Source organism: Insolitispirillum peregrinum, assembly GCF_900156605.1.
Taxonomy (GTDB): Bacteria; Pseudomonadota; Alphaproteobacteria; order Rhodospirillales; family Rhodospirillaceae; genus Insolitispirillum; species Insolitispirillum peregrinum.
Genome location: NZ_FTOA01000002.1, coordinates 634,234 through 688,878, shown reverse-complemented (window position 1 = coordinate 688,878; position 54,645 = coordinate 634,234). Strand labels below are relative to the sequence as shown.

Genomic DNA, 54,645 nt, shown 5'->3' with positions numbered 1-54,645 from the left:
ATCGGCCTGTTCAACGTCATCGGAGCCTATGGCGCCGGAGTGCTGGCCGGGCGCTGGCCGCGCCGCTGGTTGCTGTCGGCGATCTATTTTGGCCGGGTGGTGGCGATCATGCTGTTCATCAGCGTCCCGGTCACCTCGTGGAGCACGCTGGCCTTTGCCGGAGCGATGGGACTGTTCTGGCTGTCCACCGTACCGCCGACCTCGGGACTGGTGGCGGTGATGTTCGGGCCGCGCCACATGGGGATGCTGTTCGGTATCGTGTTCTTTTCCCATCAGGTCGGGGCCTTTCTGGGGGTCTGGCTGGGTGGCAAGTTTTATGCCCAGAGCCACAGCTATGACCTGATGTGGTGGATTTCGATTGCGCTGGGGCTGTTTGCCACCGTCGTCCATCTGCCGATCCGCGAACGCGCCGCCCCGACCTCGGCCCATGCGCAGGCCGTAGCGGCTGGACAGTAACCCTGCCTGAGTTTCTTTCGTGCCAGATGAAAAAGCGCCTTGCCTTCCGGCCGGGCGCTTTTTATTGTCCGCCTGTCATTGGGGAGTAGCTTCCTTCGCGTCAAGAAGGGGGTGCGTCAACAAACTTGGACCACGGCGACCGCTGTGGACCATGGCGCATCCGACCCACTTCAGCCCTGTCAGGACAGGGTTCCGGGTTTAGCGAGACTTTTGGCTGTGCCGAGCCTGTCCCAGCGGGGCCGGGCCACTTGGCACGCCAATGGTCAGGACGGCCCGGCCCCGCACGACAGGATTCATGGACGCATTTCTCGTTTCCGCCGGGGTAGTTGCCGTTGCCGAAATCGGCGACAAGACCCAATTGCTGGCCTTGCTGCTGGCCGCCCGTTATCGCAAACCGGTTCCGATCATCTTTGGCGTGTTGTTTGCCACCCTCGCCAACCATGCTTTGGCGGCGTGGATGGGAACCCTGCTGGCCTCGTGGCTGGGAGAGGGCTGGCTGGGCGGTGATACCTTCAAGATCATCCTCGGCGTTTTGTTCATCGCCATGGCGGCGTGGATTCTCGTTCCCGACAAGGCCGACGACGACGCCCCCGGCAGCACCGGCCATGGTGCCTTTGTCGCAACCCTGATTGCCTTCTTTCTGGTCGAAATCGGCGACAAGACGCAGGTGGCGACCATTGCCCTGGCGGCCAACTATCACTCCGTCCTGTGGGTGACGGCTGGCACCACCGTCGGGATGATGCTGGCCAATGTTCCGGCCATCCTGCTGGGCGAAGTCGCCGCCACCCGCCTGCCGCTGGGGCTGGTGCGCACGGTCGCTGCCGTGGTGTTCATCCTGCTGGGGATTGCCGGTGTGGTTGACGGCTGGACGGGCGGCGAAGGTCTGAGCGCGCTGTCCCGCCTGCTCGGCATCGCCTCGTAAGAACGCCGTGTTCCGGAGCATGCCGCACGCCTCAGGCAGCATGCTCCGGGCAGACTCAGGCCCGCAGCCGATACCCGCCGCTTTCGGTCACCAGCAAGGCAGCATTGCCGGGGTCGGCCTCGATCTTCTGGCGCAGGCGGTAAACGTGGGTTTCCAGCGTGTGGGTCGAAACCGCCGCGTTGTAGCCCCACACCTCACCCAGCAAGGTATCGCGGTCGACCACCGTCCCCATCCGGTACAGGTACTTCAGGATCGCCGTTTCCTTTTCGGTCAGGCGAATCTTGCGGTTGCTGGCTTCATCAATCAGCATCTTCACCGCTGGCGTAAAGCGGTACGGCCCGATGGCAAACACTGCATCATCGGACTGTTCATGCTGACGGATGTGCGCCTTGACCCGTGCCATCAGCACCGCCAGCCGGAACGGCTTGGTGACGTAATCGTTGGCCCCGGCTTCCAGTCCGGTGATGGTGTCGCGGTCACTGTCGGATGCGGTCAGCATGATCACTGGGCAGCGGACGCCCTGCGCCCGCAGGCTGCGACAGACATCGCGCCCGTCCAGATCCGGCAAGCCCAGATCCAGCAACACCAGATCAAACGGTACCGAACCGGCCCCGGCGGCGTCCAGACCGGCAGCACCGGTCGGCGCTTCGACGATCTCGCCGATCTCATCCTGCATGCTCATTTGCTCAACCAGCGAGCGGCGCAGCAGGTCATCATCTTCAATAAGCAGGATACGGCGCGCTGCCATGTCCTGGGCCTCCGGCAAAGGGGAATGGAAAACGTTAGTACCATCGCCGCATGGCTATGGGTAGGATTTTGACTTTCGGCAAGAGCTTTGCCGAGAAAAAATCTTTGCCGGAATGCGGTGTTCCGCCTGTCCTGTGCGTTGCGCACCGACCTGTTGCCAGAGTATAACGCCATCCCATGACAGACTCTCTTTCCTCTGATGCGGCGACCGGGACCATGACAGATTCTTCGCTGACAGCACCGCTGGTGGCGGTCGATCGTGCTGGTTCGGAACTCCGCCGGGGTGGTGTGGCGGTGATTTACAGCCCCCAGCGCACCCTGCTGGTTGGCGCTGCCGAAGCGGCAGATGCCGGTTTGCTCGACCGCCTGGAAGGCATGGCGCAGGCCTCTGCCCGCCTGATCATCACCGCGCGCCGGGCGTCGGTGATCGGTGTTCCAGGCGACTATCCGCAGACCCGTCAGGGCGCGGGCGTGGTGGCGCTGACCATCCCACAGCCGGTCGAGGAAACGCTGGTCGCCGTGTTGTCGGACCCGGCGGCGGCGATCAACAGCAACAATCCGCCGCCGATATTGCCGGATGGCTGTCTGGCCGAAGCCGTCGAGGCTGGCGAGCCGGACGAAGCGGCAGTCATCCTGACCAAGCTGGCCCGCCTGCTGCCTGCCGCCATCGTGGTGCCGCTGACCCTGCCCGCCGGGCAGACCGCCGAAGGCTGGGCGCAGGAACGCTCCATCCCCGCCGTGGCCGCCACCGCCATCACCGGCTACCACGAAACCGCCGCCCGCACCCTGCGTCAGGTCGGCGAGGCCCGTGTTCCGCTGGAAGGCGCTGAAAACACCCGCATCATCGCCTTCCGCCCGGCCGATGGCGGCATCGAGCATCTGGCAATCGTCATCGGCACCCCCGAAGCGGGCAAGCCGGTACTGGCCCGCCTGCACTCGGAATGCTTCACCGGCGATTTGCTGGGGTCATTGCGCTGTGACTGTGGCGACCAGTTGCGCGGTGCCATCCTGTCGATCTCCGAAGCGGGTGCCGGTGTGCTGCTGTATCTGGCGCAGGAAGGCCGCGGTATCGGGCTGGTCAACAAGCTGCGCGCCTATCAGCTTCAGGATAGCGGCTTTGATACGCTGGATGCCAACGGGCAACTTGGCTTTGATGACGACGAGCGCATCTATCAGCCCGCCGCCGAAATGCTGCGCCAACTGGGCTTTGACAGTGTGCGCCTGATGACCAACAACCCGCTGAAGGTCGAGGCTCTGGCCCGCCACGGGGTAACGGTCAGCGAACGGGTGCCGCACGTCTTCCAGTCCAACGTGCACAACCTGTCTTATCTGCGCACCAAGGCGGTCAAGGGCGGGCATCTGTTCTGAGTGCCCATCCCGTCATCAAGAAAAAGGGCCGCCCTGTTTACCAGCGCGGCCCTTTTTCTGTGTACTTACGCTCCCTGCCAGCGGCGGAACAGCACACTGGCATTCACCCCACCAAAGCCAAAGCCGTTCGACAGCGCGTAGTCCATCGCCATCGGACGCGGAGCCCCGCGCACCATGTCCAGCCCGTCGGCATCGGCATCCGGAGTGTCGAGGTTCAGCGTCATCGGGGCAATTTGATCGCGCAGGGCCAGCACGGTAAAGATCGCTTCGATCCCGCCGGCAGCCCCCAGCAGATGGCCGGTGGCCGATTTGGTCGAGGCAATCGCCGGACCAGCTCCACGCCCGAACAGGGTGCTGATTGCCGCCAGCTCGCCTTTGTCACCGACCGGCGTCGAGGTGGCATGGGCATTAAGGTGCTGCACCTGATCGGGGGTGATCCCGGCCTGCCGCAAGGCGGCTTCCATTGCCCGGCGCGCGCCATTGCCATCTTCCGGCCCGGCGGTCATGTGATAGGCATCGGCACTGGTGCCGTAGCCGACCAGTTCGGCAATCGGAGTCGCCCCACGGGCCAGCGCGTGATCCAGCCGTTCAATGACCAGCATCCCGGCGCCTTCGCCCATCACAAAACCGTCGCGGCCCTGATCGAACGGGCGCGATGCCTGTTCCGGCGCATGGCCCCAACCGGTTGACAGGGCGCGGGCGGCGGCAAAGCCAGCCAGTGCCACGCGGGTGATCGAGGCTTCGGCCCCGCCACAGACGGCAATGTCAGCCTCGCCGCTGCGAATCAGGCGGGCGGCGTCACCGATGGCCTGCACCCCGGCGGCGCAGGCGGTCACTGGCGCCCCCAACGGTCCCTTGAAGCCGTGCTTGATCGACACTTGCCCGGCGGCCAGATTGACCAGAAACGACGGGATGGTAAACGGCGAGACTCGACGCGGCCCCTTTTCGGTACAAATGGCAACCGCCTCGTTCATTGCCGGAAAACCGCCAATCCCCGAGGCAATCACCGTTGCCGTCCGTTCCTGCCCTTCGGCGGTGATCGGAGCCCAACCGGCCTGCGCCAGTGCCTCATCCGCCGCCGCCATGGCGAAATGGATGAAGCGATCCATTTTCTTTTGTTCTTTCGGGGTGATCGACCGATCCGGGTCAAATCCGGCGTCCGGGTCATCCGCAATCGCCGGAACACGTCCGCCGACACTGACCGCCATATCGGCCACCATCTCCGGCGGCAGGGAGGTAATCCCGGATCGCCCCGCCAACAGGCGTTGCCAGACAATTTCACTGCCGCAGCCCAGCGGCGAGACAACGCCAAGGCCGGTAACGACCAGACGGGGAAGGCTCATGGACTTGGTTCCTCGACACAAAGAGATGAGTCCGCCTCGGCAGGAAACTGCACGGCCACCCGGTCGGGGGTTAGCGGTTGGCCGGTGGCGGCATTGATGATGATGGCATCCACCGCGGCCCCGGACGCGCGGTCAATCACGCGCCATTCGGGCCCGTTGGGCGGAATATGCTGCATCCCCCACGACGCCAAAGCAATCAGAACCGGGAAAAAGGAAGACCCCATCCCGGTCAGATGATAGCCGTGGCGGACGGGTCGGGTCTGGTAGGGGCGCTTTTCCAGCACGCCGCGCTCGCACAGATGGGCAAGGCGACGGGTCAGAATGTTCGGAGCAATCCCCAGGCTTTTCTGGAACTCATCAAACCGGCTGAGACCGCGAAAGGCGTCTCGCAGGATCAGGATGCTCCACCAGTCCCCGACGCAATCAAGGGCGCGGGCGGTAGGGCACGGATGGTTATGAAAGCGGGTATGTTCCATCCCGCTACCGTAGGAATGATACTTTCATAATGCAAGTGACTTTTTGGTGACGGCAGCACGGACAGTATGCTGATGACGCAAAAAGGAGAACGCCTGTCGCCAGAGCGTTCCCCTTTTTCATCGTATTACCAGACTGTTACAGGTACCACAGGTACTCGTGCGGCGAGATCACCGCCTGGAACTTTTCCAGCTCGGCCCATTTGGTCTCGCTGTACAGGTGCAGGTAATCGGCCCCCAGATAATTCGGCAGGATGTGCGCCTTTTCCAGCCGGGCCAGCGCCGCGCGGAACGTCCACGGCACGCCGGGGTCCATCTGTTCACAGGCGTTGCCGGTCACCGCCGGGCCGGGGTCCAGCTTGTTTTCCATCCCCCAGCACGCCCCGGCCAACACTGCCGCCAACGCCAGATAGGGGTTGGCGCTGGCACCGCAGACGCGATGTTCCAGACGGCGCGCAGTCCCCGGACCACCGGGAATGCGGAAGGCCACCGAGCGGTTGTTCACCCCCCATGCCCGTTTCACCGGCACATAGTTGTTCGGGGCATAGCGGCGATAGGCGTTCACGTTGGGGGCAAACAGCGCCATCGATTCCGGCATCGCTTCCATCAGGCCACCGATGGCCCAGCGCAGCGACGGCGACCCCTGCGGCGTACCGTCGTCAAAGATATTGTTGCCGTCGGCATCCAGCACGCTGAGGTGAATGTGCAAACCGTTCCCGGCCATATCGACATAGGGCTTGGCCATGAAGGTGGCCTTGAAGCCATGCATGTTGGCCACGCGCTCGACGATATTGGCCAGCAGGGCAGCATGGTCGGCAGCCCGCACGGCGGAATCGGTGTGTTTGAGGTTGATTTCAAACTGCCCGGGGGCATTTTCGCTGGTGGCGGTATAGGCCGGAACACTCTGCGCCACGCAGGCGGACTCAACGTCGCGCAGGAATTCGGCATAGTCATCCAGCTCGGTCATGCCATAGACCTGATTGGACTTGTCACGCTGTTTGGTATCGGGGTTCAGAGGCGGCAACGGCGAGCCATCCGGGCTGCGTTCGGCCTGATCGATCAGGTAAAACTCAAGCTCCAGTGCCACCACCGGGAACATCCCGGCCCGGTTCATCTGCCGTTCGACGCGCCGCAGGACGTTGCGAGGGTCCACCACCGGACCATCAAGGTCTTCGTCCAGCGAACACATCACCTGTGCCGACGGCACCGGCGACCATGGCACCGGGGCCAGCGTGCCGGCCACCGGGCGGACCACTCCGTCCGGGTCGCCATCGGAGTAGCCGCGCCCGCCGGGGTCGGAACAGTCACCGGTGGCATCCAGCAGCCATGCCGAATAGGGGATCAACATGCCGTCTTCAAACAGCTTGTCGGCATCCAGCACCGGATAGCGCTTGCCGCGGACCAGACTGCACAGGTCAAAGAACAGGGCGTCCACATGGGCCGTGTCGGGATATTTGGCGAGCAGGGCAGTCATTTCATCGCTGCGCCCGAAGGGGGCTTCGGGGCCTCCCGGACCGGGAGGCTGGCCGGACGGCTCGGCGGCAGGGGCCGCAGGGGAAACCTGAAGGGCACGGGGCTTGTTGGAATCCACGTCAAAGCCGGTATGGCCGCGAGAATCTGACACCTGAACGTCTCCATTACTGTTGAACGTTATATGAGTGTTCCTGCTCGCCCCTGATCTGTCAAGAAAAGTGATCACTTTTTATCGGTGCGGCCGTTTCCGGACACAACCGGGTGCCCCTTTGGCTTAGAACTTCTGGCAAGGTTTCCAGACACCCCCCTGCCCGCTAGACTGCACGGCACCAACCACCGGGGGCAGCCGGGGGGTAGGGTATGTGATGTGATCTCTCCACGTCATGGTCCGGGGCTTTGACCCTGTGCGGCGGCGGACTCCTGCGTTCAGGAGTCCGCCGTTTTGCATTTCCGTGCTATAGAAGACGCCGTTTGTTGCCCATCACCCTGTTCGCCACCCCGGGAGCCTGACTGGTGTCCACCGCCCTGCCGCCGTCCCTGTTGTCCCTGTCCGACCCCTTGCCGCTTCCCCGTACCGCCCTGATCACCGGTGCGGCCAAACGGATTGGCCGGGCGATCGCCCTTGATCTGGCTCAGGCCGGGTATCAGGTGGCCCTGCACTGCCACCAGTCGCGGGACGAGGCCGAAGCGCTGGCGACAGAGATCCGCTCTGACGGTGGGCGGGCGATGGTGGTTTGCGCTGACCTGACCCGCGAGGCCGAGGTCCAGCCGCTGATCCCGCAGGTGGTCGCCGCGCTGGGACCGGTCGGGGTGCTGATCAACAATGCCAGCCTGTTTGAACACGACTCGGCACAGGATGCCACGCGGGAAAGCTGGGACCGCCACATGGAGGCGAATCTGCGGGCTCCCTTCGTTTTATCCCAGCAGATGGCCGCCCACCTGCCCGACGACCACAGCGGAGTGATCATCAACCTGATTGATCAGCGTGTCTGGAACCTGACGCCCCACTTCACCACCTATACCCTGTCAAAGGCCGGGCTGTGGACCCTGACGCAAACCCTTGCCCTTGCTTTGGCTCCGCGCATCCGGGTCAATGCCATCGGCCCCGGCCCGGCCTTGCCCAGCAGTCGGCAGACAGCCGCCCAGTTCGCCGCACAGGAAGCCCGCATGCCCCTGGCGCGGGGCACCTCACCGGCAGAAATCGCCCAGACCGTGCGGTTTCTTGTTGCGAGCCCGTCGATGACAGGCCAAATGATAGCCCTTGACGGTGGACAGCATCTGTGTTGGTCGCCGGCAAGCCCCGAAGATGAGGCGCTGGCCGAGTAAGCCGCCTTCAGTCGCACCGCTTGGACCAGCGTGCGTTAAACGTGACGCAGGCACGCAGGTCCAACCTTTTGATCTGTCGCAGTGATAGCGCGCAAAACCGGAACCACTTTTGCGCTCACGGCTCTAACGGAGAACCCCGCTCCATCATGAAGACCACCTCTGTTCTTGCCCCTCTGCGTCCGGTCGGGCGCGACGGCGCCCCGGCTCTGGCCGATGCCAACCAGTCCCTGCGCCATGTCTTTGTGCGTGATCTGGTTCAGGTCTGCTCGGTCGGTATCTATGACCACGAACACGAAGAGCCGCAGCGTGTCCGATTCAATGTCGATCTCGCCGTGCGCGAAGGCGTCGATGCACTGACCAGCGAATCCATTGATGACGTGGTGTGTTACGAGCAGATCGTCAAACGCATCCGCGCCATCGCACAGGACGGGCACACCAATCTGGTCGAAACCCTGGCCGAGCGGGTGGCATCGATGTGCCTGCAGGACCCACGCGTCCGCACTGCCCGGGTGCGGGTGGAAAAGCTCGACGTGTTCGAGGATGCCGCCTCGGTGGGGGTCGAGATCGAACGCCACAGTTCGCTGGCTGGCTGAGACTCCCTTACCCCCGCGACCAGCAGGGGGGAAGAATCGGCGGAAAGTATCATTTCCTCCGCTGCCCCCTGCAGCTCTTCCCGAGACAAATCCATGCATACTGTCTTGTTATTCATGGATAATGCCGCGTGCCATACTTCTTTTCCGAAAAGGAGGTCTCTGGCTCATCCCGTGCTTGCCCGTCGTGCTCCGTATGGATTAGCATAAAACGATAGGTACCTTGCTCCAAGTGTACTCTAGCCGTTAGGATGGGTCGGCTCTTGATGAGGGTACCGGTACAGGGAGGTCGCGTCATGACAGCGCCAGAGGCCAATCGCTGCCGTGTCTTGGTTGTGGAAGACGATGCCTTCGTTGCTGAACTGGTACTGGACTGTCTGAGTGATGGCGGCTTTGACGCAGATCACGTCTCCCGCGCCGAACAAGCCCGGCAACGGGTCAGCACCTCCCCGCCGGATATTGTCATTCTGGACCTTGGCCTGCCCGATGGGGACGGCATCGCCCTGACATCCCAGCTCAAGGCTCTGGCGCCCTCTTTGGGCCTGATCATCCTCAGCGGGCGGATTGCGCCGGTCGAACGGATCGTGGGTCTTGAGGTCGGGGCCGACGACTATCTGTGCAAGCCCTTTGATCCGCGCGAACTGGTCGCCCGCGTTCGCAGCCTGTTCCGCCGCCTGACACCGGCGACGCCTGTGGCATCGGCCATCCCGCCGAAAGAAGAGACGACCCTGAACGCCTTCTTTTTCGAAGGCTTCACCCTTGACCTCGACCGGGTATCCCTGCTGACCCCGAATGGCGAGCAACCGCACCTGTCCAGCACCGAATTTGCCCTGCTGCGCGCCTTTGTCGAACGGCCGAACCGGGTATTGACCCGCGACCAGTTGATGGACCTGATCCACAGCAATGATGCCCCGGCGTTTGACCGCAGCATTGACGTCCAGATTGCCCGTTTGCGCAAAAAGATCGAACCGGATTGCAAGGAACCCCGCCTGATCAAAACCATCCGCAATCAGGGCTATATCTTTGCCAGCCGGGTGACCCGATCCTGTTCCGACGGTAGGTGAGTTTTACCCATCCGCCCGTTCACCCGGCAGAATGTGCCGGGACAGATCTGCCCGGCCCGCCTGTTCCAGCCCGGTTTCCGGCCTGATGGCCTTCCCTTTCATCATGGAACATGCCTTGCATGTCCGGTGTCTGCCCTGCTCAGGTCTTCTGCACCCCCAGAACGGTGGGTGAAACAAAAGGTGCGTCAAAGATGGCCATTTCCAGCATTTCATCGCAAGTGCCATACCTGTCCCTGTTGAACTACATGGATGACAGCGAGTCCGAGGACAGCAACCCGTTGCTGGACAAAACCGGCACCGGCTCCTCTGGCAACCAGCTGGCATCCCTGGCCGGGGACAGCAGCAACAGTTCGGGCAGCACCAGCAACGATGTCTACGGGATGGCCTCGGTTCTGGGCCTGTCGGCACAGGCCCGCGCCGCTCTGGGGCTCAGCGCCACCACGCCGACCACCACCACTCCCACGACGACGCCCACCGGCACCGGCGACAGCCCTGAAAGCACGGCCCCTGACGCCGCAGTACAGAAAAAGGTCGTCACCGCGCTTGCCAAGGGTGGAGCCAATGGTCAGGCCTTTGCCGCCGCACTGGATACGGTGATGAAGGATGTCACCACCGAAGGCGCCGTGTCGGTGCGCGATCAGGTGCTGGGCCTGATCGCCCAACTGAAAGACCCGACCCTGAACAGCAATGCCTCCAGCGCAGGCAGCCGCACCACCCGCACCGGCAACACCTCGGTCCTGACACTCAGCGGGTCACAGGGCGCGGTGTTGCGACTGGAAAGCTCCAGCAACAGCAGTGACGGCAGCACCAGCTTGCGGCTGACCTATTCCGGCAAGGATCTGGGGGCGGTCGATCTGCATGTGACCCGGGGCACCGATGCCGAAGACAAGCCAACCCTCACCGCCTCGGTCGAACAACGCAAGGTTCTGGCCCGTGGCCGTCTGTCCGACCCGGTCAGCTCCGACGAGTATAACGGCCCGATTTGAGGATCGGTCGGCACAGCACAACGGCCAGAGGGAACTCTGGCCGTTTGCCATTCCGGGATGGCCCGTTCACTCGCTCGCGCCGTGCTCCGGGGCAGCCTGCCAGCTTTCGATTTCCAGCTTTTTGGCTGGCTTCAGGCCCTTTTTGGCCCATTCATCAATGCCGTCCCGCCACATGAAGGACAAGGATTCCAGATCCTGTTCCGACAGTTCGTTTTCGGTTGAAATGGTGTAAACGTATTTGGGCATGGTCTGCTCCTGCCAAGGGTGATGCGTCGCGCACACCGGATGCCATCCGGGTGCGGGTGAGAGCTCTGGGGGGGAGCAGCCAGAAACCTGTCCTGTAGCGAAGCGCGACTGCCGCCACGCGTCAAGCCTGATGATCGAGACCTGCCGCATGAATCGACCTGTTTCCCTGCTTCTGGCCCTGCCGATGACTGTGATGGCTCTCTCGCAGGCCAGTGCGGCCGGATGGTCTGATATCAAAACACCGACCAAAGAGGCACCGCGCTCCATCGGTCGCCCGAATCTCGGCTGTCTGGCCGGTGGGGTGGCCTTGCCGCTGGATGGCGTCGGCTATCACGTCCTGCGCCCCCAGCGAAATCGCTTTTATGGCCAGCCGGTGCTGCTGAAAACCATCACCGCGGTGGCCGAACAGATGGCAAAGCAGGGCCACGGGTCAATCCTGATCGGTGACATGAGCCAGCCACGCGGCGGGCGGATGAATTTTGGTCACGCCAGCCATCAGACCGGTCTGGATGTCGATCTGTGGCTGAAGATGCAGACCGGCCCGCTCAGTGCATCCGACCGGGCCGAGCCACAGGCCGTTTCCATGGTTCCGGTCGGTGCCCGGCAGGCCGACCCGACTTTGTGGGGACCGGCCCAGAGCGATCTGGTCCGCATCGCCGCCCAGCAGCCCGCCGTGGTGCGGATTTTCGCCAATCCGGCGATCAAGGCCACCCTGTGCCAGACCTTTGCTCCGCACGGCGAGGCCTCGGCTCCGGCCTGGCTGCGAAAAGTCCGACCATGGAAGGGGCATGATGAACATATCCATCTGCGCCTGTCCTGCCCGCCGGGAAACCGGGACTGCGTTGATCAGGACCCGCCCCCGTCAGGCAGCGGCTGTGGCGCCGAGTTGCAGGCGTGGTTCGAGCCACCGGTCACGCCAACCCTGCGGATACCGGTCGAACCGCCGCCACCGGCTCCGACGCTGCCAAAAGCCTGTCAGGCCGTGCTGTCGCAAAAATAGCGACGTGCAATATCAATGCGGTGCCAGCAGGCAGTCGCGCAGGCTGCGGGCGGCCTCCCGCAGGGTTTGCGGATACTGCTGGGGTCCAGCCGGGAACGCCTGCCCCAGCGGATCAAGCACCGCGATGGTCGCCGGGGAATTTTCCGCCACCACCTTCGGCAAGCGGTCGGAAAACTGCGGTTCGGCGAAAATGCAGCGCACACCTGTTTCCTTGATGTGTGTACGCAACTCGGCCAGTCGCCGGGCCCCCATCGGCTGGCCCGGATCAATGGTCAACGCCCCGACAGCGGTCAGGCCATAGCGTTTTTCCATATGCTGATAGGCATCATGGAACACTAGAAACGGCAGGCGTTGAACCGGGATCAGGGTCTCGCGCAATTCCTCGTCCAAAGCCTGGAGCGACTGGTCCAGACGCTGGGCCCGCTGCTGATAGGCGGCGGCGTGCTCCGGGTCAGCCTTGGCCAGTGCATCGGCCATTGCCGCCACCCATGCACGGGCATTGGCCGGGTTCATCCACAGGTGCTGGTCTTCGCCATGCTCTTCGTCATGGCCCTCGGCTGCATTATGGTCATGATGATCATGAGACTCGTCGGCTTTGCCCTGAGCCTCGTCGTCATGGTGATGCTCTCCCCACGGCCCGCCCTGTCGCAACGGCAGATGCTCGACACCCGGAACCTCTGCCAGTTCGACGATGATTGCATGGCGCGGCACGCTGCCCAGAACGCGCGGCAGAAAACTTTCCAGCCCCGGACCGACCCAGAAAATCACGTCCGCTTCGGCGAGGGCGACCGTATCCGATGGCTTCATGGCGTAAGTATGCGGCGATGTTCCCGTCGGGACCAGTTGCCGCACCTCTCCCACGCCATCCATCAGGGCGGCGGCCAGGGACTGGACCGGTGCAATCGAGGCCACCACCGCCGGAGCCGCCACCGCCGGTCGGGCCACCGACAGGCCAGCGACAACAGACAACACGGCCAGAACAGCACAGGCAGAACGGACGAACGGCATGGAAATTCCTGCTGGCAAGAGGAGAGACTTTGACGGATTGGTCAAACAGGTCTACATATGGAGGCACAAAGACATAGATGTTATAACATAACAACTCAAGACCTTGCTGTCACCGGATGATGTGATGCCGATGCGCGCCCTGTTCCCTGTTCCGCATCCTTTTCGGAGTCCTTCTGCCGATACAGGCGGAGCCTCCCCTGCCTTTCTGCCGGTCGGGCACGATCATGCCCAGTGCCGCCGCGATGCCCTGGACAAAGCCGAAGAACAGTGCCGCCAGCACGGTGCCCGCCTGACCGATATCCGGCGCAAGGTGCTCGACATCCTGTGGGATGATCATCGCCCGATCAGCGCCTATGACATTCTGCACCGGCTGAATGCTCAAAGCGCCATCGACAGTCCGCACAGCAAACCCGCCGCCCCACCGGTGGTCTATCGCGCGCTGGATTTCCTGATCACCCACGGTCTGGCCCACAAGCTGACCAGCCTGAACGCCTTTATCGGCAGCGCCCATCCGGGCCGCCAGCACGGCGCGCAGTTTTTCATCTGTCGGTCCTGCCACACGGTGGCCGAAGTGCGCAGCGCGCGCATCGGACAGGAAATTTCGGCGGCAGCGGCGGTGCTGGGGTTTGAGGTTCAGGCCCCGGTGGTCGAGGTCGAAGGCTTGTGTCCGGCCTGTCGCCCGGCCCATAGCGCCCCTTGCGCCGGGCACGACAGCGCCTGTGCCTGCGGACAGTCGGAACCATGATGAACGCCCCGTTTCCTGACCTGCCGCTGCCCCTGTCCCCCGAACACACCGTCACCCCGCTGATCGAAGCCCGCGGCCTGAGCATCACCAAGGGCCGACGGACGATTCTCGATGGCGTTGATCTGGCTGTCCATGATGGCGAAATCATCACCATCGTCGGCCCCAATGGTGCCGGGAAAAGCACCCTGCTGCGGGCCTTGATGGGGCTGGAACGTCCGACCCGAGGCGACATCCAGCGCCAGAGTGGCCTGAAAATCGGCTATCTACCGCAAAAACTGCACCTTGATCCGGTCCTGCCGCTGACCGTCGAGCGCCTGCTGACCCTGACTCATCGCCACAGCCCGGCGGCAGTTCAGGCCGCCCTGACCGAAGTGCAGGTTCCGCACCTGCTGCGGGCGCAGGTCCATGGCTTGTCAGGCGGTGAAATGCAGCGTGTTCTGCTCGCCCGCGCCATCCTGCGCGAGCCGCAGGTACTGTTTCTGGATGAACCGACGCAGGGCGTTGACTATGCCGGGCAGATCGAACTGTATGACCTGATCGGCACCGTGCGCTACCGTCACCGCTGCGCGGTGGTGATGATCTCGCATGATCCGCATGTGGTCACCGCCACCACCGACCGGGTGGTGTTCCTGCATCACCGGATCTGTTGCGCTGGTCGACCGGAAACCGTCACCCGTCATCCCGATTATCTGCGTCTGTTTGGCGGGGCTGCCGCCGGGCATCTGGCGGTTTATACCCACCATCACCACCACACCCGCCCGACAGAAACCAGTGATGCCGTTGGTGGCTGCGACTGCACGGCCCCCTCAGCCCGTCCGGGGTCTCCACATGCTTGAGCTGCTGTCCCAGGATTTTGTGATTCGTGCCGGTGTTGCCGGCATCGGCGTTGCCTGTGCCGCTGGTCCGCTGGGCTGCCTGATTGTCTGGCGGCGGATGTCGTATTTTGGCGATGCCATGGCCCATTCGGCCCTGCTCGGCATTGCGCTCGGTCTGTGGCTGGGTCTGGACCTGATCGGCAGCGTGGCCGCTGTCGGTATCGCCCTTGCGGCCTTTCTTGCCGTCCTGATGCGGCAACGGCTGGTGGCCCCGGATACCCTGCTCGGCATCTTTTCCCACGGCGCTCTGGCCAGCGGCCTGATCGTGCTTGGCTTTCTGGGAACGGTGCGCATTGATCTGCACGGCTGGCTGTTCGGTGACATTCTGGCCGTGGCCGACAGCGAACTGTGGTGGATCTGGGGGGGAGCCGTGGCAGTGGTAGTCTGCCTGCTGGCCCTGTGGCGGGTGTTGCTGGCCGCCACGGTCAACAGCGAACTGGCGCGGGCCGAAGGCATGCCGGTCAGTCTGGCCGAAGGTGCCTTCATGCTGATGATGGCCCTGACCGTGGCTGCCGCCATCAAGGTGGTCGGTGTGGTGCTGACCACCGCCCTGCTGATCATCCCCGCCGCCGCCGCCCGCCAGTGGGCGCGCACCCCGGAGTCCATGGCCCTGTCGGCGGCGCTGATCGGCGCGCTATCGGTGCTGATCGGGGTCGGTAGTTCCTTGCAGTGGGACAGCCCGGCAGGACCTTCAATCGTGGTTTCCTGTGTGGTGATTTTTCTGTCGGCCTTTACCGGACGACTGCTGTTGCGCCGCGCCTGAGGACGTGACACCATCCCGCAGGTTCCGTACCAGGCAGAAAGCCTGCCTCTTGTCGTTGCATCCCGACCTTTCGGGCCGGGACGGCTCTCCGGAACGGCCCGCGCTGTGGCAGAACTGTCCCACCCGTGCCCGTTTCTGCGCCACAAAGCCCTTATCCGGCGGAAGAGTGCTTGTAAATGCGACTTGTCCCGAGTAAACGCTTTCAGTAAACTCGCCGGGAACCTGGAGCGGGGGGGGAACTTCAAGATCCCGCCAAGTCCTTGCCAAACATACCCGATCCCGGCCGGGCGTCGGCAATAACCAAAGGTAGTTCGATGGCGCTGTCCAAATCGCGAATCCTCGTTCTTGGCGCGGCATTCGCTCTTGCGGGATGTTCTTTCGCTTCTGATGCCCTCTTCCCGTCGCTCGGCGGTCCCGAAGGGACGCAACAAGGCCAACCCGCTGCCACTGGCACGGGATCATCCGCGGTCGAAGCCAGCCCCGACGCCAGCCTGAATGGCCCGCCCTCGATGGGAAGCACCAATTTTGTGCCGGGTTCCGTCACCCCCGGCAGCTCGACCGGCACCTTTGTCGGCCAGAAGGTGCAGGGCTTCCGTGGCGAGCTGCGTCAGTTGCAAGACACCGTGCGTCAGCGCAATCAGATCCTGCAATCGATTCGCAACGAAACGGTGCAGGACAGCCAGCGGTATCACGAAACGATTGCGACCGTGAATGCCCGCCTGCAGGTTGGCACCACCCCCGGCAACCCGGTCCTGAACCAGAAGTGGAGCATGGCGCAGGGTCAGCTCGACAAGCTCAATCAGGACATCGCCGGCATGAACCAGCTCGCCACCCAGGTGGCCAGCGACAGTGCGATGGCCGCCTACCTGCTCGACAGCGTGCGCGCCGCCTATGGCCTGTCCGGTGCGGTCGAAGAAGACCATCGTCAGCTGCGGATTCTGGAAGACGAAACCAACCAGACCACAGTGCTGATTGAACGCCTGCTGTCCGAACTGTCACAGGACATTTCGCGCCAGCAGTCCTATGTCTCGAACGAGCGCAGCAACCTCAATACCCTCGCCCTCGGAATCAAGAACGGCCAGATGTATGGTGCCTCGCTGGCCAATCAGGCCCTGATGCGCAGCGCTGCCATGGCCCCGGCCGACAACAGCCCGGCCCAGATCGGCAATCGCCGTCCGCTGGTGGTGATCCGTTTCGACCGCAGCAATGTCGCCTATGAACAGCCGCTGTATCAGGCCGTTTCGCGCGCCATCGAACGTCGCCCGGATGCCCAGTTCGACGTGGTGGCCGTCTCGCCGACCGATGGCGCCTCGGCTGGTCAGCAGGCGCTGAACGCCAGCGCCGCCCGCCGTTCGGCGGAACAGGTGGTGCGGTCGCTGTCCGACATGGGGCTGGCCCCCGGTCAGATCCGCATGTCATCGACCACCAGCGCCTCTGTTGGTACCAACGAGGTCCATGTCTACGTGCGCTAAACAGAACTCCTCCCTCGTAGGAGGAAATTCGTCTGTTGTCGACTATAGGCTCCCGCTTTGGGAGCCTATATTTTTGTGGTCTGTTGCCCTCATCCTGTCCTGCGGTACGTCATGATCCCGGAACTGCTGACGACCTTTCCCGCCTTGATGGCGCTCGATGCCCCGGCCCGGACGATGCTGGCTGGCGCAGCGCGTCCGGTTGCCCTGCCGGCCGGAACGGTGGTCTTTGCCGATGGTGCGCCCTGTCAGGCCTTTACCCTGCTGACAGGCGGGTGCATCCGGGTGCAGAAAGTGGCCGAGACCGGCCGCGAGATCGTGCTGTACCGGGTCGAAGCCGGGCAGACCTGCGTGCTGACCACCAACTGCCTGCTGGCCGAGACCGCCTATGGCGCCGAAGGCATCACCGAGACGCCGGTGCAGGGTTACATCCTGCCGCCCGCGATCTTTCAGAGCCTGCTGGCGTCCTCACAAGCCTTTCGGACCTTTGTGTTTTCCGCCTATGCCAGCCGGATCAGCGATTTGTTGATGCTGATCGAGGAGGTGGCCTTTGGGCGCATCGACAGCCGTCTGGCCCACCTGCTGCTTCAGCGGGCCGAGCAGGACATGCTGCAAGCCACTCATCAGGAGCTGGCCACCGATCTGGGCAGCGCCCGCGAAGTCATTTCGCGCCAGTTGAAAGATTTTGAGCGACGCGGCTGGGTTGCCCTGGCGCGTGGACGCATACACCTTTTGGAAAAACCTGCCCTGTTACAGTTGGCAAGCCGATAACCCCAAGCGAAGAGGCCGTTGCGATGACCAGCCCCCATTCCCTGCTGCACCGGCTCCCTGTGGCCCTGCTTTTTCTTGCCCTTGCGACGCTGGGCAGCACCGCAGTCCGGGCCGAGTCCGGGCCGGATGGCATGCCGGGCGAAAAGACCTTTCGCATCATCTGCCAGAGCTGCCATCTGGAAAGCCTGGATCTGGCTGCGGCCGGGCCGGACGGCGACAGCGCGCTGGCCGCCCCGCCGATGGACTGGCTCAGCACCGCCATCCGCATGCGGCAGAACAACGACGAAGCCGAGTTTGTCGGCCATGTGGTCAGCTATCTGCGCCTGCCCGGTCTGGAACGCTCGCTGCTGCCCGGTGATGTCATTGCCCGCCACGGCGTGATGCCGCCGATCAGTGAGTATGGCCCGGACCTGACCTATGACGACCTGACGGCCGTCGCCAGCTGGATCTATGGCCATTACAATTACAAAAAGCTGCTCCCCCAACTGCAAAAACACCTGCAAAGCCGACAGGGCAGTTCACAATAACCAGCAGCACACCCTTGCCGTCGTTGGACAAACGGGCCCTTCCCTGCGTATCCTGATGGTTCTGGCCGTCCCCCGTTCACGGCTGCCCTCCCGCCGGTAGCGGTTCAGGCAGCGACGCAGCCAGACTCTCAGCATCACAGGAGGCCCGCTGTCCGATGGCTCACTCTGCTCCCCCCGCCTCATCCCTGACCAGTCTGGTCTATGCCGATGGGCGCTGGCATGAAGGCAATCCGCCCTTGCTGGGTCCGCTGACCCACGGCGTATGGCTGGGATCGACCATTTTCGATGGTGCCCGCTATTTCGAAGGCACCGCCCCGGACCTGATCCCTCACTGCGAGCGGGCGGTGCGCTCGGCCCGGCTGCTGGGGCTGCAACCGATGATCACCGGTCAGGAAATCGCCGAACTGGCATGGGAAGGCATCATGCGCTTCCCGTCCGACGTTGCCCTGTACATCAAGCCACTGTTCTGGGGCGGTGGCGGCTTTATCGTCCCGGACCCGGCCTCGACCTGCTTTGCGCTGGCGCTGAATGTCTCGCCGATGCCCGAGCCCACCGGCTTTTCGGCCTGTCTGTCCAGCTTCCGCCGTCCGGCACTCGACATGGCGCCAACGATGGCCAAGGCATCGTGTCTGTATCCCAACGTCGCCCGCTGTGTTGCCGAGGCACAGGGCAAGGGCTTTGATACCGCCGTGGTGCGCGACCCGAACGGCAATATCGCCGAGTTTGCCTACAACAACCTGTTTTACGCCAAGGATGGGCAGGTCCACACCCCAGCCCCCAATGGCACCTTCCTCAATGGCCTGACCCGTCAGCGCATCATCGGCCTGTTGCGTGATGATGGTGTCGAGGTGATCGAGCGCGCCATTTCCTTTGCCGAGCTGATGGAGGCCGACGAAGTGTTTGCCACCGGAAACTATGCCAAGGTTGGCCCCTGCACCCGGCTGGAAGACCGCACCCTTGACCCCGGCCCCTTTGCCGCCCGCGCCCGCGCGCTGTACTGGGAATTCGCCCGCGCCTCGGCTCGCTGAGCAGCAGGGTAACACAACGGGCACCGCGCTTTGCACGGCATCCCCGGTATAAAAACAAGATCCTCAGGAGGACTTCGCCATGACCACCGCACACCATGCTGCCCTGATCCATACCATGGTGATGATTGCAGCCTGTGACGGCGACCTGAACAATACGGAACTCCGCACCATCGACGCGCTGGTCCACAGCCTGCCGGTGTTCCGGGATTACAAGGTTGATCACCTCGATGCCGACGCCGCCGCCTGCGCGCAGCTGATGGCCGACGAAGACGGGTTGGAGCAGGCTTTGGAGCAGATCGTCAATGGCCTGCCGGAAAAACTGACCGAAACCGCCTATCTGGTCGCCTGTGAAGTGGCTGCTGCAGACCATGCCCTGCAACAGGAAGAACTGCGCCTGCTGGAAATCCTGCGCCACCGCCTTGGGATCGACCGCCTGCATGCCGCCGCAATCGAGCGCGGAGTTCGTGCCCGCTTCGTGACCCTGTAACCAGAGGCCCCCCATATGCCTGCCTATGCCCCGCTTGCCGGAACCTCTGTTGGCCTGATCGGGTTGGGCCTGATGGGCTTCCCCATGGCACGCCGCCTGCACGCCTGCGGAGCAAGCGTTGCGGTCTGGACCCGATCCGGGGAAACCCTGCAGGCAGCGGCCAACGAAGGCCTGATCCCGATGACCTCTGCCGCCGAGGTGGTCCGCCGCAGCAGCATCACCATCCTGATGCTGGTTGACACCCCGGCGGTTGCCTCGGTCCTGCATGAGCCGGAGCGGGGGATTCTGGCCGGGCTCAGGCGTGCGACCGCCTCGCCGCTGATCATCGACATGGGCACCACCGCCGTCAGCGCCACCCATCAGTTTGCGGCAGCGGTCAACGAGGCTGGCGGATGCTGGCTGGATGCCCCTGTTTCCGGCGGCGTGGTCGGTGCCACCGACGGCACCCTGACCATCATGGCCGGGGGAAGCGATGACAGCTTTGCCCGTGCCCTGCCGGTTTTGCAAAGCCTTGGCCGTCACATCACCCATGTCGGGGCGGTGGCTGCCGGGCAAGTGGCAAAGGCGGCCAATCAGGTGATTGTCGGGCTGACCATCGGGGCGGTGTCCGAGGCGATGGCACTGGCCCGCCGGGCTGGCGTCGAACCGGCCCGCCTGCGCCACGCCCTGATGGGGGGCTTTGCCGCCTCGCGCATTCTGGACCTGCATGGTCAGCGGATGGCCGAGGGCAACTTTGCCCCCGGTGGCCGCTCGGTCACCCAGCGCAAGGATTTACAGCAGGCACTGGATCTGGCTGAACAGCTCGACTTGACCCTGCCCGCCACCACCCTCTGCCGGGATTTGTACGATCAATTGATTGCCCAGGGAGACGGCGGGCTTGACCACTCGGCGCTGGTGCGGGTGATCGACGACTGGCCGGAAAAGAGCTGAAGACCGGTCAGGGATCGCTGGCTTCGCTCGCAGACACCTGACGGCGGCAGCCCCATGTCTTCAGGGTCGCATTGATGGCCGCAAGGACAAAAAAACGGGCCGCTTCGTGCGCATAGCCGCTGTCCAGCAGGCTATCATAGTCGGTGTGCACATGGCGCACCACCGCAACCAGTGACAACCACGCCGCCGTTTCCGGTGCCGCATGGCGCAGGCCGGGGGACCCGACAGCATGATCAACCACTTCTGAATATTCAAAGGAGGGAATACCGGGGGCAAGGGCTCGGACCGCTCGCCGAATCCGGCTGTGCCGGTCACTGGCCTCAGGGCCCTCTGGGAAGCCCTTGACGGCAGAACTGCGTCCTTTGCGGCCCATCAAAATCCCCATAAAGCAACAGCCCGCCTTTAGGGCGGGCTGTTACAGTGGCGGTGAGGGTGGGATTCGAACCCACGATACCCTTTCGAGTATACACACTTTCCAGGCGTGCGCCTTCAACCACTCGGCCACCTCACCAGAACGACGTCGCCGGTAAACCGCCGTCCGTCGTGGAGACGGATATCTATCGAAATTCAAAAGGGAACGCAACCAAAGAATTGCGTCTCATGGATTTTTTTTACGCGCCCTTATAACGGGTGAAATGTAACGATCAATGTTGATTTTTGATCCTCTCCGGCGTTACTCTCTTAGTCCATAATAGCTATGGTTCGCTGGGGACGGCCCTTTACTCGCCATCAGGTAAAAGAACATTGACATTGTTCGCCTTTTGGTGCCAATCCCCCTTGCGGTATCCGGTCGCTATACGGCAGGGGAGACACAATGCTCGGTCGACTGTTAGGTATGACGGTACTGGTTCTGTCTGTGGTGATGGCGTCTGGCGAAGGCGTCATGGCTGTTGGGACAGGAACTTATGACAGTTTGGCGGTCGGGGAGGTCTGGACCCTGCTGTCCGGTCATCCGGCCCTCGGCGATGCCAGCCTGCCATGGATGCGCGATGTCATGCATTTACCCGCGTGGAGCATGACCATGGCATTCGGGCTGATGCTGTGTTTCGCCTACCGTCGCCGGACTCCCAAGCGGCGCATGATGTTCCGAACCCTGCCGTAAAAACCCCTGCCCTGCCGTCTCGGGCCGTAGGCGTTCAATAGACGCCACAGGACAGGGCGGCCAGAAAACAGGATCATGGAGCGCTGTTCCGGACCTCGCCGGGGCCGTTAGGCCCCGGACCCCATTGACCTTATTTTTAAAGAAGAATGGGGGCTTGGGGGCATCGCCACCAAACGGGTTCGGGCGGTAGCCCGCACTGATCCCGCCAACTGTCATGTCCTGTGATCTGTCGCAGTGATTTTACGAAAACCGGTTCCCACTTTTCGCACAATGCTTTAGAGCGTTTTTGCACCGAGCGAAAACGCTCTTCCCTTTTAGCGCCGCATTTTCCGAGCCGTTGACCGTCGACGGTCAGCTTGAAAATGCTCTAGAACCACCGCATCTTGCGGAACAGCCACAGCTCGGCGGCGGCAAGGCACATCATCAGGGCGCAAACGACGGTAAAGCCCAGCGAGCTGTCGGCCAGAGGCACGCCACCGACATTGATCCCCAGCAGGCCGGTCAAAAAGGACAGCGGCAGGAATACCCCGGTGGCCAGCGTCAAAATATAGATACGCTGGTTCAGGCGGTCATTCTGGCGGCTGCTGAGCTCGTCTTTCAGCACCAGCGCCCGTTCCCGCGAGGACTCCAGCGATTCCACGTACCGCACCACCTGTTCGACGGTTTCACGCAGGGCTTCGTGGTCCATGCCATGGAGTGCCGGGTGATTGAGGGTCAGCATGTGCGACAACGCTTCACGCTGGGGCAGCATGTGGCGGCGCAGGGCAATCACCATCGGGCGGATCTTTTGCACTGTCTCGCGCGCCAGCCGCTCGTCGATGCGGACCTCGGGACCATCGAGCGAATCTTCGGCACCATCAAGGTCGTTTTCGATCTCTTCCAGCAGGACTTCCATCCGTCCGGCCAGACTGCTGGCCAGGGCATCGACGATTCCGGCGATATGGTGTGGCCCATGGCCGTCGGTCAGGGCTTGCGACAGATCGTTCAGGGCGCGCAGGCGGCGCTGCCGAACGGAAATCACCCGCCCCGGTTCAACCCACATGCGGACGCTGATCATGTCTTCGGGAGCACTGCCGGGGTTCAGGTTGACCCCACGCAGGACAATCAGCACGCCGTGACCATAAACCTGACAGCGCGGGCGGGTGGCTTCGGCCAGCAGGGCGCGGGCGGCCAGCGGGGGAACCCCGGCACCGCCTTCGCTGCGTTTGCCTTTCAGCCAGCGACGCACGTCCTGCTGTTTACGGTCCAGATGGACCCATTGCCCGGTCTGGGCTCCGTGCGCTTCGGCGGGCGGAGCCCAGCGGCTGACGCCATCCCAGTCCAGAGGCGTGCCACCGCCATGACCATCAAGATCCCAGGCAAGAATCAGGCCTTGTGTTGGTGGCTGGTCCAGCAGTGATGGCAGTACGGCAGACATCAGACTATGGCTCCCTGAGGTGGTGGTTCACTGTGAATATGATTTTTCTGTGATGTAGTCACAGACGGGCCGGAGAATGCGGCAGATACTTGCGCCATTCACTCTTGCATGACGGAGGCATTCCATGAACAAGAACGTCGGCGGCCTGGACCGCATTCTGCGCATCATCGTTGGCCTTGTGCTGATTGCCCTTGCGGTGTTCGGGATTTTCAGCCCGTGGGGCTATATCGGGGTGGTTCCCCTGTTCACCGGCCTGATCGGCTGGTGCCCGGCGTACCTGCCGTTTGGCATTCGCACCTGCAAGCTGCCGTAAGGTCCATCGTGGCGGGCTACCGGGTTACGGGGTCATCCCGTGACCCGGCTGGATGCGCTCGGCCATGGTGGCGGTGGCGTGCAGCAAGCCCCGACGGATGCCAGGCTCCAGCGCCGAGTGTCCGGCGTCGGGGATGATGGTCAGGGTGCTGCCCGGCCAGCCCTGATGGACGGCCCACGCCGTTTCCGGCGGGCAGACCAGATCATGGCGACCCTGCAGGATGATGCAGGGCAAATGGTTGATCCGGCCCAATCCGGCCAGCAAGGCACCTTCAGCCATGAAGCCCCGGTGGACCATGTAATGGGCTTCCAGACGGGCGATGGCCAGAAAGGGCAAGGGCCCGCGTTGCCCGTCAAAGGCAGCGGGGGGCGGGCCTGCGTGCGGCTGGCTGTGCAGGCGGGCACAGGCATCTTCGTGGCTGGCCCAGGCATAGGCTGCCGGGCCATGGATGCGCGGGTCTTGATGACTCAGGCGATGGTAATAGGCGGTCAACAGGTCACCGCGTTCGACGGGCGGCAAGGCGGCAAGGAACTGTTGATACGATTCCGGATGGAACTTGCCCATGCCGGTCAGGAACCAGTCTATTTCGTGCTGCTGACACAAAAAGACGCCGCGCAGGACAAAGCCCAGCACCCGTTCGGGGTGCGCCTGCCCATAGGCCAGCGCCAGTGTTGACCCCCACGAGCCACCGAACAGCAGCCAGTGGTCAACGCCAAGGTGACAGCGCAGGATTTCCAGATCGGCGACCAGATGGGCGGTGGTGTTGTGGGCGATACTGGCATAGGGACGGGATCGTCCGCTGCCGCGCTGATCGAACAGGATGATCCGGTAGCGGGCCGGGTCGAAAAACCGTCGATGCACGGTGCTGAAGCCTGCACCGGGCCCCCCATGCAGAAACACGACGGGAATGCCGGATGGGTTCCCGGCGACTTCCCAGTACAGGTGATGACCATCCCCGACATCCAGCAGGCCACTGGCCAGCGTCGGGCTGTCGGGATAGCCGGTTTCCGTCAAAAACATCGCCGCCGAAGCGGGAGAGCCGCCTGACGGGGCGTCACTCATCGGCAATCAACCCCATTTTGCGCCCCAGACGGACCGCTGCCACGCGGTTGGATGTGCCGAGCTTCTCAAAAATGTTGGCGACGTGATTCTTCACCGTCGGCAAGGCGGTATCAAGGATACGGGCGATTTCCTTGTTGCTGTGGCCGCGCGAAATCAGGCCCAGGACTTCCTTTTGGCGCGGGCTGAGCGACACGTCCCGCACACCATCGGGCAGCTCTTCTTCGGCTTCCATCGCTTCGTCGGGGAAGAAGGCTTCGCCGTCGAGGATGCTGCTCAGGGCCGACAGGATGTCGCTGATGCTGAACGACTTGGGAATATAGCCCGTTGCACCGGCATCGATCGCTGCCCGCAGGTCGTGGCGCTTTTCCGAGGCGGTCAGCAGGACGATCGGCAGCGTCGGGTTCTTCTGGCGCAGATCCTTGAGGAAGGTCAGGCCTTCCATACCAGGCATGAACAGGTCAAGCACCGCCAGCGCCAGATCGGGCGTGGTGGTGACCACCTCGCCTGCCTCTGCCGCCGTACCGGCTTCGAGAACCTGTGCAGCAAATCCGCGCGCCTCCATCAACAGACGCAATCCTTCGCGGAACACTGCATGGTCATCGGCAAGCAGAACCTTTCCGCACAAGGCTCCTTCTGAGACCTCTCCCGTTAGCACAGCCACCTCTTTTGCATTGGGTTGACCTTGAAAAGCATGATCTGACAAGAGAATTACAGGCATCTGGCAGGCTGGCAAGGTTACAATGCGTCTTTTTGCCTATGGTGGTATAAAAAAGGCTGGTAGAGGCCGTAAAATGCAGTCTCTTACTCCTTATGGGTAGGGGCTGATGAGGGGGGCTATCCGGTTGTTCAGGGGGGAGAATCGCCTGCTGCACGGGGCGCTGTTAACATTACTTCTGGTTGTTGGAATGACAGTGGATACCTTGGCAGGGCAACGGGTACAGGAGCTTCGGTCCACCGGCGAGATCATGCTGAAATCAGGGGATACGGTCTGTCTGGCGGACGTGGTTATGCCCTCTGTCCTGATCGGTGACGCAGGGATGGATGAACGGGTGATTGCGACCCTGAAAATCTTTCTGGATGGAAAAGATATACAGGTCGTTCCATCTTCTGATTGGGCAGGGCGCGATCGCTATGGGCGGATATCCGGCGACGTTGTTGACCCGACGGGTCTGAGCGCACGCGACCATTTGCTGTCTGCCGGGCTGGTGATGGTCTATGCGGGGGCTGACCGGCCTGCGGGTGAGGTCACAGCATTGCTGGCCCGCGAGGATCTGGCCCGCGAGCAGGAACGCGGCCTGTGGCGTTCACCGCAGGTGCTGGACCCGGCACAGGTGACAGCCTCCCGGCAGACGATGGTACTGGTGGAAGGCATCATCCGCCGGGCACAGGAAACGTCTTCGGGCGGGTATCTGAACTTCGGCGATGACTGGCGCACCGACTTCACCGTGAAAGTATCCCCGGCCGCGGCCAAAGCCCTGCGCCGCCGGGACGGAGGACTGGAGGCACTGAACGGAAGAATGGTGCGGGTCCGTGGATGGGTCCGCCCGGAAAATGGTCCGATGATCGATCTGGATCAGCCTGCCCATCTCGAACTCTTGCCCCCGTAAGACGGCTGGGGCACTGTCCTGATCGGGCAGGCGTGGGCCGGGAATGCACGCAACAAGGAGAGACAGAATGTCGGTTTTGATGGATTTGGTCCTGCTGTACGAACGCCGGGGGTACCATGCCGCCAGCGGGCTGGACCGCGAGCACACCAACGACTCGCTGAGTGAATTTACCTGGCTGTTTCAGGGGGACACCCAGTTGACCGAGCATCTGGGCATTGCCTTGAAGGAATTGTATTTCCTGGAATGTGCGCTGGGAGCTCCACGGCGGCGGGCGGTGATGCCGGTGCCGCACTGGATGCCGCAAGGGGTGCTGGTGATCGGAAATTCCTTTGGCTGGAGCAGCTTTGCCCTCGCCTTGCTGTGCCCGCAGGCGCAGGTGGTGGCGATTGAAATCGGGGCCGAGCCGTTTACCGCGCAATGGATTCCCCGCTGTAATGCCATCGCGCAGGAAGAAGGCTTGCCGTTGACCGTGGTACAGGGGGCATCGCCTCAGGCGGTGGCACCGGTGATGACGGGGGATGGCCCACTGGCGGGGGTGCCGCTCGACCTGGCACTGATCGACGGACATCATACCTGCGCACAGGTGGCACAGGATCTGGCGGCGCTGGCACCGTTCCTGCATCCGGGCAGCGTAATCCTGTGCCATGACGTGCTGGCCTTTGGCCTGATGGAGCCAGTCGCAGCCTTTGCCTGTCAGCATGGCCTGACCGCCACCACCCTGTGGGGCACGCCATCGGGGATGGTGGTGCTGAGCGGAACCCGTGCACCACTGGCCGTGCTGGAGGCCTGTTATGCCTTTGGTGGCAGTGCGCGGGCGGGGGAAACGGTGGCCTGGCTGCGTGACATGGCCGCGATTCGCGCCGGGAAATGACATTCCGTCGAACCTGCGGGATACGCGCTGGCCGGGGTTTGCGTCCGGATGCCTGCCGCATGACATTTACCGGGCATTGCCGATCGTGTATCTGTGTTGATCCATGCGGGTGGAAAGCATAGGCTCTATGGTCTGAAATGAATCGGAATAAAAATGCATTGCACCTCCGTTTCCCTATGACCTGATCTGTCATCGCTTCATGTCGTCACCTTGACAAAGGCCTTGCCGGACTTGCAATACGCTGACTCTCTTTTTGAAAAAACGGATTGTCTCGTACATTTCCTTATTTATGCGGACTGGAGCTTCACTGATGCCGCTTACATTTAAATATAATGAAAACAGCTCTTTACCCCTATTTGCATGGGCATCCATTCAGTCTAGAGGCTCCGATATTGTCGAGGTGCTGCACGGCGCTGCGGTCGAAACACATCCGGCATGGGGGGGCGATGCCGTCTGGCCGGGGGCGTTCGAGACGCCGGTCCTGACGGATGGCTATCTGCTGGGGAGCGCCATCAGCATCTCTGGCGAAGAGGTTGTGTACAGTTCCTCTTTTCACAGCCTCTCCCGGCTCCATATCATCTCTCAGGGGAGCCGCCTGATTGTCTCGAATTCACTGGCCTTCGCCCTGGCGCTGGCCGACGATGAGCTGGACGAGCAATACCCCCTGTATGCCCGTGACCTTTACAGCGTCCGCACCGGCATGGATCACTGCAAAAAGAAAATGCCAACCCGGAATGGTTCCATGAGCCTGTTGTACGGGAAATCGATCCGGGTCACGCGGGATCTGGTCATCCGCCATCAGGACCGCGTCCTGCCGGACGACTTTGACGACTTTGCAGGTTATAAAAGGCACGTTCTGGACGCCGTGGCCGCATTGTCGGCCAATGCCGCAGACCCGCGTCGGAAAAAGCCGCTGAAGGTCATTTCGACGCTGTCTTCCGGGTATGATTCGGCCTGCTGTACCATTGTTGCCCACTCACAAGGCTGCAACGAAGCCATCTCGGTGGTGAATGCAACGAAATCCCAGGGCGATATGGATGATTCCGGCAAAGCCATTGCTGAAACGCTGGGTCTGACCCATTACAAGATAGATCAGAATGATTATCTGACCAGCGGACATGCCTATGAGGCCGAATTCATCGCAGCCAATCCGACCGGCGAAGATATCGCCATTGCCGGGGCCGAACATTTGCTGTCCGGACGGTTGCTGTTGATTGGTCACCATGGCGACAAGGTCTGGACGCCGAACATCACCAATGCAACCGATTACAAGCGCGGTGATGCCAGCGGGGGCTCGCTGGTGGAATTTGCCCTGCGGGTCGGCATTGTCCTGCTGCCGATGCCGTTCATCGGTGCCCATCTGCAACCTAAAATCAACCGGATCAGTTCGTCTGCCGAGATGAAGACTTGGTGGATTCCGGGGAACTACAACCGGCCAATCCCGAGGCGGATCATCGAGGATCATGGCATCCGGCGCGGCGACTTCGCCACCGACAAAAAAGCTATTTCCAATACGATTGCACGCATTTTTGAGCTGAAAGACCGTCTGGAAAACGGACAAAAACAGGCGGGAAGCTATAAGGAATATGCCCGGTCAATGAACAGCCGCATGGGGTTGCGTGCCCGGTTGTCCTTGCTGATCAGTGAAAAAGGCAGCCTGCTGGCCGAAAAAATTGTCAATCGTGTCAACTGGATGTTTTCCCTGCTCAGGATTCCATACCGCTTTGCCCGCCCGTTCCGGGGGATGGCATTTCGGCTGGGGGCCAACTGGCCCATTTATCACTGGGCCGTAACAGAGATGCGGGCGCGGTACAAAAGCCAGATTGACCATCCCGGCAACTGATCCGGCAACGCCGTGTGCGAGCCGGCAAGACGGGGAGACAGGCGGCCAGTCCTGAGGGACGGGCCGCCTGTTTTGGTGTTTGCGCACTCTGGACAGCACACAAGACGTTGCTGAAGCCTGCCAAGACGGCTACACACGGCCCTCAAGAGCATCAGGCGAAAGGTGAGCACTGGTTTTCGCTGACACGATGCGGCAAAACAAAAGCGCGGAGCATGCTGTCCGTTTCCACCTGCGGCAGCATCGTCCCGCGCTGTTCAAGGGGCCTCGTCCGGTATGCCTGTTTCATCCCGTTCATCGTCACTCGTCACCGCATGCTGCGTCCTGCTGGCCGCTCTGCTGGTGGTCTGGTTGCCTGCTTTTGGCCGCAAGCCACCGCCCGAGCCTGCTGCCGATGCCGTGGGGTACCTGAACATCGCCTACCATCTGGCCCATCATCAGGTTTTTGCCGATCCGGGAACGCCGCCGACATCAACGCCGCCGTCGGGGTCGATGGTGGCTCCGCTGTATCCGGCGTTGCTGGCGGGCATGATGCGGACAGACGCGGTCTTTGATCAGCATGTCGATTGTTTCCTGCATCGTTTTTATGCCGCGACGGATCAAGCGGCCCTCGCGGTTGCCTGCGACGGAGTGCCCCCCGAGGCCACTGTAACCCCGAAAGGCTGGGGGCATTCACTAACCATCCTGCGGCTGTTCATGGCCTTGGGATTGGCGCTGGTCTGGCTGGGCGCCCGCCGCCTTGGCCTGTCCCGCCCGGCGGCAGGGGTGGCCTTTGTCCTTGCCGCTGTCTCGGGGGCCTATGGCGAGTATGGTCAGCAATATCTGACCGAAGGCCTGACCCTGCCGTTGGGAACGCTGGTTTCGCTGTTGCTGGTCGAGGGCTGCCGTGCCCTCGGAGCACCCGCATCCTGCAAACGCGTCCTGCTGTGGTGGCTGGTCGCGGGGGCGGCGTTTGGGGGGGCTGCCCTGACCCGACCGACCTTCAGCTATGTTCTGTATCTGGTGGTACTGGCTTTGGGGGGAGTTGCCCTGTGGCGACTGGTCCGTCGGCAACCGCTGCTGCCGGTGCTGCTGGCCGGTGCTGCGTTGGTCATCGGCTATGGAGTGGTAATTGCCCCGTGGCTGTGGCGAAACCACCAGCTGTTCGGCCTGACCGCCATCACCGGCCCGTATGGGGGGTACATTCTGGCCCAGCGCGTTGCCTATAATGCGATGAGCGCGCGGGAATGGCTGGCATCCTTGCTGTTCTGGCTGCCGGATTTCGGCGACAGCCTGGCCCGTCTGTTCTTTCCGGCTGATCTTTTGGCCCGGCTCGACTGGTACTCTCCCGATGCCTACTATGTGCTGGGCAACGGCGCATGGATGCGCGAGATGCTGGCGCAGGCGGGCAGCAAGGATGCCTTGCAGGGCTGGGTGCTGCGCGAAAAGGTGTTTACCGACCTGCCCACCCATCTGGCCGTGACCATCAGTCTCGCCCTGCGCGGCCTGTGGGTCAGCAAATACTTTGGCCTGATCGGGGCAGCGTTCTGGCTGCCATCGCTGGTGGGTGCGGTTCGTCGGCAACAGGGGCTGTGGCTGGCCTTTTGTGCTCCGGCAATTGTTCTGCTGGGCCTGCAAGCCTTTGTCTCGGTCAGCATTCCCCGCTATAACCTGCTGGTCATCCCCTGCATGGCGATTGCCGCCGCACCGTTACTGCTCGCATGGGGACAGTGCCTGTCCCGCACCGTGTGCCGTCTGTTCAACAAAAAAGGCTGATCATCCATGGCAGGCTCCGCCCTGACACCAGTCAATCTGGTGATGCTGTCCGGTTTTGCGCTGTTGCTGGCTGCCGGGCAGTTCATGTTCAAATTCGCCGCCCAGTCCAGCCCCAGCCTGTCATCCTTGCAAGGCTTTGTCGGGCTGGCGCTGTCGCCGTGGCTGTGGATTGCCCTGACCCTTTATGGCACCGCAACCCTGTTGTGGATTTTCATCCTGCAACGGGTGCCGCTGTCGCTGGCTTACCCGTTCTCGGCGCTTGGTTTTGTGATTGTTCCGGTCGTTGCGTGGCTGGTCTTTCACGAACCGCTGACTTTACGCTATGGTCTGGGTGTTGCCCTGATTCTGGGTGGCCTGTTTGTTCTTTCACGGTGATTTGCATGACCGCTCCGGCTCCGGCGACTGATGCCCTGGCTCTGGTGACCGCCCATGATGCCGCCATTGTGGCGGTGGTGATTCCCTGCTATCGCGTCGGAGATGCCGTTTTCCGCGTCATCAAGGGTATTGGTCCCGAAGTCCATCGCATCTATGTGATTGATGACTGCTGCCCGGAAAAGACCGGCGATCGCGTCGAAAAGGACTGTGACGATCCGCGGGTGGTGGTGGTCCGTCACCCGGTCAACAAGGGCGTCGGCGGGGCGGTGATCACCGGGTACACCCATGCGGCCAGCGATGGCGCAACGGTGGTGGTCAAGCTCGATGGCGACGGCCAGATGGACCCGACCCTGATCCCGCGCTTTATTCGCCCGATTCTCGAAGGCCGCGCCGATTACACCAAGGGCAACCGCTTTTACCGCCTCAGCTCGTTGCGCGGCATGCCGCCGATTCGTCTGTTCGGCAATGCGGTCCTGTCGTTCCTGACCAAGTTTTCCAGCGGCTACTGGCAGGTTTTCGACCCGACCAACGGCTATACCGCCATCCACGGTGCCTTGCTGCGGCACATGCCGCTGGACAAGGTGGCGCAGGACTATTTCTTTGAATCCGACATGCTGTTCCGCCTGAACACCCTGCGGGCGGTGGTGCGCGACATCCCGATGGATGCCGTTTATGCCGACGAGGTCTCCGGGCTGAAGATCGGCAAGGTGATCCCGCGCTTTCTGGCCCGCCACACGGTCAATCTGGCCAAGCGCATCTTCTACAACTACTTCCTGCGCGATTTTCAGGTCGCCTCGCTGGCCCTGATGCTGGGACTGCCGTTGACCCTGACCGGCATGCTGTTCGGGATCAGCGCCTGGCACGAGTCGGCAGCGCAAGGGGTGGCGACCCCGGCCGGGACCGTCATGCTGGCGGCGCTGCCGATCCTGATTGGCAGTCAGTTGCTGATGTTGGCCATGGCCTATGATATGCAGAACCAACCAACCTTGCCCGCCCACAAGGACATCGAGTAGCGCCCATGGCAGGACCACGCTTTGAGCAGCAGATGGCAGACCGGCTACGGACCCTGACGGCCCGTGGTCTCCAGCGTGATCTCCGCGCCAGCAGCATCCCCGGCCCCGGCCTGATCGAACGGGCGGGACGGCGGTTGCACAATTTCTCGTCCAATGACTACCTCGGGCTGGCGCTGCATCCGGCCCTGATTGCCCGCGCGCACGCCTGGGCCAGCGAGTATGGCGCCGGTGCCACCGCCTCGCGGCTGGTGTGTGGCTCGCTGACCGCCCACCAGCAGGTGGAACGCAAGGTGGCCGAGCTGAAGGGCAAGCCCGCAGCCCTGGTGCTGAACGCGGGCTTTCAGGCCAACCAGACCATTCTCGCCACCCTGCTGGCCGAGGATGTCGCCGGACCGGACCCGCAAGTGTTTGTGGACCGGCTGATTCACGCCAGCATGTACGAAGGCCTGAAGTCGGCCGGGATCATGCCCAAGCGGTTCCGGCACAACGATCTGGACCACCTTGATGACATGCTGGGCAAGGCCCGGCGGACCTCGCCGGACTCGACCCTGTTCATTCTGGTCGAGAGCGTTTATTCGATGGACGGCGACCGTGCCGATCTCGCCCGCCTGTGCGACATTGCCGACAGCCACGAGGCCTTTGTGTACGTCGACGAAGCCCACGCCACCGGGGTGCTCGGCCCGCAAGGCCGCGGCCTCAGCGCCGATCCGGCGGTGCGGGGACGGATCGACCTGATCATGGGCACCTTTGGCAAGGCCCTTGGCGGCTTTGGGGCCTATGTTGCCGGGTCGGAAACCCTGTGTACCTATCTGGTCAACCGCTGCCCCGGCCTGATCTACACCACCGCTCCGCCGCCGTCGGTGCTGGGGGCGATGGATGCCGCGCTGGACCTGTTGCCCTCCCTTGATGCCGAGCGGGAGCGGGTTGCAGGCCATGCCGAACTGGTCCGCCAGACCATCACCGGCTGGGGCGGGAACTGCGCCCAGTCGACCACGCAGGTGGTGCCGGTGATCCTCGGGCGAGAGGAGGCCGCACTGGCGGCGATGCGGGCGCTGGAAGCCGCCGACTGTCTGGCCGTTGCCATTCGGCCGCCAACGGTGCCCCCCGGTACCGCCCGCTTGCGGCTGACCTTTTCCGCCGCCCACAGCCCGGAACAGGTGGCAACGCTGTTGACGGCCCTGGAGCCGGTGATTCGGTCATGCCAGTGAGGCCGAAATGATTGTGCTGGTCCATGGCTGGAGCTTTACGCCCGCCGTCTGGCACGGGGTGCGCGCCTGCCTGCCGGACAACCTGCCGGTTACGGCGGTTGATCTGGGCTTTTACGGGACCCCGTCGGTACTTCCCCCGATCGAAGGGATAAGGCTGGCGGTTGGGCATTCCTATGGGGTGATGTGGCTGTTGCACCAGCTTCCGCCCTCGGTGCCGTTGCTGTCGGTCAATGGCTTTGCCCGCTTTTGCAGTGGAGACGGCCAGAGCGGTGGAACTCCGGTGCGGATGGTGGAACGGATGATCAGCCGCTTCGGTAGTGATCCGCTGGGGGTGCTGGACAGTTTCCGCGCTCGCTGCGGTGTGACCACGCGCGAAAGCGGCAGCCCGGACAGTGTTGCCCTGACCGCTGGCTTGCGGGCCTTGGCCGATGATGACCAGCGGTCTGCCTTGCGGGCGCGTCAAACGGTGCGGGCGCTGGCCTGTGCCGATGACGAGATTGCTCCGGCGACCCTCAGCCTTGAAACCTTTCCCCCCGAGCAGCTCACCCTGTTGCCCGCAGGTGGCCACCTGTTGCCACTCAGCCAGCCCGACCGTGTCGCCGAAGCCATCCAGAGCATGGTCCGATGACCTCCCCCCGGCCTGCCGCCGATGCCTGGAAGGATCAGGTTGCCCGACGATTCGGGGCGGCGAGTGCGGGCTATGATGATGCGGCAGGCAGTCAACAGGCGATTGCGACGAGACTGGCCGAACAGTGCCTGTCCCGGCTGCAGGAGAGGGCCCCCCGCCGGGTGCTGGAAATCGGCTGTGGGACCGGTTTTTTGACGGCAGCCCTGTTGCCCGCCTTGCCGTCTGTCACCGACTGGCATGCCACCGATCTGGCCGCCCCGATGCTGGCCGCGACCCGTCAGCGCATCGAAGCTCTCGGCATTGCCCCGGAGCGGCTGCACACGGCTGTCATGGATGGCGAGGCTCCCACCCTGTCCGGTCGCTGGGATCTGGTTTGCTCCAGTCTGGCCGTTCAGTGGTTCCGCGATGTGCGCGCCGGGCTTCAGCGTTTGATCGACAGTCTGGCCCCCGGCGGGCTGCTGGCGGTGACCACGCTGGGCTGCGACAGCTTTGCCCTGTGGCAACAGGTCTGTGCTGAAGACGGGCTGAGCACCTTTGCCAGCCGCTACCCGGATGCCGACCGCCTGCGACAGTGGTTTCCTTCAGCGAGCATCCATGAGCATCATCAGCCGCTGGACAGCGAGGCCACCGGCATGGCGTTCCTGCGGGCTTTGCGCGCCATCGGTGCCGACAGTCCGCCCCCTGACCACCAGCCCGCACCCCCGGCAGCCTTGCGGCGGGCGATCCGGCGGCTGGGTGCCCGCAGCGGCGGCACCTATCATGTTCTGACCGTGTTAGCAGAGAGGCCTTGCGATGCAAGATAGCCCGTTTTCGCCCGTGCCCGGCTCGTGTTTTGTCACCGGCACCGGTACCGATGTCGGCAAGACCGTGGTGGCGGCGGCTTTGGTGGCCGCGTTGGGGGCCGACTACTGGAAACCGGTTCAAAGCGGTACCGATGAGCTGCCTGCCGGAGACGCCGGAACGGTTGCCCGGCTGGCCGCGCTGGGCGAAGACCGGCTGGTGCCAACCGTCTATGCCTTCAAGGCCCCCCTGTCCCCCGATCAGGCCGCCGCCCGCGAACAGGTGACCATTGACCTCAGCAGCCTGACCTTGCCCCGCCGGGACCGCCCGCTGGTGGTCGAAGGGGCTGGAGGCATTCTGGTGCCGCTCAGCCGTCGCCACACGATGGTTCACCTGATGGCCCGCCTGCTGTTGCCAGTGGTGGTGGTGGCCCCCAGCGGTCTGGGCACCATCAACCATACCCTGCTGACGCTGGAAGGGCTGCGCCATCGCAACCTGCCGGTGGCCGGGGTGATTTTCAGTGGTCCGCCCCACCCGGACAATGCCGAGTCGGTCGCGCGGCTGGGTGCCGTTCGGGTGCTTGGAACCTTGCCCCGCCTTGATCCCCTCACCCCTGCGGCGCTGGCGCTGGCGGCTCAGGCCCTTGACCTGTCGCCGCTGATTGATCCGCCCACCCGTGGTTTTGCAGAGTTCTGACATGTCCCGTCTGTCCCCCGCCGAGATCATCGCCCTTGACCGTGCCCACGTCTGGCACCCCTTCACGCAAGCGCAGACCGCTCCCGATCCGGTGGTGATCGAGCGTGGTGCAGGAGTCTCGCTGTTCGAGCCCGATGGCCGGGAATGGCTGGATCTGGTGTCGTCGTGGTGGGTCAACCTGCACGGCCACGGCCACGCCGGGATAGCCGATGCCATTGCCGCGCAGGCCCGTACGCTGGAGCATGTGATCTTTGCCCAGATCACCCACCGCCCTGCCGCCGAGCTGTCAGCCCGTCTTGCCGCCGCCTTGCCCGCCGGACTGGAGCGGGTGTTCTTTTCCGATAACGGCTCGACCGCCATCGAAGTGGCGATGAAAGCAGCCCTGCAATTGCACCGCAATCAGGGGCAAAACCAGCGCCGGCGCTTTCTGGCCTTTGACGGCGGCTATCACGGCGATACCGTCGGGGCGATGTCTGCCGGGGTCTCGTCCGGATTCTTCAATGCCTGGACGGAAATGCTGTTCCCGGTCGATGTGCTCGACCTGCCAACCACCTGGATCGGTGACGATGCTGTCGAGGCCAAAGAGGCCGCCGCACTGGCGGCTCTGGACCAACACCTTGCCGCCTATGGTGACCAGATCGTTGCCGCGATCATTGAGCCGCTGGTGCAAGGGGCCAGCGGCATGCGCATGCACCGGGCCGGGTTCCTGACGCAGGCCGCCGAACGCCTGCGGGCGGCGGGTGTGCTGGTGATTTTCGATGAAGTGATGACCGGCTTCGGTCGTACCGGCGCGGTCTTTGCCTGTCAGGAGGTCGGCTTCAGCCCGGACTTCCTGTGTCTGTCAAAGGGGCTGACCGGCGGGTTCCTGCCGATGGCGCTGACCATCACCACGCCTGCGGTCTATGAGGCTTTTCTTGATCCGTCGGTGGAGAAGGCGTTCCTGCACGGCCATTCGTACACCGCCAATCCACTGGGCTGTGCGGCGGCTTTGGCGTCGCTCGACCTGACCCTGTCGGCTGACTGCGCCGCCCAGCGTCAGCGAATCGAACGCCACCACCGCGCCGCGCTGGCCGAACTGGCAGACTTGCCAATGGTGTGCCGGCCGCGTGTGCAGGGCACCATCGCCGCCCTGACCATCCGCATGCCCGATGGCCCGAATGGCAAGGGTGGCTATGCCTCGCCGCTGGGGGCGCAACTGACTGCCAGCTTCCGGCAGGATGGCCTGCTGCTGCGCCCGCTGGGGAATGTTGTGTACATGTTACCGCCCTACTGCATCAGCGATGAACAGCTGGAGCGTGGCTGGCAGGGCATCCGCCGGGCGTTACTGGCTCTGCGTTAAACCTGACGCCACAGGTGCAGGACAGTTTGGAAACAGCAGGGGATGATCACAGTCATCAAACGCAAAAACAGGCACCGGCTTTTAAAAACCGGTGCCTGTTCCGTGACGGGATATCTTATTTCGCGGCGACGGGCTGCGCCGAAATGTTCCATGCCGCAGACGCCTGCTCCCAACCCGGCCCTACCGGACGGTAACCGCGTTCAAGGTAGTAATGGGCCGTCTGCTTGTTGATCACAAACATCAGGTACAGGTTGCTCAACCCCATGGTAATCATCGAGATGATCACCCAGATCAACCCCTGCACCGGCATCCCGCGAAAGAAAAACGGCAAGCCACCGAAAAAGAAGCTGGTCCAGGAAAACCCGACCTTAACCTGACGAACCACCCCAGCATCGTTCTGCATGCTAACGTTCATCATATCCCCCATAAATGATGGAAATTCAAAGCGCGTCTTTCGATCCTTCGTTGACGCACCACCGGATTACCATGCCAAGCGTACAAACAAAAAGCAAATATATGAGCAGCATATTTTTTTGATTGATTTTCAGACTCCTATAGATAACGCTTTGCCATATTATAGATAAAATCATTCCCCATGCCTCAGAATACAATGTAGCGGAAAGGAGAGACTTTTTTGCGTCTATACATGCGAAATGATCTGGGACTGACGCGAGAAGTATCAACAGGCATATCCATCTTCGCCCTGTTTTTCGGCGGGCTGGTTTTCCTCGTCCGCGGCATGCCTGTGCATGGCCTGTTATGGATTGTCCTGTCCATGTTCACATCAGGACTGAGTAATGTTGTGCTGATGGTGCTGATCAATCGCATCACCGCCGTCCACTATCTGGGACAAGGCTATTACCCCACCGGCCCCGGCTGGGATAAAGCCGCCCGGAAATGGAACATCATTCTCCCCGCCCCCCCCACTCCTCCCCGCCAGATTGTCCGGAACGGATTCGGCCAGACGGCCGGATCACGGCGGCGCCGTCGCCGCCGGACTTGAATTGACGGGTGAAAAACCGCTACCATTTCTTCTACTCCTTCTGAAAATGGATGCTCTGCAGCAAAGGGGCTGGGGGGCATGGCAGCACTGTGATACCATTGGCAAAATACCGCCAATGGCTGCATACCGCCCGATGGATCGGTACCCGTGAGTGTTCCCCGCCATCAGCATCTGGTGCAGGACCGGGGTAGCCCGCCGGGGAAAAGCGCAACGGAACCGGGTTTCGCAACGTCCGCGCGGCAAAAAACCTGAAGGTGTGAGCATGGCTCACCGCTTCAGACGTGGTAAACAGGCTCGGCGTGGTAACAGGGAGTGTGTAGGCGTGGCGTTGTTCAGCAAGGCAATCCTCGGCCTGTTCGGCAATCCGGCGTCGCGGGAAAGCGATGGCGACAAGGCTGGCGCGACTCCGGCCTCCACCGCCCATCAGGCGTACAGCAAAGCCGGACGTGTGGTGCAGAAACAGGGAAAAACCGTCCTGACCGCGCCTGTCAGCACCACCGAGGCTGCCAGCGGCATGGGGAACATCCCCGAGCCGGTCATGCCGGAAATGCCCGCCTCGACCGATGGCACCGACAGCGGCACGGCCAGCGCCAGAGGCAAGCCCCTCCCGCGCAAGGCCGGGTCGCCAGCCTTGCGGCCCATGACCCCCGAACGGCGCGACCTGATCCAGAAAGCTCTGGTCATCCATCGCGCCAAGCAGGGTATTCTGGCCGACCTCAGCCCCGAGCAGAGGGCACGCCTGATGTTGATGGCAACCCAGGCGTTCCGCCTGGACCACAAGGACCAGAAGAAGACCTGACGACAAAAAAGACGGAAGCGCCGGAGGCTTTCGCCTATGAAAAAATATCCATTTCCCGCCTCCGGAAAGATTGCGTCCCTCGCCGGGGGCGTTATGTTAGACACCAACGAGGCATTAAGGTTGCGCGCGGAACGATGAATACTCAGGGACGCCATGATGCGGATGTTCTGAAAAAGGAACTGGTTGGCCTGTTCAACCATATCCAGCGCATTCGCCGGGAAATCGCTGCCATCCGCCGTCCTGGCGCGGCGAGCGGCGAAGACCACTTCATGCAGATGAGCGACGAGCTCGATGCCATCGTTGAAGCGACCGAGCAGGCGACCAACTCCATCATGGAGAACGTTGAACAGATGGAAGATCTGCTCAACGACCTGCGCGCCCTGCAAACAGACCCGGCTGCCGTCGCCCTGCTGGATCAGATCCCCGAGAAGACAGCCGCCATTTTCGAGGCCTGCGCCTTTCAGGACATCACCGGCCAGCGCATTACCAAGGTGGTCAATTCCCTGCAATTCGTCGAAACGCGCGTCAACGCCCTGGTCAGCATGTGGGGTGCCAACGAACTGACCAAGGTCGGGCCGCAGAAAACCGAAGAACGGGACGAATACAAGCGCTACCTCAATGGCCCCCAGCTTTCCGGGCAGGGCGTCAGTCAGGCCGACATCGACGCAATGCTGTTTGGTGCGACTCCGGCAGCAGTGGCGAAACCCGTGGTTGCTCCCACCCCGGCCCCGCCCCCCAAACCGGCCCCGGTCAGTGCCCAGCCTCCGGCAGTAAAGCCTGCCGCCCCGGCTCCTGGTGCTGCCAAACCAGCCGCAGCACCTGCCCCGGCCCCCAAACCGGCCCCGACTCCCAAACCCGTCGCAGCCAAACCGTCTGCGCCGCCAGCCTCCGAAGGCCCGGCGATGGGACAGGACGATATCGACAAGCTGTTCGGCTGATCCCCGGACAAGTCAGGCGCTCCCAGAGTCCTGACGCGGCTTGATATCTCGCTTTTTGCCGTTTTTACTTGACGGAAACGGTTGTGGCGGATAGAAAGCCGACCTTCTAAAGTTTCCACCGAAGATGTAACAAGAGGAAGAAAGCTATGGCCCGTCGTTGTGTCGTCACCGGCAAAGGCGTGCAGACTGGCAACAACGTCAGCCACGCGAACAACAAGACCCGCCGCCGCTGGCTGCCGAACCTGCAGGAAGCCGCCCTGCTGTCCGAAGCCCTGGGCGAAACCCTGACCCTGCGCGTGTCTGCCCATGGTCTGCGCACCATCGAGCACCGTGGTGGCCTGGACGCCTACGTCCTGAGCACCCCGTCGCCGAAGCTGACCACTGAAGCCCGTCGTCTGAAGAAGCGCCTTCTGGCCCTTCAGGCCGCCTAAGGTTCGACACCCTTCTTCGGTGTATGTTTCCAGGGCCCGCGCGCTGTATCAGTGCGCGGGCCTTTGGCGTGTCTGGAACGGCTCTGGCCCGATGATCAGGAAGAGGACCCGGGAATGGATCGCCCGCACCTGTCGAATCATCCGCTGTTTCTGGCGCCTTCGGGGCGATGGACTGCCGATGGCTGGTACGTCGAACAAGGTGGCATCCCGATTCCCTGCGGTGGCACCCTGATCCTTGGCGAAGATGAGCAAGGCTGGGCGATGGAACTCGACCTGCACCTGATGCTGGTCGGGCAGCAAAATCTCAGCGTCAACATCGTCACCGAATTCGAGCCATGGGATGAGGGCGATCTTGATACCCTGTGGGCGGCGGACATGACCGCTGTCGGTGGGCTGGTCGGGCGCATGTCGGTGGTCGGCGACGCCATCCTGTCCAGCGGCGTCTCGGCGGACGGCTCGGTTTCGCTGCAGGAATGTTTCCTGTGGGCCGAGGACGATACCTATGAACTGCGCGGCCTGCTGACCCAGCAGGGCGAGGTCATGGGACGCTGGACTCTGACGCTGGAAAACGAGGATGACTCCTCGCTGTCGTAAACCATCGTTGATACGAAAACCGGTGCCTACTTTTCGCATGATGCTGACTCTTGAATGTCGCATCGTTGATGCGAAAACCGGTGCCCACTTTTCGCACGATGCTTTAAACTCCCTCCTCCGTTCCTGCTTTGGTCCAGACCACTTCCGGAGGCCCCGATGACCGTTCACCTTCCGATGTACAACCGTCCGCCAGCGGGGCCACGGGCGGATTTCCGGCTGGCGTCCGACTACCAGCCCGCAGGCGACCAGCCCGCCGCCATCGCCGCGCTGCTGGATGGGCTGGAGGGCAAGGAACGGGATCAGGTGCTGCTGGGGGTGACTGGCTCGGGCAAGACCTTTACCGCTGCCAAAGTGATTGAAAAGATGGGCCGCCCGGCGCTGGTGATGGCTCCGAACAAAACGCTGGCCGCCCAGCTTTATGGCGAGATGAAGGCCTTTTTTCCTGATAACGCGGTGGAATATTTCGTTTCCTACTACGACTATTACCAACCGGAAGCCTACGTCCCCAAAACCGACACCTACATCGAAAAAGACAGCGCCATCAACGAACAGATCGACCGCATGCGCCATGCGGCGACTCGGGCGGTTCTGGAACGGCGCGACGTGATCATTGTCGCCTCGGTGTCCTGCATTTACGGCCTTGGCAGCGTGGAAAGCTATTCGGCGATGGTCCGCCGGATCAAAAGCGGTGACATCCTCGACCGCAACGACCTGATGCGCTCGCTGGTCGAGCTGCAATACCGGCGCAACGACGCCTCGTTCCAGCGTGGCAGCTTTCGGGTGCGCGGCGACTGCATCGAACTGTTCCCGGCCCACTACGAAGACCGGGCGTGGCGCATCGACCTGTTCGGCGACGAGGTGGACGGCATCTATGAATTCGATCCGCTGACCGGCGAGAAATCAGCCACCCTGTTGCAGATTGACGTCTATCCGAACAGCCACCACGTCACCCCGCGCCCGGCCCTGTCGCAGGCGGTGAAGGGGATCAAGGCCGAGTTGGCGGTGCGGCTGGCCGAATTCGAGTCGCAGGGCAAGCTGCTCGAAGCCCAGCGCCTGCGCGAACGCACCCTGTTCGACCTCGAAATGATGGAAAGCACCGGCCATTGCAAAGGCATCGAAAACTATTCGCGCTACCTGAGTGGCCGCAATCCCGGTGAACCGCCGCCGACGTTGTTTGAATACCTGCCCGAAGACGCCCTGCTGTTCGTCGATGAAAGCCACGTCACCGTGCCGCAGGTCGGCGGCATGTTCCGGGGTGACTTCAACCGCAAAAGCGTGCTGGCCGATTACGGCTTCCGCCTGCCGTCCTGCGTTGACAACCGGCCGCTGAAATTCGAAGAGTGGGATACCATGCGCCCGCAAACGATCCTGATTTCGGCGACTCCGGGACGCTGGGAACTGGAACAGACCGGCGGGGTGTTCGTCGAACAGATCATTCGCCCGACCGGCCTGATTGACCCGGTGGTGATCATCCGCCCGGTCGAACATCAGGTCGATGACCTGCTGGCCGAGGCCAGGGACTGCGCCCGCAAGGGGCAGCGGGTGCTGGTGACCACCCTGACCAAGCGGATGGCCGAAGACCTGACCGAATACATGGTCGAACACGGCGTGCGGGTGCGTTACATGCACTCTGACGTCGATACCCTCGAACGGATCGAAATCATCCGTGACCTGCGGCTGGGGGCCTTTGATGTGCTGATTGGCATCAACCTGCTGCGCGAGGGACTCGATATTCCCGAATGCGCACTGGTGGCGATTCTCGATGCCGACAAGGAAGGCTTCCTGCGCTCGGAAACCTCGCTGATCCAGACCATTGGCCGCGCCGCCCGCAACGTCGATGGCCGGGTGATCCTGTATGCCGACCGCATGACCGGCTCGATGGAACGCGCCATTGGTGAAACCAACCGCCGCCGCGAAAAACAGCAGGCCTATAACGCCGCCCACGGCATCACCCCGGAAACCGTCCGTTCGCGCATCACCGATATCGTCGGTGACATTGCCGAACAGGACTACATGACCGTTTCCACCGGCACCGTCGGCGAAACGGCGCTGGTCGGGCACAACCTGCGCACCACCATCGCCGAGCTGGAAAAGAAAATGCGTACCGCCGCCGCTGATCTGGAATTCGAGGAAGCCGCCCGCCTGCGCGATGAACTGCGCCGTCTCGAAGCTCTGGAGCTGGAAATGCCCTCGGTCGCCTCGGCCATGGCCCGCCCGGCGCCGACCTCGATCGCAGGCACCACCGGCTATAAGAAGGCCCAGAAGGCCCGCCGACAGCGCTGATAAGGTTCATTCTTTCACCAATTGTTATCCGTGTAACAGTCTTTGCCTCCGCGTCCTCCTAAACTGCCGAAAAACAGCAGGAGGAGCATCCCATGATACCCGGCAAACCAACCCGCGAGACCAGCCCGCCCCATCCGCTCGACAAGGTAATGCCCCTGTCTGCCGCCCTTGCGCCCTTGCAGCCAGGGATGCGATTGATGCTGGGGGAGTTTGTCGGTGCCGGAGAACCGGTTGCCTGCGTGCGCTGGCTGCTGGACTCCGCCCTTGATGAGCTGACCCTGATCGCCAACACACCCGGCCTGCGCGGCGGCTTTCTCAAGGCCCTGCTGTTCGACAGCGGGCAGATTCGGGAATACATCGGCACCCATGTCGGGACCACCGAACAATCCACCGCCGCCTATCTGGAAAACCGTGTGCTGGTGCGCGAGTTTTTCCCGATGGGAACGTGGGCGGAAAAGGTCCGCGCCGGAGCGATGGGGCTGGGCGGCATTCTGGTGCCGGTCGGAGTCGGCATTCTCGACCAGCCGGGCCTGTTCCCCGACCTGCCGACCGCCAAACAGACCCTCGATCTCAACGGCCAACGCTATTTTGTCGAACCGGCATTGACCGCCGATGTGTCGATCATCAAGGGCTGGCGCGCCGACCGCCTCGGCAATATCGAATTTCGCGGCACCAGCACCCAGAACCAACGCGATATCGCCATGGCCGGACGCTATACGGTGGCCGAGGTCAATGAAATCGTCGAGGTGGGCGAGATCCCGCCGGAACGGGTTGGCTGCCCCGGGGTGTTCGTCAATGCGGTGGTCCAAGGGGTATCCCTCGCCGAGCAACACGAGCTGTATCGCCAGCACTGGGTCAAACTCGGTCGCCTGCACGCTCCCACCGCTGCTGTATAAGGATACCCGCCATGACCTCGCTCAAAGACCGTATCGCCCGCCGGTGTGCGCAGGAACTCCACGCCGGACAGGTGGTTAACCTGGGACTGGGAATCCCGACGCTGGTCGCCAACCACTTGTCACCCGATGCCGCCGTGATCTTCCACAGCGAAAACGGCGTGTTCGGCTTTGGCCCCAAGCCGGACTATCATCACGCCGACAGTGATTTCACCAATGCCGGCTGCGAGCCGATCACCCTGCCCGCCGGAGCCGCCCTGATGGATCTGGCAACCTCGCTGGGGGCGATGCGCAACGGCTATATCGACGTCACCATTCTGGGGGCGCTGGAGGTCGATGCCGCAGGCAACATCGCCAACTGGGCCACCCGCCGGGCCGGGCGCTGGTGGCCGGGTATCGGCGGAGCGATGGACTTATGTTACGGCACTCCAACGGTGATCGCCGCCCTGCAACACACCGACACTCACGGCCGCCCCAAGGTCCGCCATCGCTGCACACTGCCGCTGACCGGGGCGGGCTGCGTCAAGCTGATCGTCACCGAGCTGGCCGTTTTCGATGTGCTCCCCGGTGGCGGGCTTTTCCTGCGCGACCTGCAGGAGGGTGCAACGCTGGAGCAGGTCAGAAACAGCACCGAAGCCGACTTTACCGTTGCGGAAACCGTGCTGGCGGGGAACACTGTCGCTGAATGCGTTTAGCTGGTGAGTCCCCCATGATCCCTGCCGATGTCCTGCACCATGTCGCTGCCTGGTCGCGGACACTGGAGCCACGGGCCTTCGAGCGGGCGCGCGCTGGCGTGCAGGAGCGAACTTATCCCGCCGGCAGCGAAATCTGCGCCCACGGCCAGCCGTTTGACTACTGGGGCGGTGTGATCGAGGGTCTGATCAAGCTGCGCACCCTGTCAGCGGATGGCAAGGAAGTGACACTGGCCGGAGTCCATGCCGGGGGCTGGTTCGGGGAAGGATCGGTGCTGAAGGGCGAGCCACGCCGCTATCAGGTGGTCGCCCTGCGGGAAACGCGGCTGGCCCTGCTCGACCGGGCCAGCTTTCTCTGGCTGATGGAGCACAGCACGGCCTTTAACCGCTTTCTGGTCCATCAACTGAACGATCGTCTGGGATTTTTCATGGCGATGGTCGAGCACGACCGCATGCTCGACACCACCGGACGAGTGGCGCAGGCGCTGGCCGCCCTGCTCAACCCGGTGCTCTATCCCGATGTCAATCACCGGCTGACCATCACACAGGAAGAGGTCGGGCAACTGGCTGGCGTCTCACGCCCGATTGCCAACCGTGCCCTGAAAGCTCTGGATGCCGCCGGTATCCTGCGGGTGGAATATGGCGAGATCGACGTTCTGGACCCGGACCGCCTGCGCAGTTACGGACACTTGTCGTAACGCTGCATCGACCCGGAGCCAAAGCTGTATTTTTTCAGCTCGTTGCCGCCTGCGGTGATGGAAAAATCCGGCTCTTCCTGTTCGACCAGTCGCTGAAGACGGAAATAAACCGTCGCACTTTGCGGACTGATCGAACTGTATTTGCCACGGGCAAACCCCCATTCCGTCCGCGACTTGCGCCAGCGATAGCCGCCGTCAGAGAAAATGGCCAACTGGCTGTCAGGATCGGAACATTGCTGCCCCTGAACAACCCAGGTCCCCTTCAGGGAGCCGGGAACATCGTTGACCCATGTGTACTGCTGTGCCTGAACCGGTTCCGAAACGACGAGAACAGACGCGATGGTGGCCAGCAGGGCGATCAGAGGAGCTCGGACCATTGGGGCCTCCTTGTGCGCATCCGGCGCTGGAATATAAATGAATAAACAGGATTCTCTTGATGCTACAGCAAGGTAAATCCTTCTGCCAACGATTCTGCAGCAGGAAACGCAAAAGTGGGGACCGGGTGCCCTCGAAACACGGGCCGGATAAATGAGTGACGATTATATAATGAAATGATAATTCAATGGGCGGAGCGTCCGCTCCTGCCGAACCTGCCGTTCAGGGGTTCTTGTCTGCTGCGAGGCAATGCATGTCTGTTCTGCTCAACAACCCGACCATCCTGGCCGCCGTCATCGCTGGCGTTGCCTTTTTGATCGCCCTGAAGGTTACCGCCTTCCTTGAGCATTTTCAAGTTGACCGTCTACGGTCAACGGCTCGGAAAATGCGGCCCTAAAAGGAAAGAGCGTTTTCGCTCGGTGTGAAAACGCTCTTGTGGTCCGCAAGGTGATGCGCAAGCCGCCGGATCCATCCTGACCGCCCCGGCAAGGGGACGATTGGCTGGAGCTGTCAACCTTGCTCACAACTCCAGGGTTTTGCTTTTGCGCACGCCGGTCTAGGCCGCCAGCAACGCGTTCTGCCGCATCAACCACATGCCCGCCAGCAAACCCACCAGCACCATGACCAGCAACGGGGTCAGGATCAGCGCCGGAGCGGTGGCGACCAGCAGCATCAAAATCATGGTGGCCGCAATCAACAACGGCAACGCCAGAATGAACAGCCCCAGACCCAGGGTAACGAATGTCCTGATCGGGATCGGCATGGCCTTGGTCCTTTCGACATCCTCTGCCATGAGCACGGCAGAACGAGCGATTTGTTTTGTTACTCTCGAAACCATGACCAGATGCGTCTGCAAAGACAATTGTTTTTACCACCTCCATACCTCTGCCCTACACCGACATACCAAAGGCTGGCAGTATAGTCCTGTATTTACACCATAATCCTTGCCCTCAGGATTTCGCATACCAGAGTTGTATACCTCAAAAATATCGCGACTAAAGGGCCTGAGAAAAGAGAAAGGGCAACGTTCACCACAGGGATACGACTCCCAAAGTCAAAGCCGCGAGCAAAAGGCTCTAGAATCGGGCCCCCAATTGGGGGATAACCAACAGCACTCGCGGATTCCCTGAACAGAATCGCCCGATTGCCTGCCGCAACGGGTAAGAAACCTGGCAAAGCTGGCTCTGTCTGCCCGTCAAAGGCCCGTCAAAGGAAGGATTGTTCCCCGTGTCCACGCTGCCCGCATCGCTGTCTGATCTTGCCACCCTGGCCAACGAGCTGGGAAAAACGGCCCGGCGTGCAGGCGCCGCAATCATGGAAATCTATCATTCCGATTTCGCCGTCGAGACCAAGGACGACAAGTCGCCGGTGACCGCAGCCGATGCCGCCGGGGAAAAGATCATCCTCGCCGACCTGCTGCGCCTGACCCCGGATGTGCCGGTGGTGGCCGAAGAATCCGCCGCCGAAGGCCGCATTCCCGATATTGGCAACGGTCCGTTCTGGCTGGTCGATCCGCTGGACGGCACCAAGGAATTCATCAAGCGCAACGGTGAGTTTACCGTCAACATCGGCCTGATTGTCGATCAGCGCCCGCTGTTGGGGGTCGTCTATGCCCCGGCTCTGGACACCCTGTATCTTGGCTGGGGCGTCGGCCATTGCTGGCGCGAAAAGGACGGCCTGCGCGAAGAAATTGCCTGCCGCATTCCCGGCCCCGATGGGGTAGTGGTGCTGGCCAGCCGCTCGCATGCGACCTCCGAAGCGCTGCAGGACTACCTGAAGGACACCCCGGTGGCCTCGGTCACCAATGCCGGGTCGTCACTGAAGTTCTGCCGTGTTGCCGAAGGCGATGCCGACCTCTATCCGCGCTTTGGGCCGACCTGCGAGTGGGATACCGCCGCCGCCCATGCCGTCCTGCTGGCCGCCGGTGGCGATGTCGTGCAGCCCGATGGCGCGCCGTTCCTGTACGGCAAGGCCCCGACCTTCCTGAACAGCTTCTTTATTGCCCGAGGGGCCGCATGAGCACTGTCAAGGCCAGCCTCTCAGGCACCCTGCTGGTCCTTGTGGCAGGATGCCTGCCGGGGCACAGCGCTCAGGCGGAAGAACCGCCATGGTCACGCCCCCCCGCCTGGCTGACCGCCCCGCAACAGGCCACCGCCCGCCCGGTCTCGCCCGAGGTCGCCGCGGTCGGGCTGGGCGCAGGCTCACCCCGCACACATGGCACGACCAGCACCGGCAGCGACTTGATTGTCGGCGCGGCCAGCTACACCCCGCCCGTGCCGGAATACACCGGCCCGACGCAGCATCAGGCCGCCTATCCGGCACCGTTGCCAACCTACAGTCAGGGCCTGCCTGCCAGCAGCAGCCAGATTCTGCAGAACCAGCCCGTAGTGGCCTCCTATACCGCCCCGGCCATCCAGCCAGCCCCCCAAATCGCCGCCGTTGCTCCTGCGACAGTGGTCGCGCCGGTCCCACCGCCGTCGGCCCCACAGGGCAAACCGCTGTGGGAGGTGGGGGTCATCGCCGGGGCCGCCTATACCCCGGATTACCCTGCCGCCGACCAGAACCACGGCCACTACCTGCCGCTGCCTCTGGTCCAGTATCGCGGCGACATCGTGCGCTCCGATGAAAAGGGACTGGTGCGCGGGCGCATTTTCCATACCCGTGATGCCGAGCTTGATGTCAGCCTGAACGGCTCGTTCCCGACCTCGTCCGACGACAACAAGGCCCGGGTCGGCATGCCGGACCTCGACTGGATGGGGGAAATCGGGCCGCGTCTGCAATGGACCGTTGCCCGCGCCGCCCGTCTGGCCAAGGTGGATGTGGAAATTCCGGTCCGGGCTGCCTTTTCCACCGACTTCCATTCCGACTTCAGCTATCGCGGTCTGGTGACCGAACCGGAAATCGCCTACCAGAACAGCAGCTTCATGGACAGCGGCGTTGCCCTGAAGGTCGGTCTGGGAACGGTCTTTGCCACCGAGCAGTTGCAGGACTATTTCTATCAGGTCGATAACCAGTACGCCACCAGCGGACGCCCGGCCTATAACGCCGATGCTGGCTACATGGGCACCCGCCTTGACCTCACCATGGCCAGCGAGCTGACGCCTTGGGTTGGCGTCATTGGCAAGTTCCGCACCGATTTCCATCAGGGGGCGGCCAACGAGGACAGCCCGTTGTTCAAGGATGACGTCTCTTATACCGTCGGTCTGGCCCTGACCATGAAGCTCGCCAAGTCGAAGACCCAGGTCAGCGAAGCCCAATGACACGCCGTGCGCTGCCGCTCGCTCTGGTCCTGATGCTGGCGGGCGGAACTGCCGTCCACGCCGCCGATGTTCGCTTGTCCTACGAGCTGAATGTCGGCGGCATGACGGCGGCAACGGCAGAGCTGCGGTTCATCCCCGATGGACAGGGTGACAGCGGCTACCACCTGATTTCGGACCTGCGCACCGTCGGACTGGCAGCGGTGGTTGTGCCGTTTACCTCGCGGGCCGAAAGCCTTGGACAGCAGGTCGGTACACAGATTATTCCGCAGCAGTATCAGTCCGACAATCTTTGGCGAGGCGTCCCGCGTCTGGTGCAGCTCGCCTATCAGCCCGACAGCCCCCCCGCCCGTGTTACCGTTCCGACGCCAGCCGAGGAAGGGCGTGCCCCGGTCAGCGATGACGACGCCAGCACCAGTCTTGACCCACTGGCCGCCACCTTTGCCCTGCTGCACGATCAGGCCGCACACCCCGTCTCGTCACAGCTTGTCTTTGATGGCCGCCGCCTGTACCGGCTGGGGCTGAAAGACTGCACTGCACGCCGGATTGACCTGCCGGTTTACAAGGGCGATGGCTGGGGCTGCCAGATCACCTACCGCCGACTGGGAGGCCGCGCCGACGAAGCCATGTTCCAGCTTCAGGGCGACGAGCAGCAGGCCAGCCTGTTGCTGGCTCCGGTCGGCACCTTTGGCAGTCCGGTCGCCGTACCATTGCGCGTTGAGGTCGATACCCTTAACTTTGGCGGTCTTGTTGTGTTGCTGACCAGTGGGGCGTCCTGAATGGCGCAAATTTTACCGTTTTCATCCGAGTCCCTGTCTGTTGCGGGCGATGCCCTGCGCGCTGGCCGTCTGGTCGCCTTTGCCACCGAGACCGTCTATGGTCTGGGGGCGTGCGCCTATGATGACACCGCCGTTGCCCGGATTTTCGCCGCCAAGGGCCGCCCGAGCTTCAATCCGCTGATCGTCCATTTTCCATCGAGCGCCGAAGCCCGCCGCGAAGTGGACTTTGATGCCCGTGCCGAGGCGCTGGCCGCCGCCTTCTGGCCCGGCCCGCTGACGATGGTTCTGCCCAGGCGTTCCGACTCCCGCCTGTCACGGCTGGTCTCGGCTGGTCTGCCCTCGGTGGCGGTGCGCGTTCCGGCCCATCCGCTGGCCCATGCCCTGCTGTCCGCCGCCGCCGTTCCGGTAGCCGCGCCATCAGCCAACCGCTCGGGCGGCATCAGCCCGACCACCGCCGCCCATGTCGCCGCATCGTTGCAGGACCGGGTTGATCTCATTCTTGATGGCGGTGCCTGTCAGGTCGGGGTGGAAAGCACAGTGGTTGACCTGTCCACCCCACAGGCGACCCTGCTGCGCCCCGGCGGCATCACCCACGCCCAACTGAAAGCGGTGATCGGGCCGGTCGGACTGTCCAGCGACGCCCCCGACGCGCCGAAAAGCCCCGGCCAACTGCTCAGCCACTACGCCCCCGGCTTGCCGGTGCGCCTGAATGTCACCGCCCCGCAGCCCGGCGAGGCCTGGCTTGGCTTTGGCCCTTGCCCCGGCGCCACCGCCACCCTGTCTGCCAGCGGTGATCTGGTCGAGGCCGCCGCCAGCCTGTTCGCCCTGCTGCACGCCCTCGACGATCCGACCCGCTTCACCGCCATTGCCGTCGCCCCGATCCCTGACCACGATCTGGGGGCAGCGATCAACGACCGCCTGAAGCGCGCGGCGGCTCCTCGTGGCGGCAGTCATGTCGATGACCTGTGAGAATCGTGTGTGAAAGGGCGCACCCACTTTTTCGCACGATGCAACCTCCTCATATCCCGCATCGTTGGTGCGAAAACGCGCACCCACTTTTTCGCACGATGCAACCTCCTCATATCCCGCATCGTTGATGCGAAAAACCGGTTCCCACTTTTTCTCACGATGCTCTAGACTGCCTCCGCCTTGCCCGCAGGGTAACACCTCCTTCTTCTCCGGCTGTGATAGGTCCAGATCGTGTTCAGCCTTCCCAACCTGCTGACCATGTCCCGTATCGTGGTGATCCCGCTGGTGATCGCGACGTTCTATTTCGACTCGGTCGAAAGCCGGTGGCTGGCCGTCATTTTGTTTGGCAGTGCCGCCATCTCGGATTTCTTTGATGGTTGGCTGGCGCGACGCTGGAATCAGGTGTCGGCACTGGGGCGGTTTCTGGACCCGATTGCCGACAAGCTGCTGGTTGCCGCCATCCTGATGATGCTGGTCGGCTTTGGCCGCCTGTCCCACCTGTCGCTGTTGCCTGCGATCATCATTCTGTGCCGTGAAATTCTGGTGTCGGGCCTGCGCGAGTTTCTGGCCGAGTTGCGGGTTGGCATGCCGGTCACCAAACTGGCAAAATGGAAGACCACCTTCCAGTTGGTGGCCTTGCCGGTGGCGGTGATGGGCGACATGGCCCCCTGGGGCATCCCCGCCCGTGAGCTGGGCGAAGTCCTGTTGTGGATTGCGGCGGCCCTGACCATGATTACCGGCTATGATTACCTCAAAGCCGGTCTGAAGCACATGAGCGCCGACGCCTGAAACAGCGTCACGCCCGGTTTCCAACAACAAAGGTAGCGTCCCGACGATGGTGCAGGTTCTTTATTTCGCATGGCTGAAAAGCAGGACCGGCTGCGCCGAAGAGCAGGTCTCGCCGCCTGCGGGCGTGCACACCGTCCGGGATCTGGCCTGCTGGCTGCGCGAGCAAAGCTCCGGCCATGCCGAAGCGCTGGCCGATCTGGCGGTGATCCGGGCAGCGGTTGATCAGGAGCATGTCAGTCTGGACAGCCCGCTGGGAGATGCCCGCGAAGTCGCCTTCTTCCCGCCCGTCACCGGAGGCTGAGGACGGCATGAGCATCACCCCGACCATCAAGGTCCAGAGCGATGATTTTGATGCCGGTGCCGAACTGGCTGCCCTGAATGCCACAGATGGCCAGACCGGTGCTGTCGCCAGCTTCATCGGGCTGGTGCGTGGTGACGACGGACTGGCCGCCCTGACGCTGGAACACTACCCCGGCATGACCGAAAAGCAGTTGCGCGCCATTGCCGATCAGGCGGCCGCCCGCTGGCCCTTGTCGGCCATCACCCTGATTCATCGCCATGGCCGCTTGCCGGTCGGGGCACAGATTGTCTTTGTCGCCACCGCCTCCGCCCATCGCCGGGCAGCCTTTGAAGCCTGTGAGTTCCTGATGGACTGGCTGAAAACCAAGGCCCCGTTCTGGAAACAGGAACAGTGGGCCGATGGCAGCAGCCGGTGGGTCGAAGCCAAAAGCAGCGACGACGATGCCGCCGACCGCTGGCATATCCCGGCAGACGGCGGAGGCAACGGGAGGGCCTGAGCGTGCCCAATGATGCGGCCATCGCAGCCTTCATGGCAGAACAGGTTGGTCAGGCACTGGCCGCCATGCCGCATGGCTCGACCCTGATTCTGGAGCATCGGCGCGGAGAACTGGCCGCCGCCTGTCCCGGTGCCCTTACCAGTGATCGTCTGTTCAGTGAACAGTCTGCCAACCCGGTGATGCTGCTGTGCGACCCTGAACGCCTGCCGCTGCCTGCCAATAGCTTTGCCTGCATCACCGGACTGGACGTGCTCGGCCACAGCCCCAGCCCGGCAGCGTTGCTGCAGGAAGTCGAACGGGTGTTGCTGCCCGGCGGGCGGTTGGTGATGATCGAACCATGGACCGGGCTGATGGGACGCCTGTTCCACCTATGGCGCAGCAAGCAACGGGTGTGGAGCGGCTATGACCCATGGTTTGATGCCTGCCCGCCCGAACAGCGCGAACGTGGCAACGCCGCCACCGCCCGCACCTGCCTGGTCACCCGCAACGAAGGGCTGGCCTCACACGCTCCGGCCCTCAGCGTCAGTCTGGTCGCCCCGTTCGGCGGGCTGGCCGAATGGGCCACCCTGTCACAGCGCACCACCCCCGGACTGGTCCGCGCCCTGCTGAGCGCTGACCGCTGGCTGCCCCGCCGCCTGAGCGGTCTGTGGAGCAGCCGCGCCCTGTTCGTGATCGAAAAGACCCCGGTGATTGCGGTCTGAAGGGCCTGAACACCGCCGGTCTGTTACCAGTCGTTACTCGCCGCTGTGACCATGGGTCATCAGGTACTTGTCGAGCACGGCAATCAGCAGGGTCGAGACCACGAACACCATGTGGACCACCACCATCAGCCACACCTTGCTCTCTTCGCCCGGCTGCATCAGCAGGAAGGTGTGCAACAGCTTGATCAGCGAAATGCCCACCACCGAGGCCGACAGCTTGACCTTCAGGGTGCCAGCCCCCGTGCGGCCAATCCAGCCGGGCAGGCCCCCGCGCGAGGCGGCTTCGATCGGTGAAACGAAGTTCTCGTACCCCGAAATCGCCACCATCACCACCAGATTGGCCACCATCACCAGATCCAGCAGACCGAGGATCAACATCGGAGCGCCACCAGCCACGCTGTGCAGGTCGGTCATGCCATGCCACAGCTCTTCAAAGAACACATAGTCCAGCACCAGCATTGCCGGAATCAGGCCGAGGAACAGCGGCAACTGGACCCAGCGGCTCAGCAGGATGGCTTTTTCAATGGTCACTTCAACCGCGTGCGGCTGGCGTGGGGAAACAGGAGAATGATCGCTCATCAAAATCTCATGCATCAAGAAAGACGGCACGAGAGCACGCGACCCATCAGGAATCCGCCCCAAGGCAGCCCCCCGATCCTCTGGCGCCCCCTCGCCCGACAGATGAGCAAAATTTAACAAGCAGGAACGATTTGTCTACTGCGGTTGTTGCAGCGCACACAATTCCGGACACTGACCCTATTCGGCGGCCTGCCCGGGAACCTCTTCGTCCACCGACATCTCCCCATCACTCAAGGAGTCATCGCTGAAGGCGTCATCGTCCACCGCCTCACCCTCGTCATCCCCGGTTTCAGAGGCATCGTCAGCCTCATCCTCTTCCACGACCTGCATCTCCGCACTGGGCATCAGCCCCCCGTTCGGGTCGCCCGGTGCCGTCTGCCAGCCCAGCGTCGGCAGGGTGATCACCCGCTTGCCGAACACGTCCGCCGAGGTCAGCAACAGGCCGCGTTCCTCCATATAGGTCAGCAGGCCACGGGCACGACGCGGCGAGCGGCTGCCACGGGCGCGGGCGATATCTTCGTCGGATGGGCACGGGGTTTCGTCCAGCGCCGCCCGTGCCAGCAGCAGGAACATCGCCTGCAAATCGTCGGGCAGGTCTGCGGCCACCGCCAGTGCCTTGCGCCATTCCGGGTCATTGCCGCTGTCGAGCGGAATCCCGGCCCGTACCGCCGACAGGCGACGGCGGAAGCTGGGCAGGGTCAGCGCCCGGCCATTGACGCTGTGGCCCCGGCAGCGCATCAGGAAATCCTGATACAGCACCGCAGGCGAGCGGAACGCCGCTTCGGGGTCAGCCAGCACCTCTTTCAGCACCTCGTCAAAGAACGCCCCCTGCGTCCGTTGCGGCGCGGTGGTTTCCGGCGGCGGCGGGGCGTCTTCGGGGACGGCTTCGGCCAGCACATCGTGGTGATACTCTTCGATCGGGTCGTGCGGCGGCGGAATCGGCGTTGGTGGATTGGCAGCCAGATGCGCCGCTTTGGCTTCCGCCGACTTCACCAGCTGGGTCAGCACTTCGCTGGTGCTCATCGGGGAACGCCGGATCGGCAACAGGCGCGTTGGCTCGTCCGGGCCCGGGGTCATGATCAGGTCACGGGCATCGCCGACCGATGCCTTGTCCGGCAACGGGATCAACGTCGGGCTGGTGGCGCGGGCGTGGGTGGCCACCTCGCCAATCTGCACCTTCAGCGGACGGCGGGACAGCGCCGGGCCCAACGCGACGAAATTGCCGCGCCCCAGATCGCGGAACATTTCCGCCTGTCGCCGTTCCATCCCCAGCAGATCGGCCGCACGCGACATGTCGATGTCAAGGAAGGTCCGGCCCATCAGAAAGTTCGAGGCTTCGGCGGCGACGTTCTTCGCCAGCTTGGCCAGACGCTGGGTGGCGATCACCCCGGCCAGACCACGCTTTCGACCACGCGACATCAGGTTGGTCATCGCCCCCAGCGACACCTTGCGCGCCTCTTCCGAC

Annotated in this window: 63 protein-coding genes, 1 tRNA gene and 1 riboswitch (2 of these 65 cut by a window edge); of the genes, 48 read left to right on the top strand and 16 right to left on the bottom strand. The window is 62.9% G+C overall.

The features are described from left to right. Both BW995_RS07165 and BW995_RS07160 read left to right on the top strand, forming a co-directional pair. Window positions 1–456 carry the end of an MFS transporter gene (locus BW995_RS07165; RefSeq protein ID WP_245821319.1) on the top strand. It extends 849 nt beyond the left edge of the window, so only the last 456 of its 1,305 coding nucleotides appear in the window; the start codon falls outside the window, past its left edge; its stop codon occupies window positions 454–456. A 68-nt stretch (window positions 457–524) separates the two neighbouring features. Further along, window positions 525–681, top strand: a riboswitch (yybP-ykoY riboswitch). A 70-nt stretch (window positions 682–751) separates the two neighbouring features. After that, entirely contained in the window at window positions 752–1,378 is a 627-nt protein-coding gene (locus BW995_RS07160) for a TMEM165/GDT1 family protein (protein WP_076399464.1), read from the top strand. A gap of 55 nt (window positions 1,379–1,433) precedes the next feature. Here the strand turns inward: BW995_RS07160 and BW995_RS07155 are convergent, their stop codons facing one another. Continuing rightward, window positions 1,434–2,126 carry a response regulator transcription factor gene (locus BW995_RS07155; protein WP_076399463.1) on the bottom strand — a complete coding sequence of 231 codons (693 nt, stop codon included), beginning with the start codon at window positions 2,124–2,126 and terminating at the stop codon, window positions 1,434–1,436. A gap of 215 nt (window positions 2,127–2,341) precedes the next feature. Here BW995_RS07155 and ribA point away from each other — a divergent pair, with 215 nt between their 5' ends. After that, window positions 2,342–3,493, top strand: a complete 1,152-nt coding sequence (ribA, locus tag BW995_RS07150) for a GTP cyclohydrolase II (protein WP_175617009.1) — start codon at window positions 2,342–2,344, stop codon at window positions 3,491–3,493. Between the two features lie 65 nt (window positions 3,494–3,558). Here ribA and fabF read toward each other — a convergent pair whose 3' ends face one another. The 3 genes from fabF to BW995_RS07135 form a co-directional block, all read right to left on the bottom strand. Further along, window positions 3,559–4,836, bottom strand: a complete 1,278-nt coding sequence (gene fabF, locus BW995_RS07145) for a beta-ketoacyl-ACP synthase II (RefSeq protein ID WP_076399461.1) — start codon at window positions 4,834–4,836, stop codon at window positions 3,559–3,561. Continuing rightward, window positions 4,833–5,312: a winged helix-turn-helix transcriptional regulator gene (locus tag BW995_RS07140; protein ID WP_076399460.1), complete on the bottom strand. Its 480-nt coding sequence runs from the start codon at window positions 5,310–5,312 to the stop codon at window positions 4,833–4,835. Before BW995_RS07140 ends, fabF begins: the two co-directional genes overlap by 4 nt. 136 nt (window positions 5,313–5,448) lie before the next feature. Continuing rightward, window positions 5,449–6,933, bottom strand: a complete 1,485-nt coding sequence (locus tag BW995_RS07135) for a glutamine synthetase family protein (protein WP_245821317.1) — start codon at window positions 6,931–6,933, stop codon at window positions 5,449–5,451. Between the two features lie 362 nt (window positions 6,934–7,295). On the opposite strand from BW995_RS07135, the gene BW995_RS07130 reads away from it, so the two are divergent. The 4 genes from BW995_RS07130 (at window position 7,296) to BW995_RS07115 (ending at window position 10,748) form a co-directional block, all read left to right on the top strand. Beyond that, entirely contained in the window at window positions 7,296–8,108 is an 813-nt protein-coding gene (locus BW995_RS07130; protein WP_245821315.1) for an SDR family oxidoreductase, read from the top strand. Window positions 8,109–8,254: 146 nt separating this feature from the next. After that, the gene (folB, locus tag BW995_RS07125; RefSeq protein ID WP_076399459.1) at window positions 8,255–8,701 is read left to right on the top strand and encodes a dihydroneopterin aldolase; all 447 of its coding nucleotides are present in this window, start codon (window positions 8,255–8,257) and stop codon (window positions 8,699–8,701) included. A 293-nt stretch (window positions 8,702–8,994) separates the two neighbouring features. Then, window positions 8,995–9,762 (top strand): response regulator transcription factor, encoded by a 768-nt coding sequence (locus BW995_RS07120; RefSeq protein ID WP_076399458.1) that lies wholly within the window; start codon window positions 8,995–8,997, stop codon window positions 9,760–9,762. Between the two features lie 191 nt (window positions 9,763–9,953). After that, window positions 9,954–10,748, top strand: coding sequence for a hypothetical protein (locus BW995_RS07115; protein WP_076399457.1), 795 nt, complete (start codon window positions 9,954–9,956; stop codon window positions 10,746–10,748). A 66-nt stretch (window positions 10,749–10,814) separates the two neighbouring features. On the opposite strand, the gene BW995_RS07110 is transcribed toward BW995_RS07115, so the two are convergent. Beyond that, window positions 10,815–10,994, bottom strand: a complete 180-nt coding sequence (locus tag BW995_RS07110) for a hypothetical protein (protein ID WP_076399456.1) — start codon at window positions 10,992–10,994, stop codon at window positions 10,815–10,817. Between the two features lie 148 nt (window positions 10,995–11,142). On the opposite strand from BW995_RS07110, the gene mepA reads away from it, so the two are divergent. Then, entirely contained in the window at window positions 11,143–11,994 is an 852-nt protein-coding gene (gene mepA, locus BW995_RS07105) for a penicillin-insensitive murein endopeptidase (protein WP_076399657.1), read from the top strand. A gap of 12 nt (window positions 11,995–12,006) precedes the next feature. Here mepA and BW995_RS07100 read toward each other — a convergent pair whose 3' ends face one another. After that, window positions 12,007–13,002, bottom strand: coding sequence for a zinc ABC transporter substrate-binding protein (locus BW995_RS07100; RefSeq protein WP_076399455.1), 996 nt, complete (start codon window positions 13,000–13,002; stop codon window positions 12,007–12,009). A gap of 124 nt (window positions 13,003–13,126) precedes the next feature. Here BW995_RS07100 and BW995_RS07095 point away from each other — a divergent pair, with 124 nt between their 5' ends. The 9 genes from BW995_RS07095 to BW995_RS07055 all read left to right on the top strand — a co-directional run bounded on the left by BW995_RS07095 (window position 13,127) and on the right by BW995_RS07055 (window position 20,597). Then, entirely contained in the window at window positions 13,127–13,747 is a 621-nt protein-coding gene (locus tag BW995_RS07095; protein WP_245821314.1) for a Fur family transcriptional regulator, read from the top strand. Beyond that, window positions 13,744–14,583 (top strand): ATP-binding cassette domain-containing protein, encoded by an 840-nt coding sequence (locus BW995_RS07090; protein ID WP_076399454.1) that lies wholly within the window; start codon window positions 13,744–13,746, stop codon window positions 14,581–14,583. The genes BW995_RS07095 and BW995_RS07090 overlap by 4 nt, the downstream gene beginning before the upstream one ends. After that, window positions 14,576–15,385, top strand: coding sequence for a metal ABC transporter permease (locus tag BW995_RS07085; RefSeq protein WP_076399453.1), 810 nt, complete (start codon window positions 14,576–14,578; stop codon window positions 15,383–15,385). The genes BW995_RS07090 and BW995_RS07085 overlap by 8 nt, the downstream gene beginning before the upstream one ends. 509 nt (window positions 15,386–15,894) lie before the next feature. Then, on the top strand, window positions 15,895–16,857 hold the full coding sequence (locus BW995_RS07080) for a hypothetical protein (protein WP_322099114.1): 963 nt from the start codon (window positions 15,895–15,897) through the stop codon (window positions 16,855–16,857). A gap of 111 nt (window positions 16,858–16,968) precedes the next feature. After that, a complete protein-coding gene (locus BW995_RS07075) occupies window positions 16,969–17,625 on the top strand; it encodes a Crp/Fnr family transcriptional regulator (RefSeq protein ID WP_076399451.1) in 657 nt (218 codons plus the stop codon). Window positions 17,626–17,648: 23 nt separating this feature from the next. After that, window positions 17,649–18,152, top strand: coding sequence for a hypothetical protein (locus BW995_RS07070; RefSeq protein WP_076399450.1), 504 nt, complete (start codon window positions 17,649–17,651; stop codon window positions 18,150–18,152). A 155-nt stretch (window positions 18,153–18,307) separates the two neighbouring features. Beyond that, entirely contained in the window at window positions 18,308–19,180 is an 873-nt protein-coding gene (locus tag BW995_RS07065) for a branched-chain amino acid aminotransferase (protein ID WP_076399449.1), read from the top strand. Between the two features lie 79 nt (window positions 19,181–19,259). Further along, window positions 19,260–19,667, top strand: coding sequence for a tellurite resistance TerB family protein (locus BW995_RS07060; protein WP_076399448.1), 408 nt, complete (start codon window positions 19,260–19,262; stop codon window positions 19,665–19,667). A 15-nt stretch (window positions 19,668–19,682) separates the two neighbouring features. After that, window positions 19,683–20,597 (top strand): NAD(P)-dependent oxidoreductase, encoded by a 915-nt coding sequence (locus BW995_RS07055; RefSeq protein WP_076399447.1) that lies wholly within the window; start codon window positions 19,683–19,685, stop codon window positions 20,595–20,597. Between the two features lie 7 nt (window positions 20,598–20,604). On the opposite strand, the gene BW995_RS07050 is transcribed toward BW995_RS07055, so the two are convergent. Continuing rightward, a complete protein-coding gene (locus tag BW995_RS07050; protein WP_076399655.1) occupies window positions 20,605–20,970 on the bottom strand; it encodes a DUF2293 domain-containing protein in 366 nt (121 codons plus the stop codon). 48 nt (window positions 20,971–21,018) lie between these two features. Then, window positions 21,019–21,108: transfer RNA gene (locus BW995_RS07045), tRNA-Ser, on the bottom strand. Between the two features lie 324 nt (window positions 21,109–21,432). On the opposite strand from BW995_RS07045, the gene BW995_RS07040 reads away from it, so the two are divergent. Further along, complete coding sequence (locus tag BW995_RS07040; RefSeq protein ID WP_139332800.1) at window positions 21,433–21,699, top strand: hypothetical protein; 267 nt, start codon at window positions 21,433–21,435, stop codon at window positions 21,697–21,699. Window positions 21,700–22,066: 367 nt separating this feature from the next. On the opposite strand, the gene BW995_RS07035 is transcribed toward BW995_RS07040, so the two are convergent. After that, window positions 22,067–23,116: a zinc transporter ZntB gene (locus tag BW995_RS07035; RefSeq protein WP_076399445.1), complete on the bottom strand. Its 1,050-nt coding sequence runs from the start codon at window positions 23,114–23,116 to the stop codon at window positions 22,067–22,069. Window positions 23,117–23,240: 124 nt separating this feature from the next. Between BW995_RS07035 and BW995_RS07030 the strand changes: the two genes are divergently transcribed. Beyond that, window positions 23,241–23,429 (top strand): YgaP family membrane protein, encoded by a 189-nt coding sequence (locus BW995_RS07030; protein ID WP_076399444.1) that lies wholly within the window; start codon window positions 23,241–23,243, stop codon window positions 23,427–23,429. A gap of 24 nt (window positions 23,430–23,453) precedes the next feature. Here BW995_RS07030 and pip read toward each other — a convergent pair whose 3' ends face one another. Together pip and BW995_RS07020 are read right to left on the bottom strand one after the other, a co-directional pair. Then, window positions 23,454–24,491 (bottom strand): prolyl aminopeptidase, encoded by a 1,038-nt coding sequence (pip, locus tag BW995_RS07025; RefSeq protein WP_245821312.1) that lies wholly within the window; start codon window positions 24,489–24,491, stop codon window positions 23,454–23,456. After that, window positions 24,484–25,116 carry a response regulator transcription factor gene (locus BW995_RS07020; protein ID WP_175617008.1) on the bottom strand — a complete coding sequence of 211 codons (633 nt, stop codon included), beginning with the start codon at window positions 25,114–25,116 and terminating at the stop codon, window positions 24,484–24,486. The genes pip and BW995_RS07020 overlap by 8 nt, the downstream gene beginning before the upstream one ends. 280 nt (window positions 25,117–25,396) lie before the next feature. Here BW995_RS07020 and BW995_RS07015 point away from each other — a divergent pair, with 280 nt between their 5' ends. The 11 genes from BW995_RS07015 to bioA all read left to right on the top strand — a co-directional run bounded on the left by BW995_RS07015 (window position 25,397) and on the right by bioA (window position 36,603). Continuing rightward, on the top strand, window positions 25,397–26,098 hold the full coding sequence (locus tag BW995_RS07015; protein ID WP_175617007.1) for a thermonuclease family protein: 702 nt from the start codon (window positions 25,397–25,399) through the stop codon (window positions 26,096–26,098). 67 nt (window positions 26,099–26,165) lie between these two features. Next, window positions 26,166–26,969 (top strand): class I SAM-dependent methyltransferase, encoded by an 804-nt coding sequence (locus tag BW995_RS07010; RefSeq protein ID WP_076399442.1) that lies wholly within the window; start codon window positions 26,166–26,168, stop codon window positions 26,967–26,969. Window positions 26,970–27,369: 400 nt separating this feature from the next. Further along, entirely contained in the window at window positions 27,370–28,812 is a 1,443-nt protein-coding gene (locus BW995_RS07005; protein WP_076399441.1) for a hypothetical protein, read from the top strand. Between the two features lie 273 nt (window positions 28,813–29,085). After that, complete coding sequence (locus tag BW995_RS07000) at window positions 29,086–30,564, top strand: DUF2339 domain-containing protein (protein ID WP_076399440.1); 1,479 nt, start codon at window positions 29,086–29,088, stop codon at window positions 30,562–30,564. A gap of 6 nt (window positions 30,565–30,570) precedes the next feature. Next, window positions 30,571–30,939, top strand: coding sequence for a DMT family transporter (locus tag BW995_RS06995; protein WP_076399439.1), 369 nt, complete (start codon window positions 30,571–30,573; stop codon window positions 30,937–30,939). Between the two features lie 5 nt (window positions 30,940–30,944). Then, window positions 30,945–31,952: a glycosyltransferase family 2 protein gene (locus BW995_RS06990; RefSeq protein WP_084194644.1), complete on the top strand. Its 1,008-nt coding sequence runs from the start codon at window positions 30,945–30,947 to the stop codon at window positions 31,950–31,952. Between the two features lie 5 nt (window positions 31,953–31,957). Further along, window positions 31,958–33,160, top strand: a complete 1,203-nt coding sequence (locus BW995_RS06985; RefSeq protein ID WP_139332798.1) for an aminotransferase class I/II-fold pyridoxal phosphate-dependent enzyme — start codon at window positions 31,958–31,960, stop codon at window positions 33,158–33,160. 7 nt (window positions 33,161–33,167) lie between these two features. Next, window positions 33,168–33,788 carry an alpha/beta fold hydrolase gene (locus BW995_RS06980; protein ID WP_076399438.1) on the top strand — a complete coding sequence of 207 codons (621 nt, stop codon included), beginning with the start codon at window positions 33,168–33,170 and terminating at the stop codon, window positions 33,786–33,788. Next, window positions 33,785–34,591 carry a methyltransferase gene (locus BW995_RS06975; RefSeq protein ID WP_076399437.1) on the top strand — a complete coding sequence of 269 codons (807 nt, stop codon included), beginning with the start codon at window positions 33,785–33,787 and terminating at the stop codon, window positions 34,589–34,591. Before BW995_RS06980 ends, BW995_RS06975 begins: the two co-directional genes overlap by 4 nt. After that, complete coding sequence (bioD, locus tag BW995_RS06970; protein ID WP_076399436.1) at window positions 34,581–35,264, top strand: dethiobiotin synthase; 684 nt, start codon at window positions 34,581–34,583, stop codon at window positions 35,262–35,264. Before BW995_RS06975 ends, bioD begins: the two co-directional genes overlap by 11 nt. A 1-nt stretch (window position 35,265) precedes the next feature. Beyond that, window positions 35,266–36,603 (top strand): adenosylmethionine--8-amino-7-oxononanoate transaminase, encoded by a 1,338-nt coding sequence (gene bioA, locus BW995_RS06965; RefSeq protein WP_076399435.1) that lies wholly within the window; start codon window positions 35,266–35,268, stop codon window positions 36,601–36,603. 115 nt (window positions 36,604–36,718) lie between these two features. Here bioA and BW995_RS06960 read toward each other — a convergent pair whose 3' ends face one another. After that, window positions 36,719–37,006, bottom strand: coding sequence for a DUF2628 domain-containing protein (locus BW995_RS06960; RefSeq protein WP_139332797.1), 288 nt, complete (start codon window positions 37,004–37,006; stop codon window positions 36,719–36,721). A 372-nt stretch (window positions 37,007–37,378) separates the two neighbouring features. Here BW995_RS06960 and BW995_RS20425 point away from each other — a divergent pair, with 372 nt between their 5' ends. From BW995_RS20425 to BW995_RS06915, 9 genes are all read left to right on the top strand, one after another. Then, window positions 37,379–37,606, top strand: a complete 228-nt coding sequence (locus BW995_RS20425) for a hypothetical protein (protein ID WP_139332796.1) — start codon at window positions 37,379–37,381, stop codon at window positions 37,604–37,606. 322 nt (window positions 37,607–37,928) lie between these two features. Beyond that, the gene (locus tag BW995_RS06950) at window positions 37,929–38,405 is read left to right on the top strand and encodes a hypothetical protein (RefSeq protein ID WP_076399432.1); all 477 of its coding nucleotides are present in this window, start codon (window positions 37,929–37,931) and stop codon (window positions 38,403–38,405) included. Window positions 38,406–38,539: 134 nt separating this feature from the next. Beyond that, window positions 38,540–39,343 carry a protein phosphatase CheZ gene (locus BW995_RS06945; protein WP_076399431.1) on the top strand — a complete coding sequence of 268 codons (804 nt, stop codon included), beginning with the start codon at window positions 38,540–38,542 and terminating at the stop codon, window positions 39,341–39,343. 146 nt (window positions 39,344–39,489) lie between these two features. Beyond that, a complete protein-coding gene (rpmB, locus tag BW995_RS06940) occupies window positions 39,490–39,774 on the top strand; it encodes a 50S ribosomal protein L28 (RefSeq protein WP_076399430.1) in 285 nt (94 codons plus the stop codon). A gap of 114 nt (window positions 39,775–39,888) precedes the next feature. Continuing rightward, a complete protein-coding gene (locus BW995_RS06935; protein ID WP_076399429.1) occupies window positions 39,889–40,368 on the top strand; it encodes a hypothetical protein in 480 nt (159 codons plus the stop codon). A 156-nt stretch (window positions 40,369–40,524) separates the two neighbouring features. Beyond that, window positions 40,525–42,651 carry an excinuclease ABC subunit UvrB gene (uvrB, locus tag BW995_RS06930; RefSeq protein WP_076399428.1) on the top strand — a complete coding sequence of 709 codons (2,127 nt, stop codon included), beginning with the start codon at window positions 40,525–40,527 and terminating at the stop codon, window positions 42,649–42,651. 92 nt (window positions 42,652–42,743) lie between these two features. Continuing rightward, window positions 42,744–43,547, top strand: coding sequence for a CoA transferase subunit A (locus BW995_RS06925; protein WP_076399427.1), 804 nt, complete (start codon window positions 42,744–42,746; stop codon window positions 43,545–43,547). An 11-nt stretch (window positions 43,548–43,558) separates the two neighbouring features. Then, window positions 43,559–44,239 carry a 3-oxoacid CoA-transferase subunit B gene (locus BW995_RS06920; protein ID WP_076399426.1) on the top strand — a complete coding sequence of 227 codons (681 nt, stop codon included), beginning with the start codon at window positions 43,559–43,561 and terminating at the stop codon, window positions 44,237–44,239. Between the two features lie 14 nt (window positions 44,240–44,253). Then, window positions 44,254–44,934: a Crp/Fnr family transcriptional regulator gene (locus BW995_RS06915; RefSeq protein ID WP_076399425.1), complete on the top strand. Its 681-nt coding sequence runs from the start codon at window positions 44,254–44,256 to the stop codon at window positions 44,932–44,934. Here BW995_RS06915 and BW995_RS06910 read toward each other — a convergent pair. Then, complete coding sequence (locus tag BW995_RS06910; protein ID WP_076399424.1) at window positions 44,916–45,311, bottom strand: hypothetical protein; 396 nt, start codon at window positions 45,309–45,311, stop codon at window positions 44,916–44,918. The genes BW995_RS06915 and BW995_RS06910 overlap by 19 nt on opposite strands. 251 nt (window positions 45,312–45,562) lie before the next feature. Here BW995_RS06910 and BW995_RS20735 point away from each other — a divergent pair, with 251 nt between their 5' ends. Continuing rightward, a complete protein-coding gene (locus BW995_RS20735; protein ID WP_175617006.1) occupies window positions 45,563–45,706 on the top strand; it encodes a hypothetical protein in 144 nt (47 codons plus the stop codon). Window positions 45,707–45,865: 159 nt separating this feature from the next. On the opposite strand, the gene BW995_RS06900 is transcribed toward BW995_RS20735, so the two are convergent. Next, window positions 45,866–46,072 (bottom strand): hypothetical protein, encoded by a 207-nt coding sequence (locus tag BW995_RS06900; RefSeq protein WP_076399422.1) that lies wholly within the window; start codon window positions 46,070–46,072, stop codon window positions 45,866–45,868. A 473-nt stretch (window positions 46,073–46,545) separates the two neighbouring features. On the opposite strand from BW995_RS06900, the gene cysQ reads away from it, so the two are divergent. From cysQ to BW995_RS06865, 8 genes are all read left to right on the top strand, one after another. Continuing rightward, window positions 46,546–47,328, top strand: a complete 783-nt coding sequence (cysQ, locus tag BW995_RS06895) for a 3'(2'),5'-bisphosphate nucleotidase CysQ (RefSeq protein WP_245821335.1) — start codon at window positions 46,546–46,548, stop codon at window positions 47,326–47,328. Beyond that, on the top strand, window positions 47,325–48,569 hold the full coding sequence (locus BW995_RS06890; protein ID WP_076399421.1) for a MipA/OmpV family protein: 1,245 nt from the start codon (window positions 47,325–47,327) through the stop codon (window positions 48,567–48,569). The genes cysQ and BW995_RS06890 overlap by 4 nt, the downstream gene beginning before the upstream one ends. After that, a complete protein-coding gene (locus BW995_RS20420) occupies window positions 48,566–49,345 on the top strand; it encodes a DUF3108 domain-containing protein (protein WP_139332795.1) in 780 nt (259 codons plus the stop codon). The genes BW995_RS06890 and BW995_RS20420 overlap by 4 nt, the downstream gene beginning before the upstream one ends. Further along, window positions 49,346–50,314 carry an L-threonylcarbamoyladenylate synthase gene (locus BW995_RS20415; RefSeq protein WP_139332794.1) on the top strand — a complete coding sequence of 323 codons (969 nt, stop codon included), beginning with the start codon at window positions 49,346–49,348 and terminating at the stop codon, window positions 50,312–50,314. Window positions 50,315–50,542: 228 nt separating this feature from the next. Then, on the top strand, window positions 50,543–51,103 hold the full coding sequence (gene pgsA / locus BW995_RS06880) for a CDP-diacylglycerol--glycerol-3-phosphate 3-phosphatidyltransferase (protein WP_076399420.1): 561 nt from the start codon (window positions 50,543–50,545) through the stop codon (window positions 51,101–51,103). A 46-nt stretch (window positions 51,104–51,149) separates the two neighbouring features. Then, complete coding sequence (gene moaD, locus BW995_RS06875; protein WP_322099113.1) at window positions 51,150–51,404, top strand: molybdopterin converting factor subunit 1; 255 nt, start codon at window positions 51,150–51,152, stop codon at window positions 51,402–51,404. A 7-nt stretch (window positions 51,405–51,411) separates the two neighbouring features. After that, window positions 51,412–51,900, top strand: a complete 489-nt coding sequence (locus tag BW995_RS06870; protein ID WP_076399419.1) for a molybdenum cofactor biosynthesis protein MoaE — start codon at window positions 51,412–51,414, stop codon at window positions 51,898–51,900. A gap of 2 nt (window positions 51,901–51,902) precedes the next feature. Next, window positions 51,903–52,601 (top strand): class I SAM-dependent methyltransferase, encoded by a 699-nt coding sequence (locus BW995_RS06865; protein WP_076399418.1) that lies wholly within the window; start codon window positions 51,903–51,905, stop codon window positions 52,599–52,601. A gap of 33 nt (window positions 52,602–52,634) precedes the next feature. On the opposite strand, the gene BW995_RS06860 is transcribed toward BW995_RS06865, so the two are convergent. Then, window positions 52,635–53,180, bottom strand: a complete 546-nt coding sequence (locus BW995_RS06860; protein WP_076399417.1) for a YqhA family protein — start codon at window positions 53,178–53,180, stop codon at window positions 52,635–52,637. A gap of 177 nt (window positions 53,181–53,357) precedes the next feature. Beyond that, window positions 53,358–54,645: the 3' portion of an ATP-binding protein gene (locus tag BW995_RS06855; RefSeq protein ID WP_076399416.1), read on the bottom strand. 458 nt of this gene lie beyond the right edge of the window; only the last 1,288 of its 1,746 coding nucleotides appear in the window; the start codon falls outside the window, past its right edge; the stop codon is at window positions 53,358–53,360.

Coding starts and splice junctions, on each gene's coding strand:
- BW995_RS07010 (WP_076399442.1), top strand. CDS start 26,166: ATGTCGGTTTTGATGGATTTGGTCCTGCTGTACGAACGCCGGGGGTAC.
- fabF (WP_076399461.1), bottom strand. CDS start 4,836: ATGAGCCTTCCCCGTCTGGTCGTTACCGGCCTTGGCGTTGTCTCGCCG.
- BW995_RS06935 (WP_076399429.1), top strand. CDS start 39,889: ATGGATCGCCCGCACCTGTCGAATCATCCGCTGTTTCTGGCGCCTTCG.
- bioD (WP_076399436.1), top strand. CDS start 34,581: ATGCAAGATAGCCCGTTTTCGCCCGTGCCCGGCTCGTGTTTTGTCACC.
- BW995_RS06920 (WP_076399426.1), top strand. CDS start 43,559: ATGACCTCGCTCAAAGACCGTATCGCCCGCCGGTGTGCGCAGGAACTC.
- BW995_RS06860 (WP_076399417.1), bottom strand. CDS start 53,180: ATGAGCGATCATTCTCCTGTTTCCCCACGCCAGCCGCACGCGGTTGAA.
- folB (WP_076399459.1), top strand. CDS start 8,255: ATGAAGACCACCTCTGTTCTTGCCCCTCTGCGTCCGGTCGGGCGCGAC.
- BW995_RS07160 (WP_076399464.1), top strand. CDS start 752: ATGGACGCATTTCTCGTTTCCGCCGGGGTAGTTGCCGTTGCCGAAATC.
- BW995_RS06980 (WP_076399438.1), top strand. CDS start 33,168: ATGATTGTGCTGGTCCATGGCTGGAGCTTTACGCCCGCCGTCTGGCAC.
- BW995_RS06985 (WP_139332798.1), top strand. CDS start 31,958: ATGGCAGGACCACGCTTTGAGCAGCAGATGGCAGACCGGCTACGGACC.
- ribA (WP_175617009.1), top strand. CDS start 2,342: ATGACAGATTCTTCGCTGACAGCACCGCTGGTGGCGGTCGATCGTGCT.
- BW995_RS07035 (WP_076399445.1), bottom strand. CDS start 23,116: ATGTCTGCCGTACTGCCATCACTGCTGGACCAGCCACCAACACAAGGC.
- BW995_RS06890 (WP_076399421.1), top strand. CDS start 47,325: ATGAGCACTGTCAAGGCCAGCCTCTCAGGCACCCTGCTGGTCCTTGTG.
- BW995_RS07100 (WP_076399455.1), bottom strand. CDS start 13,002: ATGCCGTTCGTCCGTTCTGCCTGTGCTGTTCTGGCCGTGTTGTCTGTT.
- BW995_RS06945 (WP_076399431.1), top strand. CDS start 38,540: ATGAATACTCAGGGACGCCATGATGCGGATGTTCTGAAAAAGGAACTG.
- BW995_RS07075 (WP_076399451.1), top strand. CDS start 16,969: ATGATCCCGGAACTGCTGACGACCTTTCCCGCCTTGATGGCGCTCGAT.
- BW995_RS20420 (WP_139332795.1), top strand. CDS start 48,566: ATGACACGCCGTGCGCTGCCGCTCGCTCTGGTCCTGATGCTGGCGGGC.
- BW995_RS06975 (WP_076399437.1), top strand. CDS start 33,785: ATGACCTCCCCCCGGCCTGCCGCCGATGCCTGGAAGGATCAGGTTGCC.
- BW995_RS07085 (WP_076399453.1), top strand. CDS start 14,576: ATGCTTGAGCTGCTGTCCCAGGATTTTGTGATTCGTGCCGGTGTTGCC.
- pip (WP_245821312.1), bottom strand. CDS start 24,491: ATGAGTGACGCCCCGTCAGGCGGCTCTCCCGCTTCGGCGGCGATGTTT.
- BW995_RS07055 (WP_076399447.1), top strand. CDS start 19,683: ATGCCTGCCTATGCCCCGCTTGCCGGAACCTCTGTTGGCCTGATCGGG.
- mepA (WP_076399657.1), top strand. CDS start 11,143: ATGAATCGACCTGTTTCCCTGCTTCTGGCCCTGCCGATGACTGTGATG.
- BW995_RS06910 (WP_076399424.1), bottom strand. CDS start 45,311: ATGGTCCGAGCTCCTCTGATCGCCCTGCTGGCCACCATCGCGTCTGTT.
- BW995_RS07070 (WP_076399450.1), top strand. CDS start 17,649: ATGACCAGCCCCCATTCCCTGCTGCACCGGCTCCCTGTGGCCCTGCTT.
- BW995_RS20425 (WP_139332796.1), top strand. CDS start 37,379: ATGTTCACATCAGGACTGAGTAATGTTGTGCTGATGGTGCTGATCAAT.
- BW995_RS06870 (WP_076399419.1), top strand. CDS start 51,412: ATGAGCATCACCCCGACCATCAAGGTCCAGAGCGATGATTTTGATGCC.
- BW995_RS07090 (WP_076399454.1), top strand. CDS start 13,744: ATGATGAACGCCCCGTTTCCTGACCTGCCGCTGCCCCTGTCCCCCGAA.
- BW995_RS06915 (WP_076399425.1), top strand. CDS start 44,254: ATGATCCCTGCCGATGTCCTGCACCATGTCGCTGCCTGGTCGCGGACA.
- BW995_RS06900 (WP_076399422.1), bottom strand. CDS start 46,072: ATGCCGATCCCGATCAGGACATTCGTTACCCTGGGTCTGGGGCTGTTC.
- BW995_RS07155 (WP_076399463.1), bottom strand. CDS start 2,126: ATGGCAGCGCGCCGTATCCTGCTTATTGAAGATGATGACCTGCTGCGC.
- BW995_RS07015 (WP_175617007.1), top strand. CDS start 25,397: ATGACAGTGGATACCTTGGCAGGGCAACGGGTACAGGAGCTTCGGTCC.
- uvrB (WP_076399428.1), top strand. CDS start 40,525: ATGACCGTTCACCTTCCGATGTACAACCGTCCGCCAGCGGGGCCACGG.
- BW995_RS07095 (WP_245821314.1), top strand. CDS start 13,127: ATGCCGATGCGCGCCCTGTTCCCTGTTCCGCATCCTTTTCGGAGTCCT.
- rpmB (WP_076399430.1), top strand. CDS start 39,490: ATGGCCCGTCGTTGTGTCGTCACCGGCAAAGGCGTGCAGACTGGCAAC.
- BW995_RS07110 (WP_076399456.1), bottom strand. CDS start 10,994: ATGCCCAAATACGTTTACACCATTTCAACCGAAAACGAACTGTCGGAA.
- BW995_RS07065 (WP_076399449.1), top strand. CDS start 18,308: ATGGCTCACTCTGCTCCCCCCGCCTCATCCCTGACCAGTCTGGTCTAT.
- BW995_RS07040 (WP_139332800.1), top strand. CDS start 21,433: ATGACGGTACTGGTTCTGTCTGTGGTGATGGCGTCTGGCGAAGGCGTC.
- BW995_RS07120 (WP_076399458.1), top strand. CDS start 8,995: ATGACAGCGCCAGAGGCCAATCGCTGCCGTGTCTTGGTTGTGGAAGAC.
- BW995_RS20735 (WP_175617006.1), top strand. CDS start 45,563: ATGTCTGTTCTGCTCAACAACCCGACCATCCTGGCCGCCGTCATCGCT.
- BW995_RS07030 (WP_076399444.1), top strand. CDS start 23,241: ATGAACAAGAACGTCGGCGGCCTGGACCGCATTCTGCGCATCATCGTT.
- BW995_RS07000 (WP_076399440.1), top strand. CDS start 29,086: ATGCCTGTTTCATCCCGTTCATCGTCACTCGTCACCGCATGCTGCGTC.
- BW995_RS07080 (WP_322099114.1), top strand. CDS start 15,895: ATGGGAAGCACCAATTTTGTGCCGGGTTCCGTCACCCCCGGCAGCTCG.
- bioA (WP_076399435.1), top strand. CDS start 35,266: ATGTCCCGTCTGTCCCCCGCCGAGATCATCGCCCTTGACCGTGCCCAC.
- BW995_RS20415 (WP_139332794.1), top strand. CDS start 49,346: ATGGCGCAAATTTTACCGTTTTCATCCGAGTCCCTGTCTGTTGCGGGC.
- BW995_RS07140 (WP_076399460.1), bottom strand. CDS start 5,312: ATGGAACATACCCGCTTTCATAACCATCCGTGCCCTACCGCCCGCGCC.
- BW995_RS07115 (WP_076399457.1), top strand. CDS start 9,954: ATGGCCATTTCCAGCATTTCATCGCAAGTGCCATACCTGTCCCTGTTG.
- BW995_RS06960 (WP_139332797.1), bottom strand. CDS start 37,006: ATGCAGAACGATGCTGGGGTGGTTCGTCAGGTTAAGGTCGGGTTTTCC.
- BW995_RS06995 (WP_076399439.1), top strand. CDS start 30,571: ATGGCAGGCTCCGCCCTGACACCAGTCAATCTGGTGATGCTGTCCGGT.
- moaD (WP_322099113.1), top strand. CDS start 51,150: ATGGTGCAGGTTCTTTATTTCGCATGGCTGAAAAGCAGGACCGGCTGC.
- BW995_RS06925 (WP_076399427.1), top strand. CDS start 42,744: ATGATACCCGGCAAACCAACCCGCGAGACCAGCCCGCCCCATCCGCTC.
- BW995_RS07050 (WP_076399655.1), bottom strand. CDS start 20,970: ATGGGCCGCAAAGGACGCAGTTCTGCCGTCAAGGGCTTCCCAGAGGGC.
- BW995_RS07060 (WP_076399448.1), top strand. CDS start 19,260: ATGACCACCGCACACCATGCTGCCCTGATCCATACCATGGTGATGATT.
- BW995_RS06990 (WP_084194644.1), top strand. CDS start 30,945: ATGACCGCTCCGGCTCCGGCGACTGATGCCCTGGCTCTGGTGACCGCC.